Here is a 57671-nt window from a genome sequence, read left to right on the forward strand (position 1 = left end):
CGTGACGGGTTGTGCATGAATTGGCTCTTTCCAGTGGGTATCGGCAAGGAGATCGGGGGCGTCGTTCAGGTCTGCGCAGTCGGGTCCAGCCGTCGACCGGGCAGGCGTGAGCCACTTTTTTATGGAGCGTTGCGCGAGAGATGGCTGGGCGCGCAATTCGCTGTTAATGAGAACGAAAGCGAATAACGTTTATTTAATGTTTTTTTCACACTCCACGAAAAAAGATGGCGCTTGGCTAGCAATTGAGGGTGGCGCGGAGCGGCCAGGCAAAAAAAGCCCCGCTCGCGGACGGGCCGGGCAGGGCGTTTCAGGTGCGAGTGAATCACGCCGTAATGGTTTTATCGCGGGTTTCGTTGCGAACCTGTTCGACCTGAATCTGCCCGGTCTGCATCCGCACCAACTGATCGGCAACGTAGAAATAGCGGTCGTCATGGGAGATCACGATGATGGTCTTGCCCTGTTGCTTCAATTCCGGCAGCAGCTCGGCGTAGAACACGCGACGGAACGCCGGGTCCTGATCGGCGGCCCACTCGTCGAAGACCAGCACCTGACGCTCGTCCAGCCACGCATTGATCAGTGCCAGACGCTTGCGCTGACCGGTCGACAGATCGGTGGTGGTGAAGGCACCGTTCTCGATGCTGACCTTGTGCGCGATGTCCAGGCGCTCCAGGTACTTGCCCGCGTCCGGCGGCAGCGCGGCCTGGCCCTGCAACGGCTCGTCGAACAGGTAGTAGTCGGCGAAAATCGTGGTGAACAGCTGGCGGTAGTCATCCAGGTTTTCCGCGGTAACGGCCTGGCCATTCAGGCGGATCTCACCCTGTTGCGGGGTGTACAGGCCCAGCAGCAGCTTGATCAGCGTGGTCTTGCCACAGCCGTTCTCGCCGACGATGAACACGATGTCGCCCTGTTTGATGCTCAGGTCGACCGGGCCGAGGTGAAAGGCGTCGCTGCCCTCGACCGGCGGGTAGTCATAGCGCAGGTTGTGCAGTTCCAGCGTGTGCATGCTGGCCAGCGACGTCGGGCGGTCACTGACCAGCAGGTGCGGTTCGGGGCTGGAGAATTTCCACGACAGCTCGGCGATGCGGCGCATGGCGATCTGCGCGCGGCTGATGCCGGGCAGGGCAGTCATCAGGCGTTCCAGCGGGCCTTTCATGTACAGCATCACCAGCACGAAGCCGCCCAGCACGGTTTTCTCGGTGGTCGGCCACATGGCCTGGAAGGCGATGGCCATGCCGATCACCGCAAAGAACAGCATCGAGCCGAAGGTTTCCGCGCTGACGAAGATGTTGGCAGCGCGAATGTTCGAGCGGCAGATGTGTTCAGTGGCCCCGTGAATCTTTTCGTCGAGCATGTGCTGACGACGTTTGCGCTGAATGCGCAGCTCCTTGGCGCCTGCGGACAGCGCCTGGTAGTGCTTCTGCAATTCGTCTTCGCTGTTGCGCGCCGCCAGAATGCTGCGCATGCCGAATGCATGCGCCAGGTATTGTGCGCCGGTGCCGAGCACCACGGTGAGCACTGTCAGTGCCAGAATCTGCCAGGACAGCACGGCCAGATAGGCCAGACAGCCGAGGGTGACGGTAAACGAGATCACCATCGGCGCGACCGACAGGGCAAAGGTGCTGATGGTGTTGACGTCGTTGAGCAGCACCGGGATCAGGCGGTGCGCGCGATAGCGTTCCAGCTGCTCGATGGGCGCGACCAGCACCTTGGCCGCCAGCTCGCGGCGCAGGTTGGCGACGACTCGCTGGCCGACGTAATTGGTCGACAGGTTGGACAGGGTCGAACACGCCAGGGTCAGCACACACAGGCCGGCGAACAGCAGCGCGGTCTGCGTGTCCGGCCCGCCTGGCCTGTTCATCGCGTTGTTGATGGTGGCCAGCAGGCCGGTGACGCTCAGGCCGCTGACAATCCCCAGCAAGGTCGACAGCGCCACCAGCCACCAGAACGGCTTGAGGATTCTCAGGGTTTCCCGGGCGAGGCTTTCAGTTGTGCGGGTCATGGTGTGTCTCGTCAGTGTCCGTGAGTGCGGCGTGGGCTGGTTCAGGCCGGGAGTGCATAAAGTCCGTCAGAGGTCGCGGGCGACCCGGAAGCCCAGCCAGTCACCCCGTACATCCGGCTGGCGGCTGTTGCGGTTGCCAGAGCGCGAGAAGATCGGCGCTTCGGTCCAGTCATTGCCGCGAATCATCTTCCAGGTGCAATCACCGGCCAGCCACGCGCTGCCATCGGTGGGCGCGCCCTTGTAGTTGCTGGTCTCGCAATCGGCGGTCCACTCGTAGACGTTGCCGTGGGCGTCGTAGATGCCGAAATCGTTGGGGCTGTAGCTGCCGGCAGGCGCTGTGTAGCTGAAACCGTCTTCCGGGCCGTAGGTGTTGGCGTGTTTGGCAATGCTGTAGGGCTTGCCTTCGTCCATCGGAAACGGGAACGAGCCCTTGCTGCCGCCGCGTGCCGCGTATTCACGCTGGGCTTCGCTGACCATGTGGTAGGACTTGCCGGTTTTTTTCGACAGCCATTCGACATACGCCTTGGCTTCGTTCCAGTCCATGCACACCGCAGGCTGACGCGGGCTCAGCGGGTAGCGCGGCTTGCCGGCCTTGCACTCGCGGCCCGGCCGGGTATCGCCATCCGGCATTTTGTAACCGGAGCTTTTGATATAGGCGGCCCATTCGCCAGCCAGTATCTGAAAGCGGCTGATGGCGAACGGTTTGGCGAAGGTCACGTCATGCAGCGGGCCTTCGTCCGGCTGACGACCCAGTTCCTCTTCGGGCGCACCCATGGTGAAAGTGCCCGCAGGCAGCACGACCATTTCCGGGCAGTCCTTGCAGTCCTTGAACACTTTTCCGGGCGCGGGCACCGCTGCGGGCGTGGCGGCGAGGGTGGTGCCGCATAGCAACAGGCCGAGCAGGGCGGACAGGGGCAGCAATGTTTTTTTCATGACGGGTCTCGATGGAAAACGGAAAACAGGTAATCGGTGAGTTTGTGTCAGGCGCGCCGGGCGAGCAGCGTCATGAAACGATCGATTTCGGCTTCGCTGTTCAGCAGCCCTGGCGCGGTGCGCACCACCGGGCCGACGTCGCGACTCACCGCGTCAACGACCATGCGCTGCTCCATCAGCCAGGCCGCCACGTCGTCGCACGACTGGCCCTTGAGCCGGAAGAAGCTGAAGCCCGCCGACAGCGCAGGGTCCATCGGCGTCACCAGCTCGACATTGGGCTGAGCCTTGAGGCGCTGCTTGAGGTAACTGTTGAGCTGGTGAATGCGTGCCTGCACATCGGCCTTGCCCAGTTGCAGGTGCAGTTTGAAGGCCTCGTTCAACGCCCAGCGGTGTTCGAACGAGTGGTAGCCACCGGGCGTCATGATCGTGCTGAAACCGGTGGCTTCCGAGAACGTCGGGATCAGCGGCGTGAGGTCCTTGACCTGTTCCGAGCGGGCGCAAACGATGCCGGTGCCGCGCGGGCCAAACAGCCACTTGTGGGTGCCGGCGACATAGAAGTCGCACCTCATCTCCGGGAAATCGAGGTTCTCGACGCCAAAGCCATGCACGCCGTCGACCACGTAGAGAATGCGCTCCTGGTCGTCACGGTTGCGATTGTGTTCCTCGACCAGATCGCCGATGGCCGCGATGGGCAGTTTCACGCCGCTGCCGGACTGCACCCAGGTCATGCCCAGCACCCGCGTCTTCGGCTGAATGCTGCGCGCGATGGAGCCGATGATTTCATCGGCCGAGACGGTCGCCGGGTCCTTGAACAGGCGAATCTTGCGCACCTGCGTGCCGTCGCGCTGCTGACGGAATTTGAGGATATCGCGGACGCAGGAATGCTCGTGTTCGGTGGTCAGAATCTCCTGATCCGGGCGCACATGGAGACCGCCGTAGATGATTGCCAGGCCTTCAGTGGTGCTGCCGGTCAGGGCGATCTGGCCGGGTTGGGCGTTCAGGTACTTGCCCGCCCAGACGCGAACCTCGTGTTCGCGGCGCTCGGTCTCTCCCAGGTCCCAGTCCATGGCCAGACCGGGATTACGGTCGATATGCGCGCGATGCTGTTCGATGGCCTGGCGAACCGGTGCAGGGTGCGAGGTGACCAGAAAATTGGAGAGGTGAACGTAGTCCGGGTCCTGATTGAACAGCTGTTTCAGGCGCGTCCATTTATCCATGGAGGCCGGCTGAGCGGCTGGTGTCATGGCCGCCGTTGCAAGGCCGGAGCCCAAGGGCAGGGCTGCCGCGAGCAGCCCGGCCTGTTTGAGGAAGGTTCTGCGATCAGTCATGAGCGTCTGCGCCTGAGGGTCGGGTAGCGGCGTTTGAGAGATTCATGTGCTTCACATCCGGACGGGCAGCAGCCTGAACCTGCTCCCAGACGCGCAGGAAATTGCCGCCCCAGAGCTTGGTGATATCCGCCTCGGCGTAGCCGCGCTCGATCAGTTCGGCCGTCACGTTGCGGATTTCGCTGACATCGTTGAAGCCTTTCACGCCGCCGCCATCGTTGAAGTCGGAGCTGATGCCGACGTGGTCGATGCCGATTTTGCGGACGGTGTAATCGATGGCGTCGACGAAGTCCTTGACCGTGGCTTTGGGCTCTTCTTCGAGAATCGCATACAGCTTGCTGGCATAGGCGCCGAAGCGTTGTTCCGGCCAGACGGTGATGATCGGGTCGCCGGGCATCAGTGCCATGGCCAGGTTCGGCAGCGGTGGCAGGTCGAAGTCCTTGCGCAGCGCGTTGAGCTTGTCCTGGGTCTTCTGGCTCAGCGGCTTCAAATAGGCCGGAAACGCCACGATCTGCACCACGCCGCCGCTGCGCTTGATGAGCTGCAGTTCCTCGTCGCTGAGGTTGCGCGGGATGCCCACCAGCGCACGCGGCGCCGAGTGCGAGGCGACCATCGGCGTGCGGCTCAGCTCGCTGACCTGTTGCAGCGCCTTGCTCGACATCTGTGACACGTCGATGATCACGCCCAGATCGTTGAGGCGTTGCACGGCCTGCCTGCCGATCTCCGACAGGCCGCCCAGTGCGTCGGGTGTGTCATTGAGAAAGGGCAGGGGACGTGAAGAGTCGGCCCAGCTGTTATTGCCGACATAACTGAAACCGAACATGCGCATGCCGCGTGCGGTCCAGTGGTCCAGCAGGCTCAGGTCATTGCCCAGCGGGTAAGCGTTGAGCATGCTGATGAATATGGCAAACTTGCCTTCGCCGTGCAGGCGGCGCATGTCGTCCGGGGTGTAGGCGATGCCGACCTGATTGGGGAAGTCGCGAACCATGCCGGTGATGATTTTGTAACGCACTTCCTGCTGATGGCGTGCTTCGTCGACGAAACCAGGTGTCGGACGATGCGGGGCGTTGTCGCCGTTCCAGATCTCCGGCCAGCCGAATACCGTCAGTGCAGCCCCGGACAGGCGTCCGCGCGCGGCTTTCACCAGGTCGAATTGCCCCGAGCCGTCCTTGTCGGCTTCGTTGCCCTCGCTGCCGAATTTCATCGGCACGGTGATGTGGCTGTCGAAGGAAATGATCCGCTCCTGCAGGTCGTCGGCCTGTTGCATAACCTTGACCGGGTAGCCTGCTGGCGACCAGTAATTCCAGGCCAGAAAGCCTGCACCTGCACTGATGGCCAGGGCCAGCGGCAGGCCGATGAAGAGAGCTTTTTTCCAACGCGGTCTTGTCATTTCCGTCTCGTGTGGTTAACCGTTGCGCAGCCTGCGACGGCTGTTGCTATCTGGTGGAGAACGAGCGGATCGCCGATAAATTTAGCGCGGGGTCATGGATGTGTGTGCAGCGCTAAATTTGTCTGCCGGGTTTACGTTCTAGCTTGGATAACGGCTGTCTCGGGGCTGGAACAGGTAGGGTAATGACGATTTCTCGACGAGGGTTCATAGCGGGGCTGGCGCTGACCGGTGCGGCAGTTCCGGCAGCGTATTACGCGCATCGGGAACTCACCCGGGTCGACCTGCCCGAAACGCCGGGCGAAGCGACGGCGGGGCCTGCCGATACCGCCACTCAGCGCCTGGCCGACAAGCTGCGCGGGGTGTGGACCCTGCGTTTCGAGGGGCGCGATGCCGGGCTGAGCGGTGCGCCGCTCGAAGGCCTGGAAATGTTTCTCGACATTGCCCCGCGCGGTCGCGGCCTGCGCGGCTATATCGACACGGCCGAACGATTGCGCAGCGATGGACTGCCGCGTTTTCGGGTGATTGGCGATCTGCAACCGGCCAACGCCGCAAGACTCTACCTGCGGGTCATGGACGGCCATGCCGGCAATGACCCGCACAGCGACAACCCGGATTACGAATTCAGCCTGACCCTCGATGAAGTCTGGGGCGCATTCGGTAACGCAGGCAGCGGCACCCTGAGCGGGCGTATCGAACGTCTGGACCGAGCGCTGGCCCTGCCGGAACTGGAAAGCCGTCTGATCGCGATCAAGCAGGTGTTTCCAGAGGCGCGGGAAAGGGTCGGTCTGAGCCCGCCGTTTCTGGCCTGGCTGGTGTCCAGGGAGCATCGTCTGTTCCATCAGCTCTGGCATGCCTCGCGAGACAAATGGCACAAACTGCCCGAAGACAAGCGTGACGCCCTGCGCGGCATTGGCTGGCAGCCGGGCCCGCGTGAGCATGAGCGCGATGCGCGTGGCCCGCACAAGGACCGCAACGGCTCGGGTGAAGACTTCTTTTATATGCATCGGCACATGCTGATCCAGGCACGCAGGATTCAGGACTTGCCGTCATGGCCGCGCTTTCCACTGCCGCAGCCTGAGCTGGAGCGCGACCGCCTGGGCTTTGCCCGCTATTTCGACAATCACGACGGTTGTTCTCTGCCGCCCAACTGGCTGGCGCACGGTGACGAGGAATACACCCAGCTGGTCAGCGATATCAAAAGCCACGAGACGTTTCATACGCATTTTCAGGTCTGGGAGTCGCAGTATCGCGATCCGCGCTTCTTGTCGAAGTTGACGTTGGGGCAGTTCGGTTCGCAGGTCGAGCTGGAACTGCACGACTGGCTGCACATGCGCTGGGCCTCGGTGGCCCGCGACCCGGCCAACGGCCAGCCGGTGCCGATGGCACGTCGTTCGGATGATTTTGCCGAGCGCTGGTTCGAGCCGGAAAACGACTTTCTCGCCGACCCGTTTTCATCGCACGTGAACCCGGTGTTCTGGATGTTCCACGGCTGGATCGACGACCGCATAGAGGACTGGTTCCGCGCCCACGAGCGCTTCCATCCGGGTGAAGTGAAGCGCCTGGAAGTCAACGGCGTGCCGTGGTTTGCGCCAGGCCGCTGGGTGAACGTCAGCGACCCGTGGCTGGGGCCGGACACCCACGGCTGCAGCACCGTGCCCGGCCAGGCCGCAGGCACGACCATGGAAATGGACCCGGAAGTCATGAAGCTGGCGCTGCGCATCACGTTCGCCGCGGATGACAAACTGAGCAACCTGCTACGCCGCGTGCCCCGCAGGCCGTGGTATGCCAGGAATTTGTTGCCGGACAGGTGGTTCTGACCAACGGCATTGGAGGTTATCGTTCCCAGCGCTCCGGCTTGGGAGTGCCGTCCATGACGTTCTGTGGCGGAAGAGGACGCGGAGCGTCCAGAACGGCATGCGACGCAGAGCGTCGCACGATAATGAGGTGTTCGCGCAGACCGACGCAGAGCTTTAGCACGGTAGTTGGGATTATCGTTCCGCACGCTCCCGCGTGGGAATGCAGGTCTCGACGCTCTGCGTCGCAAGAGGACGCAGAGCGTCCAGAACGGCATGCGACGCAGAGCGTCGCACGATAATGAGTTGTTCGCGCAGACCGACGCAGTGCTTCAGCACGGTAGTCGGGATTATCGTTCCTTGCGTGGCGCTCAGTGCACCTGCCAGCTCCCACCCAGTGCCTTGTACAGCGCAATGCTCGCCTGCAGGCGCGCCAGCCGCAGTTGCACACTGACATCCTGCGCCAGGTACAGCGTGCGCTGGGTTTCCAGTACGGTGAGCAGGTCCTCGGCGCCTTCCTGATAGCGGCTCTGGGCGATGCGGAAGGCAGTTTGTGCCTGTTTGAGTTCTTCTTCGTGCCAGTAGCGCTGTTGATCCAGGCCGCCAATGCTGTTCAGGGCTTTTTCCACGTCGGCGAAGCTGTTGATGATCGCGCCGCGATAGGTTTCCAGCAGTTCCTCCTGACGCGCTGTGGCCTTGTCGCGCTCGGCAGCCAGGCGGCCATTGTTGAAGATCGGCCCCACCAGCCCGGCAGCGAGGCTGCTGAACGGTGCACGCAGCCAGTCTTCGGCGCGGGTGTTTTCGGTGCCCAGCCTGGCGCTCAGGGTCAGTTTCGGCAGCATGGCGGCGCGGGCGACGGTGACATTGGCCTGTGCCGCTGCCAGGTCAGCCTCGGCCTTGGCCAGATCAGGGCGGCGGGTCAGCAACTCGCTCGGTACACCTGCGCCGATGTCCGGCCAGTTCAGGGTGTCGAAGGGCTGATCCGCGAGGTGCAGATTCTGCACCGGCTGACCGAGCAAGGCCGCCAGGGTGATCAACTGCTCGTTGGCCAGTTGCTGAACGCGGGGCAGTTCACGCTGCTGGGTTGCAACCAGATTCTTCTGCTGTGCCAGCTCCAGTGCCGTTGCCGAGCCCGATTCATAGCGGGTCTGCACCAGGCGCAGCACGTCTTGCGCGTTGGCCAGATTCAGCTCGGCAATCCGCCCTTGCTCGCGCGCCGCCAGGGTTTGCGCATAGCGGTCGGCGACGTTGGCCAGCAGGGTCAGCTCCACGGTCGCCTGATCGAACTGGCTGGCGCGCAGGCCTTGCAGTGCGCTGTCGCGTCCCGCTGCGATGCCGCCCCAGAAATCCACTTCATAGCTGGCGGTCAGGTCGCTGGTGAAATTGTTGGTGTTGTTGTCGTCGGAAGGGTTGGCCTTGCGGTCGCTGTTGCGCAGGAACCGGTTACGTTCGCCGCGCAGGTCAAAGGCCAGTTCCGGCAGCAAGGGCGCGCCGCCGATGATGGCGCTGGCCTGTGCCTGACGAACCCGCGCCATCGCCGCAGCGACTTCGTGGCTGTCGCGGCTGGCCTGTTCGATCAGGCGATTCAACTGCGGGCTGCCGAACTGCTGCCACCAACGCACGTCGCTGCGCTGCGCGGCGGCGTTTTCGGCAAACGCCCAGCTTGCCGGTGGCTGGATGCCGCTGTCCGGCGGCGGGGCGGGTGTCTGGCAGGCGCTCAGCAACAGACAGGCAGTCAAAACGGAGAGACTCGGCTTCATTGATCGATCATTCACTGGTGAGGGCCGCGACCGGGTCGAGGCGGGCAGCCTTGCGGGCCGGCATGAAACCGAAGGTCACGCCGGTGATCAGGGCGCAGACAAACGCCCCGGCCACGGCCGGCAGGGTGAACGCCACGGCCACCTTACTCAGCAGCAGCGCTGCGCCCATGCCCAACGCCAGCACGATACCGGCCAGCCCGCCGACCACGGAAAGCATCATCGCCTCGGTGAGAAACTGCCGCAGGATGTCGCTCTGCCGCGCGCCGGTGGCCATGCGGATGCCGATTTCACGGGTGCGTTCGCGCACCGTCATCAGCATGATGTTCATCACTCCGATACCGCCGACCAGCAAGGAAATGGCGGCAATCGAGCCGAGCATCAGCGACAGGGTGTTCTGGGTGCGGGCTTCGGCCTGGATCATCGCGGCGTTGTTGGTCAGCTCGTAATCCTGTTTGCCGTGATGCAGCTGTTGCAGCAGGTTGCGTATCGACTGTTCAGCCTGTTTGACGTTGTTGGCGTCGCGGGTGGCGATGGTGATGTACTCGGGGTCCTGTGTGCCGAACAGGCGGATGCTGGCCGACGAGTAGGGGATGGCGATGCGATTGTCGCTGTCCAGATCGCCCGATGTGGCGCCTTTTTCCTGCAGCACGCCGACCACCTGAAAAGGCACGTTTTCGATCAGGATGTACTGGCCGACAGGGTCGCTCTGCTCGCCGAACAGTTTTTGGCGAACCTTGTAACCAATCACTGCCACGGCGGCTGCGTTCTGCTCATCAGCCTCGCTGAAATAACTGCCTTCCACCACCGGCCAGTTGAAGATCGCCGGAAAGTGCGTGTCATTACCGCCGACGTAACTGGAATGATCGAGGTTGCCGTAGCGCACCCCGGCCTGGCCGCCGTTGACCGGCATGATCATTTTCACCTCGGGCAACTCGCCCAGCGCAGCGACTTCCTCCAGGGTGATGACGCCCTTGGGCGCACGCGGGTTGGGCGCCTTGCCGTTGAGGTAAATGATGTTGGAACCGAACGAGGACATCTGCGCCATCACCTGACGTTTGCTGCCTTCGCCGACAGCCAGCATCACCACCACCGACGCCACGCCGATGACGATGCCCAGCAAGGTCAGCGCGGTTCGGAAGCGGTTGATCCACATCACTCGCCACGCCGCCCGAATCGCGTCGAACAGTTCGCCTTGCCAGGCGCTTTGGCTGCCGCTGCCTTCGCTCAGACGCTTGCGCAGGTCGACCGCCTGCAGCGCGGCTGGATTGACTGAGCGCTGCACGTCAGAAGCATCTTGAGCCGTATCACTGATCACCAGCCCATCGCTGATCTCGATGACCCGTTTGGCGCGCGCCGCCACTTCGCGATCATGGGTGATGAGGATCACCACATGGCCCTGGCTCGCCAGTTCGTCGAGCAGAGTCATGACCTCCGCGCCACTGTGGCTGTCCAGCGCACCGGTGGGCTCGTCGGCGAGGATGATGTGCCCGCCATTCATCAAGGCGCGGGCGATGGACACCCGTTGCTGCTGGCCGCCGGACAACTGGTGCGGCCGATTGCCGGTGCGCGACGCCAGGCCCAGCCGGTCGAGCAGGGCGGCGGCTCGGGCATGACGCTCTGCGGCGGGCGTCCCGGCGTAGATCGCCGGCATCTCGACGTTTTCCTGGGCCGAGCCGGACGGAATCAGGTGATAGCCCTGAAACACGAACCCGAATGCCTCGCGGCGCAGCCAGGCGAGTTCGTCGCTGCCCAGCGCGGCGACGTTTTCTCCGGCGAACAGGTATTCGCCCGAGGTTGGACGGTCCAGACAACCGAGGATGTTCATCAGCGTCGACTTGCCGGACCCGGAAGCGCCGACAATCGCCACGAACTCACCGGTATGAATCGACAGATCGATGCCGCGCAGCACGTTGACCAGCGGGCTGTCGCCTCCGCCGTAGGATTTGCGAATGCCTCGCAGGTCGATCAGCGGCGTGCGCATTCAGCCCCCGCTGCCGACAGAGGCGGGCACCAGCAGGCGCTCACCTTCATTCAGGCCGTCGAGTACCTGCACGCGCAGGCGGTCGCTGATGCCGGTGCGTACCTGACGGTTCTGCACCTCGCCATTGGCAGACAACACCTGGGCGGTCTGCCGATCGGTCTGCGCTCCGTTTCGCAACGCCGCGAGTGGCGCGGTAAGTGTGTTCTCGGCTTTATCGGCGACGAAAAATATCTGCGCGGTCATTTCTGCCATCAGCGCCTGATCGCTGTTATCCACGTCCAGCAGCACGGTGTACAACACCACCCGGCCACCGCCGTTCTTGCGCGCACTGCTCGGGCTGCCGCCGCCCTGATTGGCTTGATCCAGCGGCCTGGGCGGTACTGGCAGGATCTGTCGCACGGTGCTGCTCCAGCGCCGGTTGCCGCCGCTCAGGGTGGTGAAATAGGCAGTCATGCCGGGTTTGACATGGCCGATATCGGCTTCCGAGACCTCGGCCCAGACCGTCATCGGCGACAAGCGGGCGATGCGCAGAATCAGCGGCGTCTGTTGTTGTGCGTTCAGCGTCTGGCCTTCACGTGCGTCGAGGGCCACCACTGTGCCGCTCATGGGCGCGAAAATACGGGTGTAGCCCAGCGCTGCTTCGTCGCTGCGCAGGGCGGCCTGGGCTTCGAGAATCTGCGCCTTGAACATGTCGACCCGTGCCTGGGTGGCGCGAAATTCCGATTCCGCAGCCTGCACGTCCTCGGCCCGCGTGGCACCGCCTGCGGCGAGGCGCTTCTGGCGCTGCTGCTTCTGTTCGGCCAGTTCGTGCAGCGCACGCTGTTCCTGCAATTGCGCCTTGAGGTTGTCGATGGCGTAGCGTGCGGCGTCGAGCTTGGCTTTTTGCGTCGAAGGATCGATTTCGACCAGCAAGTCGCCTTCCTTGACCTGATCGCCGACCTGGGCGTGGATTTTCATGATCTGCCCGCTGGCCTGCGAGCCCACGTCCACGTAGCTGCGCGGCTGCAGGGTACCCAACGCCGTGACGCTGTTTTCGATCGTGCCGCGGGTCACCGTCACAGTTGCGGCGCTGCTTTTGCTGTCGGGCAGGATCTGCCAGGCGCATACGGCAATGACCGGGAACAGGCACAGCGCCACCAGGAGGGCGCGTCGAGGATGTCGAGAGCGTTTCATGCAGATTCCTGCGCTGGGATATCAGTCGGTCGGTGCGACGGCCACGAGAGCTGCCCTTTAAACGAGGCGTGCCGGCAGGAATTTAGCGTCGATCACGGGTTGTCCGCTTCGGCTAAACATCAGCGTCCGTGTTTCGTTTAACGGGAGCGGCTAATTCGGGTCGTCTTGTCGAGTTGGAGTCAGCGTGATTATTTCCAGACCCCTGTGCAGTTATGTGTTTGCAGGTCTTTCGTTCGCTGTGAGTTTGCCCGCGCAGGCCTTGGTTGAGCCTGGAAATCAGGCGGCCAGGGCCGAGATCCGGCGTACCGGTTTTGGCGTGCCGCATATCGTTGCCGCCAATGAGCGCGGTCTGGGTTACGGCATCGGTTATGCCTATGCGCAGGACAACCTGTGCCTGCTGGCCAATGAGGTGATCACCGTCAATGGTCAGCGCTCGCGCTATTTCGGCCCGGACAAGACGACTCTTGAGCAGCGCAACAACATGGCCAGCGACCTGCTGTTCCAGTGGCTCAATACGCCGCAGGCACTGGCGGATTTCTGGAATGCGCAGCCGCTGGAGATTCGCCAGTTGATGCAGGGTTATGTCGCCGGTTACAACCGTTCGCTGGCCGAGCAGACCACCCAAGGCCTGCCGCAACCCTGTGCGGCCGAGTGGGTTCGACCGATCAGCACCGATGATCTGCTGCGTTTGACCCGCCGCCTGCTGGTCGAGGGGGGCGTTGGGCAGTTTGCCGAAGCGCTGGCCGGTGCTACGCCGCCTGCGCTGCCGAAGCCACTGCAGGTCGATGCTCAGCAGGCTCAGGCTCTGCAACTGGCCGCTGCGCGTAACCAGCGTTTTGCTCTGGAACGCGGCAGCAATGCCGTGGCAATAGGACGCGAGCTGTCCGCCAACGGACGCGGCATGCTGTTGGCTAATCCGCATTTCCCATGGGGCGGCGGCATGCGTTTCTATCAAATGCACCTGACCATTCCCGGCAAGCTCGATGTGATGGGCGCAGCGTTGCCGGGCCTGCCGCTGATCAATATCGGTTTCAACCGGCATCTGGCCTGGAGCCATACCGTCGACACGTCGAAACACTTCACGCTGCATCGCCTGCAGCTCGACCCGAAGGATTCCACCCGTTACCTGCTGGACGGCCAATCGGTTGCCATGGGCAAGCAGCAGGTGAGTGTCGACGTGAAGCAAGCGGATGGCAGCCTGAAGTCGGTGCCACGCATCGTCTATTCGTCCCGGTTCGGTCCGGTGGTGCAGTGGCCGGGCAAGCTGGACTGGGACAGCAAATTCGCCTACAGCCTGCGCGATGCCAATCTGCAGAATGATCGGGTGTTGCAGCAGTGGTATGCGATGGACAAGGCCGACAGCCTCAAGGCGTTTCAGGATTCGGTACACAAGATCCAGGGCATCCCGTGGGTCAACACCCTGGCGGTGGATGCCCAGGGGCAGGCGCTGTACATGAACCTCTCGGTGGTGCCGAACGTTGATGCCGCCAGGCTTGCCCGATGCAGTGATCCGCGCATCGGCACAGAGCTGATCGTGCTCGACGGCTCGCGCAGTGAATGCAACTGGGAGGTCTCCGCAGAGGCAGCACAAGCCGGCATCTATCCGTCCTCGCGCCAGCCGCAGTTGCTGCGGACCGATTTCGTGCAGCATTCCAACGATTCGGCGTGGATGGTCAATCCCGCTGCGCCGCTGCAGGGCTTTTCGCCGCTGATCAGCCAGGACGGCCAGCCGCTCGGCCAACGTGCACGTTTTGCCCTGGATCGGCTGGGCAGCCTGAAGACGGCGGGCAAGATCAGCGTCGAGAACCTGCAAGCGATGGTCATGGACAACGAGGTCTATCAGGCCGTGCAAGTGCTGCCGGATCTGCTCACATTCTGCGCCTCGGAGCTGGGTGACGACGCTGCCCGTCTGGCACCGTTGTGCGCTGCACTGAAAGACTGGGACGGGCGCGCTGACCTGAACAGTGGCATCGGCTTCGTGTACTTCCAGAAGATCATGACGTCCATGCAAGCTGTTGCCTCACGCTGGCGCGTCGCGTTCGACCCGCAGGACCCGGTTCACACGCCGAGCGGGCTGGCGATTGAGAACCCTCAGGTCGCCACTGCATTGCGCGCTGCCATGTTGGCCGCAGTGGATGAAGTGGCCAAAGCAGGACTCTCGGCAGGCAGTAAATGGGGCAACATTCAGGTCTCCAGCATCAGCGGCAAGCAGATCCCGATTCACGGCGGGCCGGCCGGGCTGGGCGTCTACAACGCCATGCAGACAATCGCTGGCAAGGACGGCAAGCGCGAGGTGGTCAGTGGCACCAGCTACCTGCAGGTGGTGACGTTCGACGAGCAGGGCCCCAAGGCGCAGGGTCTACTGGCGTTCTCGGAGTCGAGCAATCCACAGTCAGCCCATTCAAGCGACCAGACTGAGGCGTTTTCAAAAAAGCGGTGGCAGGCGTTGCCGTTCACTGAACAGCAGATCAAGGCTGATCCTGCGTATGAGGTGCAGGTGATAAGCGAGGGGGCCAATCGCTGAAAGAGGCAAGAAAAGCGTTTGGGCCATGCGGCCCAAATGCGCTTGCCGGGAATCAGCCGCCGGGTGTATCGATGTCGGCGTCAACACCCGTGGTTGGCTGATGATTGCGTAAGTCCTCGGTTTTTTCTTCCGGCTCATGGTCAGGCACATAGGCGCTGTCGCTGGTTGACTGGCTCTGCGACTGAGTCTGTGACTGGCTGGGGGAAGGCGTCTGGCCCTGGCTCTGGCCATTGCCCTTTTCAGTCTCGGGTTTCACGTCCCCGACTTGCGGCTCGATTGCCGGATCGTTGCGGTCCGGGCCCGGGCTGGCAGGTGCGTCCTGATTTGGCGTCGGTTCTTTCTGACGTTGCGGTTCGATAGACATGAGTACCTCGATATCTGGTTCAGAAAATGTGCTGACAGAGTTTCGAGGCAGGTTTTTTCAGATCGTTCGATGGAAAGTGCCCAGCGGAGCTGGGAGCTGGGAGCTGGGAGCTACAAGCTACAAGCTACAAGCTACAAGCTTCAAGAAAAAGCAGAACCGCTCTTGCTTGCAGCTTGCAGCTTGCAGCTTAAAACTTAAAGAACCTGCTTGATCGCGTCACACACTACGTCGATGTTCTTCTGATTCAGCGCGGCCACGCAGATACGGCCGGTGTCCAGCGCGTAGATGCCGAACTCGCTGCGCAGGCGCTGGGCCTGTTCGGCGGTCAGGCCGGAGTAGGAAAACATGCCGCACTGACGAGCGACGAAGCTGAAGTCCTGACCGGCCGGGTTATCAGCCAGACGCTCGACCATCGCCTTGCGCATGCCCTGGATGCGCAGACGCATTTCGCCCAGTTCCTCTTCCCACATTGCACGCAACGTCGGGTCGTTAAGCACCGCAGCGGAGATGATCGCACCGTGGGTCGGCGGGTTGGAGTAGTTGGTGCGGATCACGCGTTTGACCTGGGACAGGACGCGAGTGGTTTCTTCCTTCGATTCGGTGATGATCGACAGCGCGCCGACGCGTTCGCCATACAGCGACAGCGATTTGGAGAACGAGCTGGAGGCGAAGAAGGTCAGGCCCGACTCGGCAAACAGGCGCACTGCCAGCGCATCTTCCTGAATACCCTGACCGAAGCCTTGGTAGGCCATGTCCAGAAACGGCACGTGGCCCTTGGCCTTGACCACTTCCAGCACTTTTTTCCAGTCATCCAGGCTCAAGTCGACGCCGGTCGGGTTGTGGCAGCAGGCGTGCAACACCACCACCGAGTTGTTCGGCAGGTTGTGCAGGTCTTCGAGCATGCCGGCACGGTTCACGTCGTGAGTGGCAGCGTCGTAGTAGCGATAGTTCTGCACCGCAAAGCCTGCGGTTTCGAACAGCGCACGGTGGTTTTCCCAGCTCGGGTCGCTGATGGCGACGACGGCATCGGGCAGCAGCTGCTTGAGGAAATCGGCACCGATCTTCAGTGCGCCGGTGCCGCCGACCGATTGGGTGGTCAGCACGCGGCCCGAGGCGATCAGCGGCGAATCAGCGCCCAGCAACAGTTTTTGCACGGCCTGGTCATAGGCGGCAATACCGTCGATCGGCAGGTAGCCACGCGGAGCATGCTGGGCGACACGGACCTTCTCGGCTTCGGCCACGGCGCGCAGCAGGGGAATGCGCCCGTCTTCATCACAGTAGACGCCTACGCCAAGGTTGACCTTGGTGCTGCGGGTGTCGGCGTTGAAGGCTTCGTTGATACCCAGGATCGGATCGCGGGGTGCCATTTCGACAGCGGAAAACAGGCTCATGGTGCGGCGGCTCTTGGTGAAGAGTGGGAAGGGGACACGCTGAGGCTCGATGCGCCAAAGCGGTGCGCAAACAGAGCGTAGTATAGAGAGCATCCCCTCGGTGATCGACAGTGCAGGGCGGGTTTTTTACAGGTTTTTGCGCATATTTGTAGAACGTTCGTTCGGTTAAAACCTCAATGCTTTAAGTGGATGCCTTGAAAGGCTGATATATGACTCCATCTATTAGCCATCACTTCAAAACATCGCACGCCTGCTTCCCGGCGGGAACGGCTGTTTGCGATGATTTCGTCATGGCGCGCCGTCATGCGCCGACGAATATTTCCAGTTGTGCCGTCGAGGCGGTCAGGTCGCGGAAAGATTCACGCGAACCCGTCACACGCGCACCATTCAAGAGGTCAGTTATGTCCGAGTTCCAGCTCGTTACCCGCTTTGAGCCAGCCGGCGATCAGCCCGAGGCCATTCGCCAACTGGTCGAAGGGATCGACGCAGGGCTCGCGCACCAGACCTTGCTCGGGGTGACCGGCTCGGGCAAGACGTTCAGCATCGCCAACGTGATTTCCCAGATCAAGCGTCCGACGCTGGTGCTGGCACCGAACAAGACCCTGGCCGCGCAGCTGTATGGCGAATTCAAGGCGTTTTTCCCGAACAACGCCGTGGAGTACTTCGTTTCCTACTACGACTACTACCAGCCCGAAGCCTATGTGCCGTCGTCCGACACCTTCATCGAGAAGGATGCGTCGATCAACGACCACATCGAACAGATGCGCCTGTCGGCGACCAAGGCGCTGCTGGAGCGCAAGGATGCGATCATCGTCACCACGGTGTCGTGCATTTACGGTCTGGGCAGTCCGGAAACCTATCTGCGCATGGTCATGCACATCGATCGCGGCGACAAACTCGATCAGCGTGCCTTGCTGCGCCGCCTGGCCGATCTGCAATACACCCGTAACGACATGGACTTTGCCCGTGCGACCTTCCGGGTGCGCGGCGACGTGATCGACATCTACCCGGCCGAATCCGATCTGGAAGCGATCCGGGTCGAACTGTTCGATGACGAGGTCGAAAGCCTGTCGGCGTTCGATCCGCTGACCGGCGAGGTGATTCGCAAGCTGCCGCGCTTCACCTTCTATCCGAAAAGCCACTACGTTACCCCGCGCGAAACGCTGATCGAGGCGATGGAAAACATCAAGGTCGAGCTGCAGGAGCGCCTTGAATACCTGCGCAGCCAGAACAAACTGGTGGAAGCCCAGCGTCTCGAGCAGCGCACCCGTTTCGATCTGGAAATGATGCTCGAGCTGGGCTACTGCAACGGTATCGAAAACTACTCGCGCTACCTGTCGGGCCGTCCGTCCGGTGCGCCGCCACCAACCTTGTTTGACTACCTGCCCCCCGATGCCTTGCTGGTGATCGACGAATCCCACGTCAGCGTGCCGCAGGTCGGCGCGATGTACAAAGGTGACCGTTCGCGCAAGGAAACCCTGGTCGAGTACGGCTTCCGCCTGCCGTCGGCACTGGATAACCGGCCGATGCGCTTCGATGAGTGGGAGGCGATCAGCCCGCAGACCATTTTCGTCTCGGCGACTCCGGGTAACTACGAGGCCGAGCACGCTGGGCGTATCGTCGAGCAAGTGGTGCGTCCGACCGGCCTGGTGGACCCGCAGATCGAGATTCGTCCGGCGCTGACTCAGGTCGACGACCTGCTGTCGGAAATTCACAAGCGTGCTGCGCTTGAGGAACGGGTACTGGTCACCACGCTGACCAAACGCATGTCCGAGGATTTGACCGACTACCTGAGTGACCACGGCGTGCGGGTGCGCTACCTGCACTCGGACATCGATACGGTGGAACGTGTCGAAATCATCCGTGACCTGCGACTGGGGACGTTCGACGTGCTGGTGGGCATCAACCTGCTGCGCGAAGGTCTGGACATGCCTGAAGTGTCACTGGTGGCGATTCTCGATGCCGACAAGGAAGGCTTCCTGCGCTCCGACCGTTCGCTGATCCAGACCATTGGCCGGGCCGCACGGAACCTCAACGGCCGGGCGATTCTGTATGCCGACCGGATTACCGGCTCGATGGAGCGCGCCATCGGCGAGACCGAGCGACGTCGCGAGAAGCAGATCGCTTTCAACCTGGAACACGGTATTACGCCCAAAGGCGTATTCAAGGACGTCGCCGACATCATGGAAGGCGCCACCGTGCCTGGCTCGCGCAGCAAGAAGCGCAAAGGCATGGCCAAAGCCGCCGAAGAAAACGCCCGCTACGAGAACGAACTGCGCTCGCCGAGCGAGATCAACAAACGCATTCGCCAACTGGAAGAAAAAATGTACCAACTGGCCCGCGACCTGGAATTCGAAGCCGCTGCGCAGATGCGCGACGAAATCGGCAAACTGCGCGAGCGCTTGCTGGCGGTTTGATTGGCTAGCCGACTCTCGCGTCAATCCGCGTTGATCATCGTGCCAATGCTCTGCGTTGGCATGCCGTTGTCAAATCTCAATCCACCTGACAGAACTGCCGTGTGACGCGGAGCGTCACGAACTGCATTCCCACGCGGAGCGTGAGGAACGATAGTCATCAACTCCCGAGCCGTGCCTTTAGCCAAATTGCCCTAAAGTGCTTTTTGACCGTGATGGCACAGACGACGCAGAGTGCGACGTAAGTGACGGCTGAGTCCTGGCGCTGATCCGGGGGTAGCCTGGCAGGACGCCAGGCTAGCCGCACCGGACCATGGATGGTCCGTTGCGGCGACCCCCGGATCAGTGTCAGGGCGAAGGAACCCGACGAAGTCGGGCCGGAAACAGGAGCGAGGGGGTTTGCCTACTTTGGCCCCATCAAAGTAGGTCGCCGAGGGGCGAAAAGGTGACCTGAGCCGAACCTCAATCCACCTGACATCGCAGAACCGCTTTGTGACGCAGAGCGTCACGAACTGCATTCCCACGCGGAGCGTGCGGAACGAGAACTATCGTGGCTTGAAGCCTTTTTTCAGCACCCATCGGGCCCTGTGAGCAGCGCTGAGCGCGGAGCGCGAACGCAATCACATTGCCCGTGCTGGAGCCCCATGCCCCCGGCCTGTTAACATTCCGCGCTTGATCGACCTCATTCGGGATTTTCCATGACCACCGTTCGTACCCGCATCGCGCCATCGCCCACAGGCGACCCCCACGTCGGCACGGCCTACATCGCGCTGTTCAACTACTGCTTTGCCAAACAGCATGGCGGCGAGTTCATCCTGCGCATTGAAGACACCGATCAACTGCGCTCTACCCGCGAGTCCGAACAGCAGATCTTCGACGCACTGCGCTGGCTGGGCATCGACTGGAGCGAAGGCCCCGACGTCGGTGGTCCTCACGGTCCCTACCGCCAGAGCGAGCGCGGCGACATCTACCAGAAATACGCGCAGCAACTGGTCGACATGGGCCATGCCTTCCCGTGCTTCTGCACCGCCGAAGAACTCGACCAGATGCGCGCCGAACAGCAGGCCAAGGGCGAAACCCCGCGCTATGACGGTCGTGCCTTGCTGCTCTCCAAGGAAGAGGTTCGGCGCCGCCTGGATGCCGGCGAGCCACACGTTATCCGCATGAAAGTGCCGACCGAAGGTGTCTGCGTAGTACCTGACATGCTGCGTGGCGAAGTCGAAATCCCGTGGGACCGTATGGACATGCAGGTCCTGATGAAGACCGACGGCCTGCCGACCTACTTCCTCGCCAACGTCGTCGATGACCACCTGATGGGCATCACCCACGTACTGCGCGGTGAAGAATGGCTGCCATCGGCACCGAAACTGATCCTGCTGTACGAATACTTCGGCTGGGACAAGCCGCAGTTGTGCTACATGCCGCTGCTGCGTAACCCCGACAAGAGCAAGCTGTCCAAGCGCAAGAACCCCACCTCGGTGACCTTCTACGAGCGCATGGGCTTCATGCCCGAGGCGATGCTCAACTACCTGGGGCGCATGGGCTGGTCGATGCCTGACGAGCGCGAGAAGTTCTCCCTGCAGGAGATGGTCGACAACTTCGACCTGTCGCGTGTTTCGTTGGGCGGGCCGATCTTCGATATCGAGAAGCTTTCCTGGCTCAATGGCCAATGGCTGCGTGATCTGCCGGTCGAGGAGTTCGCCTCGCGTCTGAAGACCTGGGCGCTGAATCCTGACTACATGATGAAGATTGCACCGCATGTGCAGGGCAGGGTAGAGACCTTCAGTCAGGTCGCACCGCTGGCCGGCTTCTTCTTCGCAGGTGGCGTCACGCCTGATGTGAAGCTGTTCGAGCACAAGAAACTGTCCCCGGAGCAGGTGCGTCAGGTGATGCAGCTGATCCTGTGGAAGCTGGAATCGCTGCGTCAGTGGGAGAAGGAGCGGATCATGGGCTGCATCCAGGCCGTGGTCGAGCATCTCGAACTCAAGCTGCGTGATGCCATGCCACTGATGTTCGCTGCGATCACCGGCCAGGCCAACTCGGTGTCGGTGACCGATGCGATGGAAATCCTCGGTCCGGACCTGACCCGCTTCCGGCTGCGTCAGGCCCTCGATTTGCTCGGTGGCGTTTCCAAGAAAGAAAACAAGGAATGGGAAAAGCTTCTGGGCTCTATCGCCTGAGGCGTTACCTGTTCCTGTGAGTCGCCCCCGGTTTTCCGGGGGTTGAATGGTAAGTGGTTGTATTACCGACAAAAAAGTTTGCAGATTGTAGAAAATAAATTTGACAGCCCTGTCACTCACGCTTAATATGCGCCCCGTCCACTGATGTGGGGCTTTAGCTCAGCTGGGAGAGCGCCTGCATGGCATGCAGGAGGTCAGCGGTTCGATCCCGCTAAGCTCCACCAAATTTAGCGTTTCAGAGTGCTGCTACACTGCTCTGAAATGATGTGAAACAAGCGGATCCAGCGACCGTTTGCTTTACGAGAAGGTTTTGTCCCCTTCGTCTAGTGGCCTAGGACACCGCCCTTTCACGGCGGTAACAGGGGTTCGAGTCCCCTAGGGGACGCCAGTTTCACCGAGTGATGCCGGAAGGTTGATCTCCGCCGAGAGGCGTAAATCCGGGGCTTTAGCTCAGCTGGGAGAGCGCCTGCATGGCATGCAGGAGGTCAGCGGTTCGATCCCGCTAAGCTCCACCAATTTTGCCAGGGTTCATCGTTCGATGAACCTGACTGAAGGTTTTGCGTCCCCTTCGTCTAGTGGCCTAGGACACCGCCCTTTCACGGCGGTAACAGGGGTTCGAGTCCCCTAGGGGACGCCACGATTTCCCGCTCTGCGGGACCAAGGGTCATTCGATTATTGAATGGCCCTTTTGTTTTTTAGGGGTTTGAAAACCCCTCCTTTCTGTTTTTATCTATTGCCACACTCAACTGTAACCGACTCTCGTGCCGATACTGCGTTGGCATGCCGTTCGGGACACTCCGCGTCCTCTATGCGTTCGCAACGCAGTGCGCCGCGAACTGCATCCTCGCGCTACAGCCCTCATGGTTATACATAAGTCTTGTGGGAGCTTGCTCGCGAAGAGGCCGGTATAGCTCCCAGGAAATAGGGGTTGGATGCATCGTCTTCGTGAGCAAGCTCACTCCCACAGGTCTGTGTCCAGTCTGCACGTACGGTTTCAGGCCTTTTATCCGGGCTTATCCAGACTTGTGTGTGACTCTGAGCGCTGTAGCGTGAAGAGCAAAAGGCGTTCCGAGGGGCGCTTTTCATGCCAGCGCGTGTGAACGCGCGCCATGACCCGCTACACTCCCGCCAATCACATCTACTCAAGCAGGAGCACGCATGGTCTGGGACCGGGCAACGCCGTTTGTCATCGATCTGAATGTCGCCGCCGAAGACATCGACGGGCTGGGGCACGCCAATAACGCCGTCTATGTGTCCTGGCTGGAGCGCTGTGCCTGGCGTCATTCGCAGTTTCTCGGGCTGGACCTCACCGAATACCGGCAACTGGATCGGGCCATGGCGGTGGTCAGGCATGAGATCGATTACCTGGCCAGCGCCTACGAGAACGACGAACTGCAATTGGCGACCTGGATCGTCGACTGGGACCGCCGCCTGAAAATGACCCGCTGCTTTCAGCTCAAGCGTCCTGCCGACAACCTGACGCTATTACGCGCGCAAACCACCTTTGTCTGCATCGAACTGTCCAGTGGGCGACCCAAGCGCATGCCTGCCGAGTTCATCGAGGGCTATGGCGCAGCCATCTCTGACAGCGCCGTTCCCAATCCGCACGTCGGGCAGTAAACTGGCGGACTTTTTTTCGAGTGTGACCCATGCAAATTGCTCTGGCGCCCATGGAGGGGTTGGTCGACGACATCCTGCGTAATGTGCTGACGAAAGTCGGCGGCATCGACTGGTGCGTGACCGAATTCATCCGGGTGTCCGAGCGTTTGATGCCGGCGCACTACTTCTACAAGTACGCTTCGGAGTTTCATAACGGCGCGAAGACTGACGCCGGTACGCCTTTACGGCTCCAGCTGTTGGGCTCCGATCCGGTGTGTCTGGCCGAGAATGCCGCGTTCGCCTGCGAGCTGGGCGCGCCCGTACTGGACCTCAACTTCGGTTGCCCGGCCAAGACCGTCAACCGTTCCCGTGGTGGCGCAGTTCTGCTCAAGGAGCCGGAACTGCTGCACACCATTGTCAGCCAGGTGCGCCGTGCTGTGCCCAAAGACATACCGGTCACCGCCAAGATGCGTTTGGGCTACGAAAACACCGACCTGGCGCTGGATTGCGCCAGAGCGTTGGCTGACGGCGGGGCCGAGCAAATCGTCGTGCATGCGCGCACCAAGGTCGACGGCTACAAGCCGCCGGCGCACTGGGAGTGGATCGCGCGCATCCAGGAAGTGGTCAAGGTCCCGGTAGTTGCCAACGGGGAAATCTGGACCGTTGATGACTGGCGGCGATGCCGCGAAATCTGTGGCGCGCGGGACATCATGATCGGTCGCGGTCTGGTGGCGCGTCCTGATCTGGCCCGGCAGATTGCTGCGGCGCAGAAGGGCGAAGAGGTCGTGCCAATGACCTGGGACGCGTTGCAGCCGATGCTGCGGGTCTTCTGGCAGGACTGTCTGGTGAAGATGACGCTGATTCAGGCACCGGGTCGGCTCAAGCAGTGGCTGGTGCTGCTGACCAAAAGCTACCCCGAGGCGACCCTGATGTTCAATGCGTTGCGCCGCGAGACCGACTGCGATCGCATCAGCGTATTACTGGGCTGCGCGCCCGATTGCTTACCCAGAAGCTGATCCCGACGAACGGTCAAGAAAATCCTGAAAAAAGTCTCTTGAAAAGCGAAAGGCTGTCCCTATTTTGGTGATCAGGCGATGCCGAAAACGGGTCGCTTAAACCACTCGCTGATAAACAGGAGAATTGTTATGGCTACTGCATTTTCTCTGGCTCCACTGTTTCGCAACTCAGTGGGATTCGACCGCTTCAACGACCTCTTCGAGTCGGCGGCGCGAAATGAGACAACCAGCGGCTATCCGCCCTACAACGTCGAGCGGCACACCGATGACCATTATCGAATCGTGATCGCTGCAGCAGGCATGCAAGAGCAGGATCTCGAGTTGCAGGTTGAAAAAGGTGTGCTGACCGTGATCGGCAACAAGCGCGAGCAAGAAGCCGAAAACGTGACGTATCTGCATCAGGGTATTGCCCGGCGTGAATTCAAGCTGTCGTTCAGGCTGGCGGACAATATCGAGGTCAAAGGGGCCGATCTGTCTCACGGCCTGCTGAACATTGACCTGGTGCGCAACGTGCCGGAAGAAGCGAAACCGAAACGCATTCCGCTCAATAGCCAGAAAGCGCTGGAAAACTGATCCGTCAGGTGATGTTGAGTCAGCGGCACGTAACAGGGAAGGCGCCTCAGGGCGCCTTCCTTTTTTTCAGTCCTGATGTGCGGTTTGCTGCGCAGGCCGTTTGAGCTCCAGCAAGGACTCGAACTGCGGGCCTGGCAGCGGTTCGCTGAACAGATAGCCTTGATAGGTGTAGCAGCCGACTTTTTCCAGAAATGCCAACTGCTCCGAGGTTTCCACGCCTTCCGCGATCACGTTCAGGTTGAGGCTCTGCGCCATGGCGACGATGGCGCGGATGATTTCTGCGTCGTTGGGGTCGTTGGTGGCGTCCTGGACGAAGGACTGGTCGATCTTCAGCGTATCCACCGGCAAGCGCTTGAGATAGGTCAGGGACGAATAGCCGGTGCCGAAATCATCCATCGCAAAGCTGACGCCCAGCGCCTTGAGGCTGAGCATCTTGAGAATGGTGTCGTCCAGATTCTGGATGACGATACCTTCGGTGATTTCCAGCTTGAGCATGGACGCCGGCAACTGGTGCAGCGTCAGGCTGCGCTCCACGCGCTCGATGAAATCGTGTTGGAGAAACTGTCGCGGGCTGATATTGACGCCCATCAGGAATCTGTTCTCCGGGATCAGCCCCTGCCTTAACAGCAGGCCACCGGTTTTGCAGGCTTCGTTCAGAATATGGCTGCCGACCTCCAGAATCATCCCGCTTTCTTCAAGTATCTGCACGAACTGATCGGGCGCCAGCAAGCCGTATTCCGGGTGTTGCCAGCGCAGCAGGGCCTCGGCGCCGGTGATGTATTCGTTGCGACAGTCGACCTGGGCCTGGAAGTGCAGGTGAAATTCGTTGCGGGTCAGGGCCAGGCGCAAGTCATTTTCCAGGCGCAGACGCTGGCTGACGGCCTGTTGCATGGACACATGGAAAAACTGTGAAGCGTTACGCCCGCAATCCTTGGCCCGATATAGAGCGATATCGGCGCGCTTGAGCAGATCGGCCGGGGTCAGGCCATCATCCGGAATCAGCACCACGCCGATGCTCGGGGTGACCTGCAGGCGATGGCCGTCGAGAAACATCGGCTCGGCCAGCAGGTTGCGCAGGTTGTCGGCCAGCTCCCGCACTTGTCGGGTGACCTCGTCCTGCGAGCCTTCCAGGCCGCAGATCAATACCACGAATTCGTCGCCGCCCAAGCGCGCCACGGTGTCTTCCTGGCGCACGCTGGCTTCCAGGCGCGCGGCGATGATGCTCAGAACGCTGTCGCCCACCGGATGGCCGAGCGAGTCATTGATGTGCTTGAAATGGTCCAGATCGAGAAACAGCAGGGCGCCGCGCAGGTTCTGGTGCTGAAGCAGCGACACCTGCTGGCTCAGGCGGTCGAGCAGCAGTGCGCGATTGGGCAGCCCGGTCAGCGGATCGTGATAAGCCAGGTGCTGAATCTGCGCCTGGGCATTTTTAAGCGCGCCGATGTCGCGGGCGTTCATCAGCAGGCAAGCGGTGTTGTTCAGGGTGATGAACTCGACCGATATATCCAGCACCAGCGGCGCGCCATGCTTGTCCCGACCGTCCATTTCGCGGTGATGCACGCGGCCTTTCTGGCGCAGTTCTTCAAGCATGTGTTCGCGCTGCAAGGTGTCGGTCCAGATGCCGACTTCATGCGCTGTACGGCCAAGCACTTCGTGGGCGCTGAAACCGGTCAGGCGGCTGAAGCCATCGTTGACCTCGACGTAGCGGCCCGAGTCGATTTCGGTGATGGTGATCGAGTCGGGGCTTGAATGAAACGCCTTGGCAAATTTTTCCTCGCTGGCCTCCAGGGCGACCTGAGCGCACTGTTGGGTAATGTCCATCAGGGTGCCGGACAGCCTGACGGGCTGGCCCTGTTCATCCCGATAAATCCGCGCGCGGCCTTCAAGCAGGCGTGACGTGCCGTTCTTCAATTGAAACCGGTAGGTGACTTGCAGGCAGTCCTGCCCGGTTTCGAGTGCCGCAGCGTAGATTGCACGCATGCGACGGCGTTCTTCGGCGGGCAGGCTGCCGAAGAACTGCCCGCCAGACTCATCGAAGGTCCGTGCCGGCATGCCGTGCAACAGCGCCGCGCGTGCCGAAGCCTGCAGCCGGTTGCGGACGATATCCAGATCCCAGGTGCCCATTTGCGCCAGGTCCAGTGCCAGCTCCAGGCGATCACGGGTTTCCTGCAGGGCCCGCTCTGCGTCTTTCAGCGACAGCCTGGCAGAGGCCGTCTGTACGGTGGTTTTCGGCGCGGCGTTATCCGGTGGGTTGGGCATGTTATCCGAGCCTTTGATCGATGGAGCCGCCAGAGCGATCTGTCTGCGGCCTGCAGCCTCTATTCACTGTGTCTGCGCATCGAGCAGTTTCATGAATGCCCGTGCCGCATTCGATAGCGTGCGTTCGGTGTGCAGGATGTAGCCTAGCTGGCGATTGAGCTGTACGCCCGGCAGCGGAATGCGCGCCACCTGCTCGTCGAGCATGGTGCGCGGCAGAACGCTCCAGGCCAGGCCTATGGAAACCATCATTTTGATGGTCTCCATATAGTTGGTGCTCATGGCGATGTTGGGCTTGAGGCCCTGGGCCTCGCACAAGCCGCTGACAATGTGATGGGTAAACGTGTTACCGCCGGGAAATACCGCCGGATAGCGCACAATATCCTCCAGCTTCATCGGGCCGCTGTTGGCCAGCGGGTGCTCGGGTGCAGCGACGAAATCCAGCGGATCGTCCCATACGGGCACGGCGCGGATCAGTGCATGCGGCTCGGGCGCCAGTGTAATGACTGCCAACTCGGCGCGCCCGTGAAGAATTTCTTCATAAGCGATTTCCGAATCCAGGAACTGAATGTCCAGTGCAACCTTCGGGTAAGTGCGGGTAAAGGCCCGTAATATCGGCGGCAAACGGTGCAGGCCGATGTGATGGCTGGTCGCCAGAGTCAGCCGCCCGGTGACTTCCCCGGTCAGGTTGGTCAGTGCCCGGCGGGTGTCATCCAGCACGTTGAGAATCTGGTAGGCGCGTGGCAGCAGGGCGCGTCCGGCCTCGGTCAGACTGACTTCGCGGCCCAGGCGATCGAACAGGCGCACGTTGAGTTGCTGCTCCAGACCGGCGATGCGCTTGCTGATGGCCGGTTGGGTCAGGTAAAGGCGTTCGCCTGCCCCGGAGAAACTGCCGGTCTCGGCAATGGCGATGAAGGCATTGAGGTTGGCCAGGTCCATGGTCAGATTCCAGTTGGTTATCCAAAGTATGAAAATTATGAATTTGAGTTATTTAAGCATATTCCATAGGATGACCGCACAAGCCAAAGGGTCATCGCCACGATTGCCCAAGGCATAGAAACAAGCTGATGAGGAAGTACGTCCGATGGCCGGGAAAACGCTCTACGACAAGCTCTGGGATTCGCATTTGGTCAAACAGCGCGACGACGGTTCGGCGCTGATCTACATTGACCGTCATATCATCCATGAAGTGACCTCGCCGCAGGCGTTCGAAGGTCTGCGGCTGGCGAAGCGCAAGCCGTGGCGGATCGACTCGATCATCGCCACGCCTGACCATAACGTGCCGACCACCGCCGAACGCAAGGGTGGCATCGGTGCCATCGAGGATCAGGTGTCGCGCTTGCAGGTGCAGACCCTCGACGACAACTGCGACGAGTACGGCATCACCGAATTCAAGATGAATGACCCGCGCCAGGGCATCGTCCATGTAATCGGCCCGGAGCAGGGCGCAACCCTGCCAGGCATGAGCGTGGTCTGCGGCGACTCGCACACCTCTACCCACGGCGCGTTCGGTGCGCTGGCCCACGGTATCGGCACTTCCGAGGTCGAGCACGTGCTCGCCACCCAGTGCCTGGTCGCCAAGAAAATGAAGAACATGCTGGTGTCGGTCGAGGGGCAATTGCCGTTCGGCGTGACGGCCAAGGACATCGTACTGGCGGTGATCGGCAAGATCGGCACCGCAGGCGGTAACGGTTACGCCATCGAGTTCGCCGGCAGCGCGATTCGCGACCTGTCGATCGAAGGGCGCATGACCATCTGCAACATGTCCATCGAAGCGGGTGCCCGGGTCGGCATGGTGGCCACCGACGAGAAGACCGTCGAGTACGTCAAAGGCCGTCCGTTCGCACCCAAGGGCGCGGAGTGGGACCTCGCTGTCGAAGCCTGGAAGGACCTGGTGTCCGACCCGGACGCTGTGTTCGATACCGTGGTCAGGCTGGATGCCGCACAGATCAAGCCGCAGGTCAGCTGGGGCACCTCGCCGGAAATGGTCCTCGCGGTCGATCAGAACGTGCCGGACCCTGCGCAAGAGCCGGATCTGGTCAAGCGCGGCTCCATCGAGCGTGCGCTCAAGTACATGGGCCTGAAAGCCAATCAGCCGATTACCGATATTCAACTGGACCGGGTATTCATCGGTTCCTGCACCAACTCGCGCATCGAAGATTTGCGTGCTGCTGCGGATGTCGCCAAGGGCCGCAAGGTGGCTTCAACCATCAAGCAGGCCATCGTGGTGCCGGGTTCGGGGCTGATCAAGGAGCAGGCCGAGAAGGAAGGGCTGGACAAGGTGTTCATCGAAGCCGGCTTCGAATGGCGTGAACCGGGCTGCTCCATGTGCCTGGCGATGAACCCGGACCGCCTGGGTTCCGGCGAGCACTGCGCGTCGACGTCCAACCGTAACTTCGAAGGTCGTCAGGGGGCCGGTGGCCGCACGCATCTGGTGAGCCCGGCGATGGCGGCTGCCGCTGCGGTGAATGGCCGTTTCATCGATGTTCGCGACCTGATCCAGCACTGAGGAGTCCCGTATGAAAGCCTTTACCCAGCACCATGGCCTGGTCGCTCCTCTGGATCGTGCCAACGTCGACACTGACCAGATCATTCCCAAGCAGTTTCTCAAGTCGATCAAGCGCACGGGTTTTGGCCCGAACCTGTTCGATGAATGGCGTTATCTGGATGTCGGCCAGCCGTATCAGGACAACTCCAAGCGCCCGCTGAATCCTGACTTCGTGCTCAATCATGAGCGGTATCAGGGTGCCAGCGTGCTGTTGGCCCGGGAGAACTTCGGTTGCGGTTCCAGCCGCGAACACGCGCCGTGGGCACTGGAAGAGTACGGTTTCTGCGCAATCATTGCGCCGAGCTACGCGGACATCTTCTTCAATAACAGCTTCAAGAACGGCTTGTTGCCGATCATCCTGTCCGAGGAAGACGTTGATCAACTGTTCAGGCAGGTGGAAGCTTCGCCCGGTTATCAGTTGAGTATCGATCTGCAGGCGCAGACCGTGACCCGTCCGGATGGCAAGGTCCTGAGCTTTGAAATCGATGCGTTCCGCAAGCATTGCCTGCTCAATGGTCTGGACGACATCGGCCTGACGCTGATGGACGCCGAGGCCATCGCCGGTTTCGAGAGCAGGCACCGCGCCAGCCAGCCGTGGTTGTTCCGCGACTGATCGATTGATCGATCGACAGCGGATGCATGTTTGCCAGTAAGGTGTAATTGCGCCTTGCTGGCAAAAGTGTTTTGGCCGGACGCTAAATTTTCTGTGGTATTGAGCGTTTCAAGCAGGCGTTGTCAAAGACGCCGATGCACAAAATCGAGGATGTTATGAGCAAGCAGATTCTGATTCTCCCAGGCGACGGTATTGGTCCGGAAATCATGACCGAAGCGGTCAAGGTGCTGGAGCTGGCCAACGAAAAGTATCAACTGGGCTTTGAATTGACCCACGACGTGATCGGCGGCGCGGCCATCGACAAGCACGGCGTGCCGCTGGCCGATGAAACCCTGGAGCGTGCCCGTGCGGCCGATGCCGTGCTGCTCGGCGCCGTCGGCGGCCCGAAATGGGACACCATCGAGCGCGACATCCGTCCTGAGCGCGGTCTGCTGAAAATCCGTTCGCAACTGGGCCTGTTCGGCAACCTGCGTCCGGCGATCCTTTATCCGCAACTGGCCGACGCGTCGAGCCTGAAGCCGGAAATCGTCGCGGGTCTGGACATCCTGATCGTTCGCGAGCTGACCGGTGGCATCTATTTCGGCGCGCCACGCGGCACGCGGGTGCTGGATAATGGCGAGCGTCAGGCCTATGACACGCTGCCGTACAGCGAAAGCGAGATCCGCCGCATTGCCAAGGTCGGTTTCGACATGGCCATGGTGCGTGGCAAGAAGCTCTGCTCGGTGGACAAGGCCAACGTGCTGGCGTCCAGCCAGCTGTGGCGCGAAATCGTCGAGCAGGTCGCCAGGGATTACCCTGAAGTCGAACTGAGCCACATGTACGTCGACAACGCTGCCATGCAACTGGTGCGTGCACCCAAGCAGTTCGATGTAATCGTGACCGACAACCTGTTCGGCGACATTCTCTCCGATCAGGCGTCGATGCTCACCGGTTCCATCGGCATGCTGCCGTCGGCCTCGCTGGACACGGCCAACAAGGGCATGTACGAGCCATGTCACGGTTCGGCGCCGGACATCGCCGGCAAAGGCATCGCCAACCCGTTGGCGACCATTCTCTCGGTGTCGATGATGCTGCGTTACAGCTTCAATCTGACCGATGCGGCCGACGCCATCGAAAAGGCTGTCAGCCTGGTTCTGGATCAGGGTATCCGCACCGGCGACATCTGGTCGGAAGGCAAAGTCAAAGTCGGTACGCAGGAAATGGGCGATGCGGTAGTCGCCGCGCTGCGGAATCTGTAATCTCTCTGGCCCGCCGCCTGCTGTGTACGCGCAGAGCGGCGGTCCCACTTTTATTCAAGGTGTAGTTGCGATGAAACGTGTAGGTCTGATCGGTTGGCGTGGCATGGTCGGTTCCGTGCTCATGCAGCGGATGCGGGAAGAGCAGGACTTCGATCTCATTGAGCCGGTGTTCTTCACTACTTCCAATGTCGGTGGCCAGGCGCCTTCGGTGGGCAAGGATGTTGCGCCCCTGAAAGATGCCTACAGCATCGACGAGCTGAAAACCCTGGACGTGGTGCTGACCTGCCAGGGTGGCGACTACACCAATGAGGTGTTCCCCAAGCTGCGCGAAGCGGGCTGGCAGGGTTACTGGATCGATGCGGCGTCCAGCCTGCGCATGCAGGATGATGCGGTCATCGTGCTTGACCCGGTGAACCGCAAGGTCATCGACCAGCAACTGGACGCGGGCACCAAGAACTATATCGGTGGCAACTGCACCGTCAGCCTGATGCTGATGGGGCTGGGCGGCCTGTTCGATGCCGGTCTGGTCGAGTGGATGAACGTCATGACCTATCAGGCGGCCTCCGGCGCCGGCGCGCAGAACATGCGTGAGCTGATCAGGCAGATGGGCGCGGTGCATGCTTCGGTGGCCGATGATCTGGCCAACCCGGCCAGCGCCATTCTGGACATCGACCGCAAGGTGGCTGAAGCCATGCGCAGCGAGTCGTTCCCTACCGAGAACTTCGGCGTACCGCTGGCGGGCAGCCTGATCCCGTGGATCGACAAGGCCCTGCCAAACGGCCAGAGCCGCGAAGAGTGGAAAGGCCAGGCCGAGACCAACAAGATCCTCGGTCGCTTCAAGAGCCCGATCCCGGTGGACGGCATCTGCGTGCGCATCGGCGCCATGCGCTGCCATAGCCAGGCGCTGACCATCAAGCTGAACAAGGATGTGCCGATTGCGGACATCGAAGGCTTGATCAGCCAGCACAACCCGTGGGTCAAGCTGGTGCCGAACAACCGCGAAGCCAGCATGCACGAGCTGAGCCCGACCGCCGTGACCGGCACCATGAGCATTCCGGTAGGGCGTCTGCGCAAACTCAACATGGGTTCGCAGTACCTGGGCGCTTTCACCGTGGGTGACCAGCTGTTGTGGGGCGCTGCGGAGCCGCTGCGTCGCATGCTGAGAATCCTGCTGGAGCGTTGAGGCTTCGGTTTCACAGCCAACCCGCTTCCTGAAAGGGAAGCGGGTTTTTTAATGGCTGATACTTTTGGTTGATCGCCCTTTGTCCCTATATATGGGATTGAAATTTACATATTGAGATAAGTGTAACAACGGGTTTATAGTCGTCCTGCACTCACTTCCAAAAAAACAACAGGTGACGCAATGCAGGCGCAATTGATCGCGCTCGATTGGGGGACAACCTCACTTCGTGCTTATCGACTTGGCGAACATGGCCAGGTACTGGAACAGCGCGCGTTGAGCGCGGGCATCATGCAGTTGCCAACCACCCCGCGGCTGATCGCGGGGCAGTTCTGCAGTGACGGTTTCGAACTGGCCTTCGACCAGGCGTGCGGCGACTGGCTCGATGCCCAGCCGGATCTGCAGGTGATTGCCTGCGGCATGGTCGGCAGCGCGCAGGGCTGGCGCGAGGCGGCTTATCGGGAAACGCCGGCCAGCGTCAACGAGCTGAGCGCAGCGTTGCAGACGGTACGCAGCGTGCGCGGCGTGACGGTGCACATCATCCCCGGCGTCCTGCAGCGCTCGACCCTGCCCAACGTCATGCGTGGCGAAGAAACCCAGGTGCTGGGTGTGCTGGCAGGGCTCGAAGACGGGCAGGGCAGCCAGCCGCTGCTGATCGGTCTGCCGGGCAGCCACTCCAAATGGGTGCAGGTAGAGCGCGGTCGCATCGTTCACTTCGATACCTTCATGACCGGTGAGGTTTACGCCGCGCTCTGCGCCCACACCATTCTCGGGCGCACCATGCAGCCTGCCGAGGCGTTCGATGAGCAGGCCTTTGACCGCGGCTTGTCGATTGCCCTGTCCGACGCGGGCTCCGCCGGGCCACTGTCGACTATTTTCAGCACGCGAACGCTCGGCCTGACCGGGCAATTGAGTGCCAGCGCGCAACCTGACTATCTTTCCGGCCTGTTGATTGGCCATGAACTGGGCGCCATCGCCAGGCTGCATCTGCACAACCACGAACAATTGCCTGCGGTGATCCTCATCGGCAGCGATTCGCTGTGCACGCGCTATGCACGCGGGCTGGCCGTTTGTGGCTTTCCCGGGGTGACATTGGCCGAGCAGGCGACCGAGCGCGGCCTCTGGCAGGTCGCCGTGCAGGCCGGCCTGATCGCGCGCCGCTCGTCCCAACACATTCGAGAGGTTTGACATGCTCAAGCAAGCATTGAAAGAAAATGGTCTGGTCGCGATTCTGCGCGGCTTGCGTCCCGAAGAAGCGCCTGCCATGGGCGATGCGCTGTACGAAGCGGGTTTTCGGGTCATCGAAGTGCCGCTCAACTCTCCGCAACCGTTCGACAGCATCCGCCTGTTGCGACAGCAGTTGCCTGCCGATTGCCTGATCGGTGCTGGCACCGTGCTCACCCCTGAGCAGGTGACTCAGGTCAAGGACGCCGGCGGGCAAGTGATCGTCATGCCGCACAGCGACGCCAAGGTGCTGCGTGCGGCCAAGGCGGCCGGGCTATTCCTGTCGCCAGGCGTCGCGACGCCGACCGAAGCCTTTGCGGCACTGGCCGAAGGCGCCGATGTGCTCAAGCTGTTTCCTGCCGAGCAGATGTCGCCGGCGGTGGTCAAGGCGTGGCTGGCGGTCTTGCCCAAGGGCACGATTCTGCTGCCGGTCGGTGGTATCTCGCCGGACAACATGAAGGTATTTCTCGACGCCGGTGTGAAGGGGTTTGGTCTGGGCTCCGGGCTGTTCAAACCTGGCATGAGCGTCGCAGACGTCACCGAGCGTGCCCAGGCCTATGTGGCGGCCTGGAAGCAGCACAGCGCAGCGCTTGCAGACTGACCGGCGCAGCAGATGCCGCCGTGCAGTAGCCGCTATCCAATAAAAGAATCAACAAGAGAAACCGCACCCATGAAAATCACCAAACTCACCACGTTCATCGTTCCGCCGCGCTGGTGCTTCCTCAAGGTCGAGACCGACGAGGGCGTTGTCGGCTGGGGCGAGCCAGTGGTCGAAGGCCGCGCGCATACCGTCGCCGCTGCCGTGGAAGAGCTGTCCGATTACCTGATCGGCAAAGACCCGCGCAACATCGAAGACATCTGGACCGTGCTGTATCGCGGCGGCTTCTACCGCGGCGGCGCGATCCACATGAGTGCGCTGGCCGGCATCGATCAGGCGTTGTGGGACATCAAGGGCAAGGCGCTGGGTGTGTCGGTCAGCGACCTGCTCGGCGGTCAGGTGCGTGACAAAATTCGCGTCTACTCGTGGATTGGCGGTGATCGGCCCGCCGACACGGCGCGCGCCGCCAAGGAAGCGGTGGAGCGCGGTTTTACCGCGGTGAAAATGAATGGCACCGAAGAGCTGCAGTTTCTCGACACCTTCGACAAGGTCGACCTGGCGCTGGCCAACGTGGCCGCCGTGCGTGATGCGGTGGGGCCGAATGTCGGCATTGGTGTCGATTTCCACGGCCGGGTCCACAAGCCGATGGCCAAGGTGCTGATGAAAGAGCTGGACCCGTACAAGCTGATGTTCATCGAAGAGCCGGTGCTCAGCGAGAACTATGAAGCACTGAAGGAACTGGCGCCGCTGACCAGTACGCCGATTGCGCTGGGCGAGCGGCTGTTCTCGCGCTGGGACTTCAAGCGCGTATTGAGCGAAGGCTACGTCGACATCATCCAGCCGGATGCCTCGCACGCCGGTGGCATTACCGAAACCCGCAAGATCGCCAACATGGCTGAAGCCTACGACGTCGCACTGGCGTTGCACTGCCCGCTGGGGCCTATCGCGCTGGCGGCGTGCCTGCAACTGGACGCGGTTTGCTACAACGCCTTCATCCAGGAGCAGAGCCTGGGTATCCACTACAACGAAAGCAACGACCTGCTCGATTACGTCAAACACCCGGAAGTCTTCGACTACGACAAAGGCATGGTCAAGATCCCCAACGGCCCCGGCCTGGGCATCGAAATTAACGAAGAGTACGTCATCGAACGCGCCGCCATCGGCCACCGCTGGCGCAACCCGATCTGGCGTCATGCGGATGGCAGTTTTGCCGAGTGGTAGAACAGCAAATCCGCTAGCCATCTTTTCGGCGCTCTGCGCTCATTGCCATACATAAGTCCTGAAGAGCCTGGAAAATGGGCGTTCAGGCTTCTGCCCGCAGGGCGTGGGAGCGAACTTGTTCGCGAAAAGGCCGACATGTTCTCTGAAAATGTTTCGTTTGAACAATTGTCTTCGCGAACAAGTTCGCTCCTACGGCCTTCGGCCAGAATCAAAAGCGCACTTGCGTATAACGATGAGCGCTCTGCGTGGGAACGAGAATCGGCGTGCCTTCAGCTCGGTTATATCGAAATACAGACCTCAATAAATCCAACAAGAGGCTACATTCCATGCGCACTCGAACTCTGGAGGGTGCGGCATCCCTGGTGACGCCGTCCCGCAAGCGTTTCTTTATCATGGTGCTGCTGTTCATCACCGTAGTGATCAACTACCTGGACCGCAGCAACCTGTCGATCGCCGCACCAGCGCTGACCTCCGAACTGGGCCTTGACCCGGTGCATGTCGGGCTGATCTTTTCCGCGTTCGGCTGGACCTACGCCGCCATGCAGCTGCCCGGGGGCTGGCTGGTGGACCGCGTGCCGCCGCGCATTCTCTACACCGCAGCCCTGTTGCTGTGGTCCATCGCGACCATCATGCTCGGCTTCGCCGCCAGCTTCATCGCCCTGTTCGTACTGCGCATGGCGGTTGGTGCGCTGGAAGCGCCTGCTTATCCGATCAACAGCCGCGTGGTCACCACCTGGTTTCCCGAGCGCGAGCGGGCTACCGCCATCGGCGTCTACACCTCCGGACAGTTCGTCGGTCTGGCGTTTCTGACCCCGGTGCTGGCCTGGCTGCAGGCGCACTACGGCTGGCACATGGTGTTTGTCGCTACCGGTGGAGTCGGCGTGCTGTGGGCGTTGATCTGGTACACGGTGTATCGCGAGCCACGTGATTTCAAGGGCGTCAATCAGCAGGAAATCGAGCTGATCCAGGAGGGTGGCGGGCTGGTGGACATCCAGAAGGACGTCGAAAAACAGAAGCAGGCGTTCAGCTGGCTGGACCTGGGTATTGTGTTGAGCAAGCGCAAGCTGTGGGGCATCTACCTGGGGCAATTCTGCCTGAACTCCACGCTGTGGTTTTTCCTGACCTGGTTCCCGACCTACCTGGTGAAATACCGGGGCATGGACTTCATCAAATCGGGCCTGCTGGCGTCGTTGCCGTTCCTCGCCGCGTTTGTCGGTGTGCTGTGCTCGGGCTTCTTCTCCGACTGGCTGATCCGCCGCGGGCATAGCGTAGGCTTTGCACGCAAGTTGCCGATCATTGCCGGGCTGCTGATCTCGACCTCGATCATCGGTGCCAACTTCGTCGACTCCACGCCGCTGGTGATCACCTTTCTGGCGCTGGCGTTCTTCGGCAACGGTCTGGCGTCGATCACCTGGTCGCTGGTCTCGACCCTGGCGCCAGCGCGCCTGCTGGGCCTGACCGGTGGCACGTTCAACTTCATCGGCAACCTCTCTGCCATCGCCACCCCGATCGTGATTGGCTTTCTGGCGTCGGGAGACTCGTTTGCGCCTGCCATTACCTACATATCGGTCCTGGCACTGCTGGGCGCGCTGTCTTACATCCTGCTGGTAGGGAAGGTGGAGCGTATCGAGCTCTGATGTCGACGCGTCTGGACACTGGCGGTGATAATGCCGCCCGTTTTCGATCCGAACCCTTTTGATCCGAGCAAGGTTTTTCATGCATAACGATTCGATCACCCCTGAAAAGACTATCGGCAAGGAATCCGTACCCACCGGGACCCAGACCTTGCTGCGCGGGCTGGGGGTGGTGCAGGCGGTTGCCGGTGGCGCACGGGACCTCAAGGAGATCGCCCGGCTGATCGGCACCACGCGCAGTACCACGCACCGTCTGGCCAGTTGCCTGGTCGAGGAGCGTTACCTGAGGGTCGTTCCTCAGGTGGGCTATCTGCTTGGGCCGAAATTGATCGAGCTGGGGTTTCAGGCGCGTGAAGAAGTGCCCCTGGCGATGCTGGCCCGGCCGTATCTGGATCGCTTGTCGGAGCTGACCGGCGATACCGTGCATCTGGCGGTGCGGGAAGGGGATGACGTGCTCTATCTGCACAAGAATCCCGGTCGCAATGGTCCGGAAATGCGTTCGCGGGTCGGGCATCGGATGCCGCTGGTGCGCACCGGTATCGGCAAGGCACTGCTGCTGGACAGTGCTCAGTCCGAGTGGCAACGGCTGTATGAAATCAGCATGCCGAGCACAGGCAGAAATCCGCTATGGCCTGCTCATGAGCAGCAAACCTGGGAGCAGTTGAAGGCGCGGCGGGAGGAGTATGTACAAGGAGGGTATGCATTCGATCTGGAGGACAACGAACCGTCGATCCGTTGTGTCGCAGCGCCGGTACGTGATGCCAGCAAACAGATCGTTGCCGGCATCAGTGTCGCCAGTACCGTGCCCTACATGCCGCTGGAGAAGATGGCCGAGCTGGCTCCGCTGATCAAAACCATCGCGGCGGAACTCTCGGCCGATCTCGGCGGCTGATCGGCAGTCGATCAGGCCTTCAGCGTGGCCATGTCGATCACGAAGCGGTACTTCACGTCACCGGCCAGCATGCGCTCGTAGGCTTCGTTGATGTTGCGGATATCGAGCATTTCGATGTCGCAGGTGATGTCGTTCTCGGCGCAGAAATCCAGCACTTCCTGAGTTTCCGCGATACCGCCGATCAACGAACCGGCCAGGACGCGACGGCTCATTACCAGATTGGCTGCGTGTACTGGTGGCTCGATCGGCTCGATCAGGCCGACCAGAATGTGGGCGCCGTCGAAACGCAGGGTTTCCAGGTAGGGGTTCAGGTCGTGCTGCACCGGAATGGTGTCGAGCAGGAAGTCGAAGTGCCCGGCAGCAGCCTTCATCTGTTCGGCATCGGTGGACACGATCACATGATCGGCGCCTTGACGATGTGCTTCCTGAGCCTTGGCGGCGGAGCGGGTGAACAGGGTCACTTCAGCGCCCATGGCCTTGGCGAACTTGATGCCCATGTGGCCCAGGCCGCCCATGCCCAGAATGCCGACCTTGTCGCCCGCCTTGACGCCGTAGTGCTTGAGCGGCGAATAGGTGGTGATGCCTGCGCAGAGAATCGGCGCAGCAGCGGCCGGATCGAGTTTTTCCGGGACGCGCACGACGAAGTGCTCGGCGACCACGATGCTGTTCGAGTAACCGCCCATGGTGTTGCTGCCGTCCACACGATCTGGCGTGGCGTAAGTCATGGTCGGGCCTTCCAGGCAGTACTGCTCGAGGTCCGACTTGCAGGCCGAGCATTCGCGGCACGAATCGACCATGCAGCCGACACCGACCATGTCACCGACCTGGTATTGGGTTGCACTGCTGCCGGTGGCAGTGACGCGACCGACAATTTCGTGGCCCGGCATCAGCGGGTAGACGGCAATGCCCCATTCGTTGCGTGCCTGGTGAATATCGGAGTGGCAGACGCCGCAATAAAGGATTTCGATGGCAACGTCGTCGGCACGCAGAGCGCGACGTTCGAAGGTCATCGGGGCGAGGGGAGCGGTAGCTGACTGTGCGGCGTAACCGATAGCTGTGTACATGTTTGACCTCGCAAGGTGTGACGGAAGAGAGGCGAACCATTGTCCTGATACGGGCCCTTCGCGGCTATGGTGAATCCTCCGTGTTTCATGCCTATTCCTCCGGCCTGATATTTCAGGGTCGGCGCTGAGGCGCAAATCTGCGATGATACGGCTGTCTGTTTCTCTGTCAGGCTGTGCCCATGACTTTACCTGTTATGCCGGATGGCAATGCCACCCTTGTTTCCCTGATCCAGCCGCTGGCGGTGCGCCCGGGGTTTGTCGCTACGTCGTTGCCGGAGGTCCGCGTGCTTTCGGCGTTTGGTTATGTCGCCAGCAGCCCGCAGATCTACGAGCCGAGCCTGATGATCGTGGTGCAGGGCAGCAAGGTCGCGTGCCTGGGGCCGCGTACGTTCGAATACGGCACCGGGCATTACCTGATTCAGGCGCTCTCTGTGCCGTTCAAGTGCGAAACCTTTGCCAATCCGGAAAAGCCGCTTTACGGTGTTTCAGTGGCCATCGACCGGGTATTGCTCGGTGAGCTGGTGCAGGCGATGGGCCCGGTCACTGGACACGAGAGTCAGGTGCAGACACCGGAATCCATGACCTCGGTGCGCATCGACAACACCATGCGTGACAGTGTCGAGCGTCTGCTGCGTTGCCTGCATGATCCGCTGGAGTGCCAGGCCATGGGCCAGGCACGGATTCGCGAGGTGCTGTACACCGCGCTGCGTGGACCGCAGTCCGGGGTGTTGCGTGCACTGGTCGAACAGCAGGGGCAGTTTGCGCGAATTGCCTCGGCCGTGACCTATCTGCATGAGCATTATGACCACGCGCTGAACGTCGACACGCTGGCCAGTTGCGCGAACATGAGCACGTCGACCTTTCATGAACATTTCAAGCGCAGCACGCTGTTGTCGCCGGTGCAGTACCTCAAGCGCCTGCGCCTGCTCAAGGCTCAGCAACTGCTGGTGGCCGAGGGCCTGGGTGTGGCGCAGGTCGCGCTAAAGGTCGGCTATCAAAGCGCGTCGCAGTTCAGTCGCGAATACAAACGTTACTTTGAGCGCAGACCGGGCGAAGAGGGATGTCGGGGTTAGCTGCAAGCTTCAAGCTGCAAGCTTCAAGCTGCAAGCTTCAAGATCAAAGCTTGTAGCTTGTAGCTTGTAGCTTGTAGCTTGTAGCTTGTAGCTTGTAGCTTGTAGCTTGTAGCTTGTAGCTTACAACTTGCAGCTGCTTCACCTCACATATTCGGGTAGGTCGGGCCGCCAGCGCCTTCCGGTGCCACCCAGGTAATGTTCTGCGACGGGTCCTTGATGTCGCAGGTCTTGCAGTGCACGCAGTTCTGCGCGTTGATCTGGAAGCGTTTCTCGCCGTCTTCCTTGGTGATGACTTCATACACGCCAGCCGGGCAATAACGCTGAGCCGGCTCGTCATACAGCGGCAGGTTCTTGCTGATCGGGATGCTCGGATCGGTCAGTTTCAGGTGGCAGGGTTGTTCCTCTTCATGGTTGGTGCTGGAGAGGAATACTGAACTGAGCTTGTCGAAGCTGAGCTTGCCGTCGGGTTTTGGGTAATCGATCTTCTTCGAGTCGGCTGCGAGCTTCAGGCAGGCGTAGTCCGGCTTGGTGTCGTGCAGCGTGAACGGCAGCTTGCCACCGAAAATGTTCTGATCGATGAAGTTGAATGCGCCGCCCTTGATCGCGCCGTATTTGTGGATCGCCACGCCAAAGTTGCGGCTGGCGAACAGCTCTTCATGCAGCCAGCTGGCCTTGAAGGCATCCACGTAGGAGGTCAGCACGTCGCCGCCTTCCTTGCCGGCCAGCAGCGCGTCGGCCACCGAATCGGCAGCCAGCATGCCGGACTTCATCGCCGTGTGGCTGCCCTTGATCTTGGCGAAGTTCAGCGTGCCCAGATCGCAGCCGATCAGCGCGCCACCGGGGAAGACCATTTTTGGCAGGGAGTTCAGGCCGCCCTTGGTGATCGCGCGGGCGCCGTAGCTGATGCGCTTGCCGCCTTCCAGGTATTGCTTGATGACCGGGTGATGCTTGTAGCGCTGGAATTCGTCGAACGGCGAGAGGTACGGATTGCTGTAGGACAGGTCGACGATCAGACCGACCACTACCTGATTGTTTTCCAGGTGGTAGAGGAACGAGCCGCCCGGATTGTCATCGGTCAGCGGCCAGCCTGCGGTGTGAACCACCAGCCCCTGTTCATGTTTTGCCGAGTCGACTTCCCAGATTTCCTTGAGGCCGATAGCGTAATGCTGCACGTCGGCTTCGTCGTCGAGGTTGAAGCGCTTGAGCAGCTGCTTGCCGATGTGACCACGGCAGCCTTCGGCGAACAGCGTGTACTTGGCGCGCAGTTCCATGCCGGGGGTGTACAGGCCTTCCTTCGGATTGCCTTCGCGGTCGACACCCAGATCGCCGGTGACGATGCCGCGTACCACACCGTTCTCGTCGAACAGCGCTTCCTGGGCGGCAAAGCCCGGATAGATTTCGACACCGAGGTTTTCAGCCTGCTGAGCCAGCCAGCGGCACAGGTTGCCCAGCGAGATGATGTAGTTGCCATGGTTGTGCATGGTCTTGGGGACGAAAAAGTCCGGTATTTTCTGGGCTTTTTCGGCATCGCGCAGCATATAGATGTCGTCGCGCTTGACCGGCGTGTTGAGCGGGGCGCCCAGTTCCTGCCAGTTGGGGAACAGTTCATTCAGCGCGCGGGGCTCGAACACGGCACCGGAGAGGATGTGCGCACCGACTTCGGAGCCTTTTTCCACCACGCAGACGCTGATTTCCTGGCCAGCTTCAGCGGCCTTCTGTTTAAGGCGGCAAGCGGCAGAAAGCCCGGACGGGCCGGCTCCGACGATAACGACGTCGAATTCCATGTATTCGCGTTCCACAGGCTATCTCCTACTCTCAAGGCTCACGGTGTTTTTATGGGCACTGCTTTTTTAGTCGCTGCAGGCCGACGCATGGAGGTATTGAACCGCCCCGTCTTTTAATGGTTCGCATTATATCTACACCACTGCGCGGGTCCAATACAAACGTTTGTTTGAATCGGCCGCAGGCCAGATAAATCAAAGACACCAGACTCGGAACTGGCCGATTTGGCGTATTGACCGGAAAAGGCGTTGCGGTCAATATACGGGCGGTTTTGCGTTTGCCGTAGGCTGAAACGAGGTTCCCGGATTGCGGGCAATCTCTGAAAAGGCATCAGGCAGACGCGCTGCAGGCAACAGGTCAACGTCGCACGGCGCATTTTACACACCCAGCCGCTGCTTGACGGGTGACTCCCGGCTTTTATAGGGCTTTTTAAAGCCGTCCGAATGGCCTGCACGCATAACGATTGCTTGTTGAGGACACATATCGATCGCCTGGTGCCGCCGGGCGACTTCTTTTCACCGGAGAGTGAGGAATCCATGAAGGTTCTTGTAGCTGTCAAACGAGTGGTCGACTACAACGTCAAGGTTCGCGTCAAGGCGGACAACTCCGGCGTCGATCTTGCCAACGTCAAAATGTCCATGAACCCGTTCTGCGAAATCGCCGTTGAAGAGGCGGTTCGTCTTAAAGAGAAGGGTGTAGCCACCGAAATCGTCGTCGTCACCATCGGCCCGACCACCGCTCAGGAACAACTGCGTACCGCCCTGGCACTGGGTGCCGACCGCGCCGTACTGGTCGAGTCCGCCGAAGAGCTGACTTCTCTGGCCGTGGCCAAGCTGCTCAAGGCCGTGGTCGACAAGGAGCAGCCGCAGCTGGTGATCCTTGGCAAGCAGGCCATCGACAGTGATAACAACCAGACCGGCCAGATGCTGGCTGCGTTGAGCGGCTACCCGCAGGGTACGTTCGCATCCAGGGTTGAAGTGACCGGTGACAAGGTTGCCGTGACCCGTGAAATCGACGGCGGCCTGCAAACCGTTTCCCTGAGCCTGCCAGCCATCGTGACCACGGACCTGCGTCTGAACGAGCCACGCTACGCTTCGCTGCCCAACATCATGAAGGCCAAGAAAAAGCCGCTTGAAGTGCTGACCCCGGATGCACTGGGCGTTTCCACGGCCTCGACCAACAAGACCCTCAAGGTCGAAGCGCCGGCTGCACGCAGCGCCGGCATCAAGGTCAAGTCGGTGGCTGAACTGGTCGAGAAACTGAAAAACGAAGCGAAGGTAATCTAAATGACGATCCTGGTTATCGCTGAACACGACAACGCGACCGTAGCCCCGGCTACGCTCAACACCCTTGCTGCTGCCCAGAAGATCGGCGGTGACATTCATTTGCTGGTGGCCGGTTCCGGCGTGAGCGCCGTTGCCGACGCCGCCGCCAAAATTGCCGGTGTGACGAAGGTCCTGGTGGCTGACCACGAAGCCTACGCGCACCAACTGCCTGAAAACATCGCTCCCCTGGTTGTAGAGCTGGCTGCGGGCCATAGCCATGTTCTGGCTGCGGCAACGTCCAATGGCAAGAACATCCTGCCGCGTGTCGCTGCGCAGCTGGATGTCGACCAGATCTCCGAGATCGTTTCGGTGGTGTCCGCCGACACCTTCACCCGTCCGATCTACGCCGGTAACGCCATCGCCACCGTGCAGTCGACGGCTGCGGTCAAGGTCATCACCGTACGTGCCACCGGCTTCGACCCGGTGGCTGCAGAGGGTGGCTCGGCCGCTGTTGAAGCGGTTTCGGCTGCTCACGATGCGGGCAAGTCCAGCTTTGTGGGTGAAGAACTGGCGAAATCCGATCGTCCGGAGCTGACAGCAGCGAAGATCGTCGTTTCCGGTGGTCGCGGCATGCAGAACGGCGACAACTTCAGGCACCTGTACACGCTGGCCGACAAGCTCGGTGCGGCAGTGGGTGCTTCCCGCGCTGCGGTCGACGCCGGTTTCGTACCTAACGACATGCAGGTCGGTCAGACCGGCAAGATCGTTGCGCCTCAGTTGTATATCGCGGTCGGTATTTCCGGTGCGATTCAGCATCTGGCCGGTATGAAGGATTCCAAGGTGATCGTTGCGATCAACAAGGATGAAGAGGCGCCAATCTTCCAGGTCGCCGATTACGGTCTGGTGGCTGACTTGTTCGAAGCCATCCCCGAGCTGGAGAAGCTGGTTTAAGCCACGCGCTTGCACTATAAAGAGAACCCGTTCGATTCGGGGTTCGCGCACCGGCGGTTTACGGTGCGCCTGCCCGGATCGAACGGGTTTTTTATTGAGTATCGAAAGGACTTCTCATGGTGCATTCCCGGCTGCTGTCTTCGCTTCTCTTCGGGCTGATCACGCTGCCGACACTGGCATCCGCCGCAGGCAAGTGCGAGCGTCTGATCGTGACCGGCAGCCCGGACGCGCCGCCTTATCTGTGGCGTGATCCCCAGGACCCGCGGCACCTGATGGGCGCCAATGCCGATCTGCTGACGCAGGCAGCGGGCGAGCTGGGTATCAAGGTCGAGTTTCTGTATGGCGGCAAGCGCAGTCAGGCACTCGAAGAAGTGCGCACCGGGCGCATGGACCTGCTGGCTGACGCACCGTTGAATGCCGCACAACTCGAAGCGCTGGATTACATTCATCCGCCGATCGTGCAGAACGAGATCATGGTCTGGACGCGTCACGATCACAGCGTGCCGTTCAATGCCGTCAGCGAGCTGCAGGGCCATCCCGGCGCCATGTCGGAAAAGACCCGTTTGACGCCTTCCTTTGATGCGCTGGCCAGACAGAATCTGACTCTGGAGCGCCTGCCTGCACTCACGCCTGCCTTTCAGAAGCTGGCCTTGGGTGAGGTGGATTACGTGCTTGCCGGGCGTTATGCCGGTATGGTTATGGTGCAGACGCTAGGTCTTTCCACAGACCTGACAGCGCAGCCGTTACCGGTCGATACACCGGGTTTTTACCTGGCCTTGTCGTTCAACTCGGCCTGCAATGAACCATGGTTGCGCGGACAGCTGGCGAAAAAGATGACAGAATCGGCCGCCTCTGGCCTTGCGGGCGATGTCATCAGGCACAACCTGGCATTGTGGAAAGCCCAACTGCTGCAGCCTGCCAGCGCCAGCGCACCCAACAAGTAGGGATGTTTTTGTGAGTATTCGTTTTTCAATTGCCGTCATGGCAATCGCCACGCTGGCCGGCTGCGCCAGTGATCCGGTACCAACCGAGCAGTTCAAACTGACCGAGCAGGCGCTGGAGCAGGCCAAGGCGGTCGGCGCCAGTGACGATCAACCCGAGATGGAAGTCGCTCAGGCCGGATTCGCCGAAGCCCGCGCCTCCATGGCAAGCCACGCCTACAAGGACGCGCGCATGAAAGCCGAGCAGGCCGAGCTTGATGCGCGCCTGGCCGAGGCGCGAGTGCTGACCCTCAAGAGCCAGGAGCAGATCAATCAGTTGAATACCCGCCTCAATCGCTTGCGCAAGCAGCTGGGGGAGGCGCAATGAAGCGTATTCCTCGTGTCCTGAGTGTGTGTCTGTTGCTGGGGGCGGCTGGCCTATACGGTTGTGCCGGTCACAAGGACAGTGGCCAGGCCTTGCAGCAGGCCAGTGCCGACTTCCAGAAGGTCAAGGAAGATACCGATGTGCTGCGCAGTGCGCCCAAGGATGTCATTCGCGCGGGTGAATCACTGGCCCGCGCCGAGCGTCTGTCCAGTTATCTGGGAAGCGGTGCCGATGTCGCTCACTACGCCTACCTCAGCAGCCGCTACAGCGAGATCGCGCGTGAGCACAGCAATCTGATGTTGAGCCAGGAGCGTCTGGCGAAAATGGACATGGAGCGTCAGCGTATGCAGCTGGCACTGCGTGAAGCCAAGCTGGCCAGCGCCCAGCAGCAGGGCCGTTGGCTGGAGGATCAGATTCTCAGCCTGGCCACCACCGAAACCGACCGCGGGCTGGTCATGACCCTGGGCGATGTGCTGTTCGACGCCGGACATGCCGAGCTGAAAAACTCGGCCAGTCGCACCATCCTCAAGGTTGTGCAGTTTCTGCAGATCAACCCGCGCCGAGTGGTCCGCATCGAGGGTTATACCGACAGCACGGGCGATCGTCAGGAGAACCTGAAGCTGTCGAAAGACCGGGCACAAGCCGTCGCTGACGTGCTGATGGACCTGGGCATCGATGAAAAACGTATCCATGTCGAAGGCTATGGGCAGGAGTTTCCTGTGAATGCCAATACCTCCGAGCGGGGTCGCGCGCAAAACAGGCGTGTCGAGATCGTTTTCTCGGACGAAAAAGGTCAGCTGGGCGCAGCTCGCTGATAAAAAGCCGGTAAAAAGCCCGACGCCGGAAACGGCCTCGGGCTTTTTTGTCTTTAATCACGTTGATTATGGCGTTTCTGCCCGCGTTTATTTTCACTCAGCAAGCATCAATGCTGGCCTGATTTCAAACTGTTCCCGTACACTTCCGATCTGTGCCGGTTATTACGCATCTGTATGTTCAAAAATAATAAATCACCGGTCTTTTTGAGGCTGTGTCATGACCAATCTCTTGCTCTACCAGCGTATCGCTCAGCAGTTGGCCGAAGACATCCGTCGTGGTGTTTATCAGCCCGGCGAGCGGGTGCCGTCCGTTCGCAAAATGAGTTCGCAGCTCAACGTCAGCCATGCCACTGTATTGCAGGCTTACGCGAACCTTGAAGACCAGGGGCTGATCCGGGCACGTCCTCAGTCCGGCTATTACGTCCATCAAACGCCTGCGCTGACGGCATCGACCCCGGATATCGCGCGGGTCGAGCGGCCCGGCCTGGTTACACGCAGCAGCATTATCCAGCAGGTCCTCGAAGAGTCCCGCCGCGAAGGCGTGTTCGCCCTCGGGGCTGCGGTGCCCCATGTGGATTACCTGCCGGTACGCGCGCTGCATCAGCAACTGGCCAAGGTCACGCGTTTTCACAGTCCGCGGGCCTTCAGTTACATGTTCAGCCCCGGCTTCGAACCCTTGCGCAGGCAGGTCGCGATTCGTATGCGCGACGCCGGGGTGGTGGTCGATCCGTCTGAAGTGGTGATCACTCACGGCTGCGTGGATGCGCTGCAGATGGCCCTGCGGGTGCTGACCCGGCCCGGCGATCTGATAGCCGCCGAATCGCCAGCCTATTACGGGTTGCTGCAACTTGCCGACCTGCTGGGTTTGAAGGTCATCGAAATCCCCAGTGATCCGGCCACCGGCATCAGTCTTGAAGCCTTGCAGCTGGCGGCCAATCAATGGTCCATCAAGGCTCTGGTGCTGACCTCACGGCTGAGCAATCCACTGGGCGGCACCATGCCGGAGGAGCGGCAGAAAAATCTGCTGCGGCTCACCTCGGATTTCGATATCCAGGTGGTTGAAGACGACGTCTATGGCGAGTTGATGTTCGAAGTAGGGCGGACCAAGGCGCTCAAGGCGTTCGACCGGTTGGGGAGGGTGATTTACTGCTCGAGCTTCTCCAAGACGTTGTCGCCGGGTGTGCGCATCGGCTGGATGATAGCCGGCAAATACCAGGCGGAAATTCAGCGCCTGCAAACCTTCAGCACTCACTCGGCGTGCAGCGTCACGCAAATGGCTGTCGCGGCTTACCTCGAAAACGGCGGCTACGATCGGCACCTGCGCTTCATCCGTCTCGAATACCGCAAGAATCTCAGTGCCTATCAGCTGGCGGTGCAGCAGTTCTTCCCCGAAGGCACGCAGATGAGTCGTCCCGCGGGAGGCTTTATCCTCTGGGTCAGTCTGCCGGGCAGGGTCAACACCCAGGAGTTGCACGTGCGTGCGCTCGAGCAGGGCATCAGCATTGCGCCCGGATTGATTTTCAGTAACACCGAGCAGTTCAACCACTGTATTCGTTTGAATTGCGGCATGAAATGGAACAAGGAAGCCGAACGGGCCTTGATGACATTGGGGATTCTGGCCAAGCAGTTATGTCAGGAGGCTGTTCAGGCGTATTGATCGGCAAAGATTTTTGTCAATTCTTCGGAACTCTTGTCTTGTCAGGTTGGCCTCAAAAGGACAGCATGTGTTTCTTTCCGGCTTTTTGCCACTGTCTTGCCTGACTCTTTGCCTATGAATGTTTTTCGCTGTCTCGGATTGCTTGTCGTCGTACTTCTGAGTGGTTGTGACGCTCCGGACACCTCTGTGCCCAAACCCAAGACCGAGGCGGTCATCACCGCGCCGGTATCGCCCGAGGTGCATCTGAAGACTGAGGCACCTGCGCAGGCAGCCGCCACCGATGCCAAGCAAATCAAGGCGCCGGACACCATGCATCAGCTGATGCCGGGCGTGCCTGTCGTGCCTGTGGTGGTCGGAAAGGAAAAATCAGAACCTGCAGCACCTCAGAGCGTCAAATCGGCGACTTCCGAAAAATCCTCTTCCAGGGTTGTGGCAGCCAAGGCGCCTGCGAGCAAGCGCAAGAACGCCAAGGATGTCAAGACCGCCAGCGTCAAGGATGTGCGAATCAAAGCACCCAAGCTGGACCTGAGCCTGCCTCCCGAGCTGGTCAAGGAGCTCGACCCGCCTGCCAAGGTGATTACCAACAAGCGCAAGCCGATATTGCCGCAGATGTTCAGCGACAAGGGCGATTCTGCGAACCCCGGCCCGTTCGAGCTCGAGGGGCGATTGCTGACCAACGAAATGCAATTGCAGATGCGTAATGACAACCGTCGCGATGTAGAAGGTGCTGCGCTGGACTTCAAATTCAAGCAGTAAGTCCTGCCTGTCGTCCGATACGGCGTTTTCAAACAGACGTTTTGACGGTTAATATCCTTTCTCTTTTTCAATGTTCAAACAAGGGTGTCTGGTCATGGACTGCCGTTCCGGTTGTGGCGCGTGCTGCATAGCGCCTTCCATCACGTCTCCCATACCCGGTATGCCCGACGGAAAGCCTGCTGGCGAACGCTGTCTGCATCTGTCGGTCGAGTTTTTGTGCGCCTTGTTCGGCAGGGCTGAGCGGCCCGCGGTGTGCAGTCAGTTCAAGGCGGCAGAGGATGTCTGCGGTGCCGATCAGGCGGATGCCATTCGCCTGATCGGTTGGTGGGAAAAAGCCACTGCGGTGGCCTGAAAAAGTGTTTTCGAGCACAAATGCTTCTTCGGAACTTCAAAACAAGGAATAAAACAATGGGTCCGCTGTATCGCATGGCTGTTGCTTGTGGCTTCACTGTAATGCTTGCCGGAACGGCGCAGGCTGAAGAGTGGAAAGAGGTCAAGAATCAGGATGGCATCAAGGTCTCGTTGAGCGACGTGCCTGGTTCCGATTACAAGGCGTATCAGGGTATTGCGCTGATCAATGCCAGCGTAAGCAAGTTGCGTGCGCTCCAGGAGGATGTCACGGGGGCCTGCGCCTGGATCCATGAGTGCAAGTTGCAGAAAGTGCTCAAGCACGAAGGCAACAAGACCTGGACCTACAGCCAGTTCAATACTCCCTGGCCGGTGACGCCTCGCGATTCGGTACTGTTGATCACCACTCAGGAAGGTCCTGACGGGAGTGTTACCCGCAACCTCGAAGAGCAGCCTTCGTATATCCCCGAGGAGAAGGGGTATGTGCGCGTAACCGAGGTCAAGGGCTTCTGGAAAATGGTGCCCAAAGGGCCGAACCAGACTGAAGTGACCTATCAGGTTCACACCGAGCCGGGTGGCAGTGTGCCGTCGATGCTGGCCAACAAGTTCGTTGTCGATGCGCCGTTCAATACCTTGAAAGCGCTCAGGGAGCGTGCCGCGCAAACCAAATGATCCGCACCGGATAGCGCGCATAAAAAAAGGGCTGCCAATGGCAGCCTTTTTTTTGCGTGTGGCGCTTACTTGCGGTCTTGCAGGGCGACGATGTCGCGTTGCACGTTGCCGGTGTACAGCTGGCGAGGGCGACCGATCTTGTAAGGGCTGGAGAGCATTTCCTTCCAGTGCGAGATCCAGCCGACAGTCCGCGCCAGGGCGAAGATCACGGTGAACATGCTGGTCGGAATGCCGATGGCCTTGAGGATGATGCCCGAATAGAAGTCGACGTTCGGGTACAGCGAGCGCTCGATGAAGTACGGATCGGTCAGGGCGATCTCTTCGAGGCGCATGGCCAGTTCGAGTTGAGGATCGTTGGTGATGCCCAGCTCTTTCAGTACTTCGTCGCAGGTCTGCTTCATTACAGTGGCGCGCGGGTCACGGTTCTTGTAGACGCGGTGACCGAAGCCCATGAGCTTGAACGGATCGTTCTTGTCCTTGGCCTTGGCAATGAACTTATCGATGTTCGACACATCGCCGATTTCATCGAGCATGGTCAGTACCGCTTCGTTGGCGCCGCCGTGGGCAGGGCCCCAGAGCGCTGCGATGCCGGCTGCGATACACGCGAACGGGTTGGCGCCCGAAGAGCCTGCCATGCGCACGGTGGAGGTCGAAGCGTTCTGCTCGTGATCGGCGTGGAGGATGAAGATCTTGTCCATCGCCTTGGCCAGCACCGGGCTGATCGGTTTGATCTCGCACGGGGTGTTGAACATCATGTGCAGGAAGTTTTCCGCGTAGCTGAGGTCGTTGCGCGGGTACATCATGGGCTGACCCATGGAGTACTTGTAGACCATCGCTGCCAGGGTCGGCATCTTGGCGACCAGGCGTACCGCGGAAATCTCGCGGTGCTGCGGGTTATTGATGTCCAGCGAGTCGTGGTAGAACGCTGACAGGGCACCGACTACGCCACACATGACGGCCATCGGGTGGGCGTCGCGACGGAAACCGTTGAAAAAGGTCTTGAGTTGCTCGTGAACCATCGTGTGGTTCTTGACCACGGCCACGAACTGGGCTTTCTGCTCGGCGGTGGGCAGTTCGCCGTTGAGCAGCAGGTAGCAGGTTTCGAGGTAGTCGGACTGCTCGGCCAGTTGTTCGATCGGGTAGCCGCGGTGCAGCAGAATGCCATTGTCACCATCGATGTAGGTGATCTTCGAATCGCAAGACGCCGTGGACATGAAACCAGGGTCAAATGTGAAGCGGCCGGTGGCGGTCAGGCCGCGTACGTCGATCACGTCCGGACCCACTGTACCGGTCAGAATTGGCAGCTCGACGGGGGCAGCGCCCTCGATGATCAACTGCGCTTTTTTGTCAGCCATGTGGCCTCCTATTTATGCTTCAAATCATCAGACAGGCCCCCCACGCAGGGCCCGCATCACTATAGTGAGATAAATTCTAAAGTCAATTTGCCTAAAGTCGTGTTCCGCAAGGGCCCGGCCGTGGATTTTGCAGACGGTTTACTGCCGTTTACGCCTTTTGTCGCGGCAATGCAATGCGCTATTGGCGGTACGTCTGCGCGTTGTCATTAGTAACCTAACTGTCTATACTCGGCGTCCGACCGCCAGAGGCTTTTGGCCTGTTTCAAGGGGGTCGTCACTTCCTGGGTGGTGGGTACCTGACCAGTGCACTTCCCAACAACTTGCCCTGATTGTTAGGGGCTCTTCAGTGTGAAAAAAAGCCGTGAATAGCCAACGACCTGTAAATCTAGACCTAAGGACCATCAAGCTCCCAGTCACCGCTTACACGTCCATCCTTCACCGCATCTCCGGTGTCATCCTCTTTGTCGGTATTGCAATCATGCTGTATGCAATGGACAAGTCGCTGGCTTCCGAAGAGGGATTTGGTGAAGTCAAGGCGTATATGACCAGTCCGCTGGCCAAGCTGATCATCTGGGGACTTCTGTCTGCCCTGCTGTACCACCTGGTGGCCGGTATTCGTCACCTCATCATGGACTCGGGGGTAGGCGAGACGCTTGAAGGCGGCAAGCTGGGCTCCAAAATCGTTATCGCGGTCTCCGTGATTCTGATTCTTCTGGCGGGAGTATGGATATGGTAACCAACGTCACCAACCTGTCGCGTTCGGGTCTCTATGACTGGATGGCTCAGCGTGTTTCCGCAGTCGTGCTCGCGGCTTATTTCATCTTCCTGATCGGCTACATGGTCTTTCACCCGGGTCTGAGCTACGCCCAATGGCATGGTCTGTTCGCTCACAACGGAATGCGTATCTTCAGTCTCCTGGCCCTCGTTGCCCTTGGCGCTCACGCCTGGGTCGGCATGTGGACCATCGCGACCGACTACCTGACGCCGATGGCGCTGGGCAAGTCCGCCACTGCAGTACGTTTCCTGTTCCAGGCGGTATGCGGCGTTCTGATGTTCGCCTACTTCGTCTGGGGCGTGCAGATTCTTTGGGGTATCTGATCCATGGCTAACATTAATGCGCTTTCTTTCGACGCCATCATCATTGGTGGTGGCGGTGCCGGCATGCGCGCTGCGCTGCAGCTCGCCCAGGGCGGTCACAAGACTGCCGTGGTCACCAAGGTCTTCCCGACCCGCTCGCATACCGTATCCGCCCAGGGTGGCATCACCTGTGCAATCGCTTCCGCCGATCCGAACGATGACTGGCGCTGGCACATGTACGATACCGTCAAGGGTTCCGACTACATCGGTGACCAGGACGCTATCGAATACATGTGTTCCGTAGGTCCGGAAGCGGTCTTCGAGCTCGAGCACATGGGCCTGCCGTTCTCCCGTACCGAGCAGGGCCGTATCTACCAGCGTCCGTTCGGTGGCCAGTCCAAGGACTTCGGCAAGGGCGGGCAGGCTGCCCGTACCTGCGCTGCTGCCGACCGTACCGGTCACGCGCTGCTGCACACCCTGTATCAGGCCAACCTGAAGGCGGGCACTGTATTCCTCAACGAATACTATGCAGTGGATCTGGTGAAGAACAACGATGGCGCCTTTGTCGGCATCATCGCGATCTGCATCGAGACGGGCGAAACCTCGTACATCCGCGCCAATGCAACCGTGCTGGCGACCGGCGGTGCAGGCCGTATCTACTCGTCGACCACCAACGCCCTGATCAATACCGGTGACGGTATCGGCATGGCGCTGCGTGCCGGCGTACCGGTTCAGGACATCGAAATGTGGCAGTTCCACCCGACCGGCATTGCCGGCGCAGGTGTACTGGTCACCGAAGGTTGCCGCGGTGAAGGCGGTTACCTGATCAACAAGCACGGCGAGCGTTTCATGGAGCGTTACGCTCCGAACGCCAAGGACCTTGCCGGTCGTGACGTTGTGGCACGTTCCATGGTCAAGGAAATCATTGCCGGTAACGGCTGTGGTCCCGATGGCGATCACGTGATGCTCAAGCTCGATCACCTTGGCGAAGAAGTGCTGCACAGCCGTCTGCCAGGCATCATGGAACTGTCCAAGACCTTCGCTCACGTCGATCCTGCGACCGCGCCGATTCCTGTCGTACCGACCTGCCACTACATGATGGGCGGCGTTGCCACCAACATTCATGGCCAGGCGATCACTCAGGATGCGGCGGGCGTCGATCAGATCATTCCTGGTCTGTTCGCGGTCGGTGAAGTGGCTTGCGTATCGGTTCACGGCGCCAACCGTCTGGGCGGCAACTCGCTGCTCGATCTGGTGGTGTTCGGCCGCGCGGCGGGTATCCACCTGGAGCAGGCCCTGCGTGAAGGCGTCGATTATGCGCGCGCTTCCGAGTCCGACATCGATGCTGCCCTTGCACGCCTTGCCGGCCTGAACGAGCGCACCACCGGTGAAGACGTTGCAACCCTGCGTAAAGAACTGCAGAGCTGCATGCAGAACTACTTCGGTGTATTCCGTACTGGCGAATACATGCAGAAGGGTATTGCCCAGCTGGCTGATCTGCGCGTACGTATCGCCAACGTCAAGATCAACGACAAGAGCCAGGCGTTCAACACCGCCCGTATCGAAGCGCTTGAACTGCAAAACCTGCTGGAAGTTGCCGAAGCCACGGCGATTGCCGCAGAGCATCGTAAAGAGTCCCGCGGCGCTCACGCTCGTGAAGACTTCGAAGATCGCGATGACGAGAACTGGTTGTGCCACACCCTGTATTTCCCGGGTGACAAGAGTGTGACCAAACGTGCCGTGAACTTCTCGCCGAAAACTGTCCCGACTTTTGAACCGAAGATTCGGACTTATTAAGGGGTGACCGATATGTTGCAAGTCAGTGTTTATCGTTACAACCCTGATCAGGACGCTGCACCATTCATGCAGGAGTTTCAGGTCGATACCGGTGGCAAGGACCTGATGGTGCTGGACGTGCTGGCCCTGGTCAAAGAGCAGGATGAAGGCTTTTCGTACCGTCGCTCGTGCCGTGAAGGCGTGTGCGGTTCCGACGGCATGAACATCAACGGCAAGAACGGCCTGGCCTGCATCACGCCGCTGTCGGCTGTCGTTGCCAAAAACAAGCTGATCGTACGTCCGCTGCCGGGTTTGCCGGTTATCCGTGACCTGGTCGTCGATATGAGCATCTTCTACAAGCAGTACGAGAAGGTGAAGCCGTTCCTGCAGAACGACACGCCGGCTCCGGCCATCGAACGTCTGCAAACGCCGGAAGAGCGCGAAAAGCTCGATGGTCTGTACGAGTGCATCCTGTGCGCTTGCTGCTCGACTTCCTGCCCGTCCTTCTGGTGGAACCCCGACAAGTTCCTGGGTCCTGCTGCACTGCTGCAAGCCTACCGTTTCCTGGCTGACAGCCGTGATACTCGCACCAGTGAGCGTCTGGCTTCGCTTGATGATCCGTTCAGCGTATTCCGCTGCCGCGGCATCATGAACTGCGTCAACGTCTGTCCGAAGGGCCTTAACCCAACCAAGGCTATCGGTCACGTGCGCAACATGTTGTTGCAGAACGGCGTCTGATTCATTGCTTTATCTGTTACACCGTTACACCGAAGTGGCTACGGCGCAGGCTTCAACCGGCGCCGTAGTTTTAACCTGAGCAGTAGCTCGCAAAGCTGCGGCTCTTATTTTGAAGAAATGAGACCAGCAGGGGCATCCGGGCTGGTACCCGGACTATCTGCGTGATCCCTGGTGACTTGATACAGTCGCTGCACACGACTATTTCAGGATTGCTCTGGTGTCTTCGCCGGTGGTGTCCCCTTACCGAGGGTGACCAAGCATGCAAGAAAGCGTGATGCAGCGCATGTGGAACAGTGCCCACCTATCCGGTGGTAACGCTGCCTATGTGGAAGAGCTCTATGAGCTTTACCTGCACGACCCTAACGCTGTGCCAGAAGAATGGCGCACCTACTTTCAGAAGTTGCCAGCTGATGGCAGCTCTGCCACTGATGTATCGCACTCGACCATTCGCGATCATTTCGTGTTGCTGGCCAAAAACCAGCGCCGCGCTCAACCGGTATCCGCCGGCAGTGTGAGCAGCGAACACGAGAAGAAGCAGGTTGAAGTGCTGCGACTGATCCAGGCATATCGGATGCGTGGCCACCAGGCTGCCCAACTCGATCCGCTGGGCCTGTGGCAGCGCCCTGCGCCTGCGGATCTGTCGATCAATCATTACGGCTTGACCAATGCCGATCTTGATACGACCTTCCGTGCCGGCGACCTGTTCATCGGCAAAGAGGAAGCGAGCCTACGCGAAATTCATGAAGCGTTGCAGCAGACATATTGTCGCACCATTGGCTCCGAGTTCACTCACATCGTGGATTCCGAGCAGCGCAACTGGTTCATGCAGCGTCTCGAGAGTGTTCGTGGCCGTCCGGTGTTCTCGGCTGACATTCAGAGCCACCTGCTCGAGCGTGTTACCGCAGCCGAAGGCCTCGAAAAATACCTGGGCACCAAATACCCGGGCACCAAGCGTTTCGGTCTGGAAGGCGGCGAAAGCCTGATTCCGATGCTCGACGAGCTGATTCAGCGTTCCGGGTCCTATGGCACCAAGGAAGTCGTAATCGGCATGGCCCACCGTGGCCGCCTCAACGTACTGGTGAACACCTTCGGCAAGAATCCTCGCGACCTGTTCGACGAGTTCGAAGGCAAGAAGAAAGTGGAGCTGGGTTCCGGTGACGTCAAATACCACCAGGGCTTCTCTTCCAACGTCATGACCGCAGGCGGTGAGGTTCACCTCGCCATGGCCTTCAACCCGTCTCACCTGGAGATCGTGTCTCCGGTGGTCGAAGGGTCGGTGCGTGCACGTCAGGATCGTCGCAACGATCCGAACGGTGACAAGGTTCTGCCGATTTCCCTCCACGGCGACGCGGCCTTTGCCGGCCAGGGCGTGGTCATGGAAACCTTCCAGATGTCGCAGACTCGCGGCTTCAAGACGGGCGGCACGATCCACATCGTCATCAACAACCAGGTGGGCTTCACCATCAGCAACCCGCTGGACTCGCGTTCCACCGAGTACGCCACCGACGTTGCCAAGATGATCCAGGCGCCGATCCTCCACGTGAATGGGGATGATCCGGAAGCCGTGATGTTCGTGACCCAGCTGGCCATCGATTACCGCATGCAGTTCAAGCGCGACATCGTGATCGATCTGGTCTGCTACCGTCGCCGTGGTCACAACGAAGCTGACGAGCCGAGCGGTACCCAGCCTCTGATGTACCAGCAGATCACCAAGCAGCGCACCACGCGCGAGTTGTATGCCGAGCATCTGATCAAGACCGGCGTTCTTGACGATGCCCGCGTTCAGGCCAAGGTCGACGACTACCGCAGCGCGCTGGACAACGGTCTGCACGTGGTGAAAAGCCTGGTCAAGGAGCCGAACAAGGAATTGTTCGTCGACTGGCGTCCATACCTGGGCCATGCCTGGACTGCGCGTCACGACACCCGCTTCGATCTCAAGACCCTGCAGGAACTGTCCGCCAAGCTCATGGAGCTGCCGGAAGGCTTCGTCGTGCAGCGTCAGGTTCAGAAAATCTACGAAGACCGCCAGAAGATGCAGGCCGGTGGCTTGCCGATCAACTGGGGTTATGCCGAAACCATGGCGTACGCCACACTGGCCTTCGAAGGTCATCCGATCCGCATGACGGGGCAGGACATCGGTCGCGGTACGTTCTCGCACCGTCACGCCGTACTGCACAACCAGAAAGACGCCGGGACCTATATCCCGCTGCAGAATCTGTACTCCGGTCAGCCACGTTTCGACCTGTACGACTCGTTCCTTTCGGAAGAGGCCGTACTGGCATTCGAATACGGTTATTCGACCACCCAGCCTGATGCACTGGTTATCTGGGAAGCCCAGTTCGGCGACTTCGCCAACGGTGCCCAGGTGGTTGTCGACCAGTTCATCACCAGCGGCGAGCACAAGTGGGGCCGTCTGTGCGGTCTGACCATGCTGTTGCCTCATGGCTATGAAGGGCAGGGGCCAGAGCACTCGTCGGCCCGTCTGGAGCGTTACCTGCAATTGTGCGCCGAGCACAACATTCAGGTGTGCGTACCGACGACTCCGGCGCAGATCTATCACTTGTTGCGTCGTCAGGTCATCCGTCCGCTGCGCAAGCCGCTGATCGTGCTGACACCGAAGTCGCTGCTGCGTCACAAGCTGGCTGTTTCGACCCTGGAAGATCTGGCCGAAGGCTCGTTCCAGACCGTCATTCCGGAAATCGACACCCTCGATCCGGCCAAGGTCACGCGTCTGGTGCTGTGCAGCGGCAAGGTTTACTACGACCTGCTGGAAAAACGCCGTGCCGAAGGGCGTGAAGACATCGCCATCGTTCGCCTCGAGCAGCTGTATCCGTTCCCTGAAGATGATTTGATGGAAACCATCGCGCCTTACACCAACCTGCAGCATGTGGTCTGGTGTCAGGAAGAACCGATGAACCAGGGTGCCTGGTACAGCAGTCAACACCACCTGCGTCGCAGCATGGGCAACCACAAACGTGAACTCGTTCTCGAGTACGCCGGTCGTGATGCTTCTGCCGCTCCGGCGTGTGGTTACGCTTCGATGCACGCCGAGCAGCAGGAAAAACTGCTGCAAGATGCCTTCACTGTTTAACGCCTTCGCGCATTAGAAACCGAATTAAGGAATTACAGATAATGGCTATCGAGATCAAAGCCCCCTCTTTCCCGGAATCCGTTGCCGACGGCACCATTTCCAAGTGGTACAAAAAAGAGGGCGATGC

47 protein-coding genes and 4 tRNA genes (2 of these 51 only partly in view) are annotated in these 57671 nt (G+C 60.4%); 36 read left to right on the forward strand and 15 right to left on the reverse strand.

The genetic code is table 11. The annotated features are described in order from the left end of the window. The 5 genes from AC54XV_RS10120 to pvdM form a co-directional block, all read right to left on the reverse strand. Positions 1 to 17 carry the beginning of a TonB-dependent siderophore receptor gene (locus tag AC54XV_RS10120; RefSeq protein WP_496718511.1) on the reverse strand. The gene continues 2224 nt to the left of window position 1, outside the view, so the window shows 17 of its 2241 coding nt (coding positions 1–17); it begins with the start codon at positions 15 to 17; its stop codon lies beyond the left edge, outside the window. Positions 18 to 322: 305 nt separating this feature from the next. After that, complete coding sequence (locus AC54XV_RS10125; RefSeq protein ID WP_496718513.1) at positions 323 to 1999, reverse strand: cyclic peptide export ABC transporter; 1677 nt, start codon at positions 1997 to 1999, stop codon at positions 323 to 325. 66 nt (positions 2000 to 2065) lie between these two features. Beyond that, complete coding sequence (gene pvdO, locus AC54XV_RS10130) at positions 2066 to 2932, reverse strand: dihydropyoverdine dehydrogenase (protein ID WP_496718515.1); 867 nt, start codon at positions 2930 to 2932, stop codon at positions 2066 to 2068. Positions 2933 to 2979: 47 nt separating this feature from the next. Next, complete coding sequence (gene pvdN / locus AC54XV_RS10135) at positions 2980 to 4260, reverse strand: pyoverdine-tailoring periplasmic protein PvdN (protein WP_496718516.1); 1281 nt, start codon at positions 4258 to 4260, stop codon at positions 2980 to 2982. Next, on the reverse strand, positions 4253 to 5647 hold the full coding sequence (gene pvdM / locus AC54XV_RS10140; RefSeq protein WP_496718518.1) for a pyoverdine-tailoring dipeptidase-like protein PvdM: 1395 nt from the start codon (positions 5645 to 5647) through the stop codon (positions 4253 to 4255). Before pvdM ends, pvdN begins: the two co-directional genes overlap by 8 nt. A 182-nt stretch (positions 5648 to 5829) precedes the next feature. On the opposite strand from pvdM, the gene pvdP reads away from it, so the two are divergent. Then, positions 5830 to 7464, forward strand: coding sequence for a pyoverdine maturation tyrosinase PvdP (gene pvdP, locus AC54XV_RS10145; RefSeq protein ID WP_236486242.1), 1635 nt, complete (start codon positions 5830 to 5832; stop codon positions 7462 to 7464). Positions 7465 to 7811: 347 nt separating this feature from the next. Here the strand turns inward: pvdP and AC54XV_RS10150 are convergent, their stop codons facing one another. The 3 genes from AC54XV_RS10150 to AC54XV_RS10160 are packed head-to-tail and all read right to left on the reverse strand — an operon-like array spanning position 7812 to position 12354. Continuing rightward, positions 7812 to 9200 (reverse strand): efflux transporter outer membrane subunit, encoded by a 1389-nt coding sequence (locus tag AC54XV_RS10150; protein ID WP_496718520.1) that lies wholly within the window; start codon positions 9198 to 9200, stop codon positions 7812 to 7814. Positions 9201 to 9207: 7 nt separating this feature from the next. Continuing rightward, positions 9208 to 11181, reverse strand: a complete 1974-nt coding sequence (locus AC54XV_RS10155) for a MacB family efflux pump subunit (RefSeq protein WP_053275519.1) — start codon at positions 11179 to 11181, stop codon at positions 9208 to 9210. Then, on the reverse strand, positions 11182 to 12354 hold the full coding sequence (locus tag AC54XV_RS10160) for an efflux RND transporter periplasmic adaptor subunit (RefSeq protein WP_011267357.1): 1173 nt from the start codon (positions 12352 to 12354) through the stop codon (positions 11182 to 11184). It abuts the gene before it with no gap. Positions 12355 to 12538: 184 nt separating this feature from the next. Between AC54XV_RS10160 and pvdQ the strand changes: the two genes are divergently transcribed. Further along, positions 12539 to 14878: a bifunctional acylase PvdQ gene (gene pvdQ, locus AC54XV_RS10165; protein WP_024650598.1), complete on the forward strand. Its 2340-nt coding sequence runs from the start codon at positions 12539 to 12541 to the stop codon at positions 14876 to 14878. 52 nt (positions 14879 to 14930) lie between these two features. On the opposite strand, the gene AC54XV_RS10170 is transcribed toward pvdQ, so the two are convergent. Both AC54XV_RS10170 and AC54XV_RS10175 read right to left on the reverse strand, forming a co-directional pair. Then, positions 14931 to 15242, reverse strand: a complete 312-nt coding sequence (locus AC54XV_RS10170; protein WP_003407694.1) for a hypothetical protein — start codon at positions 15240 to 15242, stop codon at positions 14931 to 14933. A 194-nt stretch (positions 15243 to 15436) separates the two neighbouring features. Further along, the gene (locus AC54XV_RS10175; RefSeq protein ID WP_003407696.1) at positions 15437 to 16633 is read right to left on the reverse strand and encodes an amino acid aminotransferase; all 1197 of its coding nucleotides are present in this window, start codon (positions 16631 to 16633) and stop codon (positions 15437 to 15439) included. Positions 16634 to 17034: 401 nt separating this feature from the next. Here AC54XV_RS10175 and uvrB point away from each other — a divergent pair, with 401 nt between their 5' ends. The 9 genes from uvrB to AC54XV_RS10220 all read left to right on the forward strand — a co-directional run bounded on the left by uvrB (position 17035) and on the right by AC54XV_RS10220 (position 24415). After that, positions 17035 to 19050: an excinuclease ABC subunit UvrB gene (uvrB, locus tag AC54XV_RS10180; protein WP_003345654.1), complete on the forward strand. Its 2016-nt coding sequence runs from the start codon at positions 17035 to 17037 to the stop codon at positions 19048 to 19050. Positions 19051 to 19745: 695 nt separating this feature from the next. After that, on the forward strand, positions 19746 to 21227 hold the full coding sequence (gene gltX, locus AC54XV_RS10185) for a glutamate--tRNA ligase (protein ID WP_496718523.1): 1482 nt from the start codon (positions 19746 to 19748) through the stop codon (positions 21225 to 21227). A gap of 148 nt (positions 21228 to 21375) precedes the next feature. Next, positions 21376 to 21451 (forward strand) — tRNA-Ala (locus AC54XV_RS10190). A gap of 88 nt (positions 21452 to 21539) precedes the next feature. Continuing rightward, positions 21540 to 21615: transfer RNA gene (locus AC54XV_RS10195), tRNA-Glu, on the forward strand. 51 nt (positions 21616 to 21666) lie between these two features. Next, positions 21667 to 21742: transfer RNA gene (locus AC54XV_RS10200), tRNA-Ala, on the forward strand. Between the two features lie 46 nt (positions 21743 to 21788). After that, positions 21789 to 21864 (forward strand) — tRNA-Glu (locus tag AC54XV_RS10205). Positions 21865 to 22385: 521 nt separating this feature from the next. Next, positions 22386 to 22847 (forward strand): acyl-CoA thioesterase, encoded by a 462-nt coding sequence (locus AC54XV_RS10210; RefSeq protein ID WP_032654042.1) that lies wholly within the window; start codon positions 22386 to 22388, stop codon positions 22845 to 22847. A 29-nt stretch (positions 22848 to 22876) separates the two neighbouring features. Then, entirely contained in the window at positions 22877 to 23842 is a 966-nt protein-coding gene (locus AC54XV_RS10215; protein ID WP_024651874.1) for a tRNA dihydrouridine synthase, read from the forward strand. 129 nt (positions 23843 to 23971) lie between these two features. Further along, a complete protein-coding gene (locus AC54XV_RS10220; RefSeq protein WP_003316521.1) occupies positions 23972 to 24415 on the forward strand; it encodes an Hsp20 family protein in 444 nt (147 codons plus the stop codon). 66 nt (positions 24416 to 24481) lie between these two features. Here the strand turns inward: AC54XV_RS10220 and AC54XV_RS10225 are convergent, their stop codons facing one another. Continuing rightward, a complete protein-coding gene (locus AC54XV_RS10225) occupies positions 24482 to 26674 on the reverse strand; it encodes a putative bifunctional diguanylate cyclase/phosphodiesterase (RefSeq protein WP_058398549.1) in 2193 nt (730 codons plus the stop codon). Positions 26675 to 26737: 63 nt separating this feature from the next. Beyond that, positions 26738 to 27610: a LysR family transcriptional regulator gene (locus tag AC54XV_RS10230; RefSeq protein WP_003345646.1), complete on the reverse strand. Its 873-nt coding sequence runs from the start codon at positions 27608 to 27610 to the stop codon at positions 26738 to 26740. 145 nt (positions 27611 to 27755) lie between these two features. On the opposite strand from AC54XV_RS10230, the gene leuC reads away from it, so the two are divergent. The 9 genes from leuC to AC54XV_RS10275 all read left to right on the forward strand — a co-directional run bounded on the left by leuC (position 27756) and on the right by AC54XV_RS10275 (position 37819). Beyond that, positions 27756 to 29180, forward strand: coding sequence for a 3-isopropylmalate dehydratase large subunit (gene leuC / locus AC54XV_RS10235; RefSeq protein WP_024640845.1), 1425 nt, complete (start codon positions 27756 to 27758; stop codon positions 29178 to 29180). A gap of 10 nt (positions 29181 to 29190) precedes the next feature. Beyond that, positions 29191 to 29832, forward strand: a complete 642-nt coding sequence (gene leuD, locus AC54XV_RS10240) for a 3-isopropylmalate dehydratase small subunit (RefSeq protein ID WP_003406188.1) — start codon at positions 29191 to 29193, stop codon at positions 29830 to 29832. 155 nt (positions 29833 to 29987) lie between these two features. Next, on the forward strand, positions 29988 to 31070 hold the full coding sequence (leuB, locus tag AC54XV_RS10245) for a 3-isopropylmalate dehydrogenase (protein ID WP_003406186.1): 1083 nt from the start codon (positions 29988 to 29990) through the stop codon (positions 31068 to 31070). A gap of 70 nt (positions 31071 to 31140) precedes the next feature. After that, on the forward strand, positions 31141 to 32253 hold the full coding sequence (gene asd / locus AC54XV_RS10250) for an aspartate-semialdehyde dehydrogenase (protein WP_002552957.1): 1113 nt from the start codon (positions 31141 to 31143) through the stop codon (positions 32251 to 32253). Between the two features lie 180 nt (positions 32254 to 32433). Beyond that, positions 32434 to 33438: a 2-dehydro-3-deoxygalactonokinase gene (locus tag AC54XV_RS10255; protein WP_011267365.1), complete on the forward strand. Its 1005-nt coding sequence runs from the start codon at positions 32434 to 32436 to the stop codon at positions 33436 to 33438. A 1-nt stretch (position 33439) separates the two neighbouring features. Then, positions 33440 to 34075 carry a 2-dehydro-3-deoxy-6-phosphogalactonate aldolase gene (locus AC54XV_RS10260; RefSeq protein ID WP_011267366.1) on the forward strand — a complete coding sequence of 212 codons (636 nt, stop codon included), beginning with the start codon at positions 33440 to 33442 and terminating at the stop codon, positions 34073 to 34075. Positions 34076 to 34144: 69 nt separating this feature from the next. Next, positions 34145 to 35293 (forward strand): galactonate dehydratase, encoded by a 1149-nt coding sequence (dgoD, locus tag AC54XV_RS10265; protein WP_003394509.1) that lies wholly within the window; start codon positions 34145 to 34147, stop codon positions 35291 to 35293. Between the two features lie 326 nt (positions 35294 to 35619). Beyond that, positions 35620 to 36930 (forward strand): MFS transporter, encoded by a 1311-nt coding sequence (locus AC54XV_RS10270; RefSeq protein WP_003366669.1) that lies wholly within the window; start codon positions 35620 to 35622, stop codon positions 36928 to 36930. Between the two features lie 79 nt (positions 36931 to 37009). Further along, complete coding sequence (locus AC54XV_RS10275) at positions 37010 to 37819, forward strand: IclR family transcriptional regulator (protein WP_058398550.1); 810 nt, start codon at positions 37010 to 37012, stop codon at positions 37817 to 37819. Between the two features lie 11 nt (positions 37820 to 37830). Here AC54XV_RS10275 and AC54XV_RS10280 read toward each other — a convergent pair whose 3' ends face one another. Further along, positions 37831 to 38883, reverse strand: a complete 1053-nt coding sequence (locus tag AC54XV_RS10280; RefSeq protein ID WP_003406175.1) for an NAD(P)-dependent alcohol dehydrogenase — start codon at positions 38881 to 38883, stop codon at positions 37831 to 37833. A gap of 179 nt (positions 38884 to 39062) precedes the next feature. On the opposite strand from AC54XV_RS10280, the gene AC54XV_RS10285 reads away from it, so the two are divergent. Continuing rightward, entirely contained in the window at positions 39063 to 39956 is an 894-nt protein-coding gene (locus tag AC54XV_RS10285; RefSeq protein ID WP_058398551.1) for an AraC family transcriptional regulator, read from the forward strand. Between the two features lie 143 nt (positions 39957 to 40099). Here the strand turns inward: AC54XV_RS10285 and AC54XV_RS10290 are convergent, their stop codons facing one another. After that, positions 40100 to 41755, reverse strand: coding sequence for an electron transfer flavoprotein-ubiquinone oxidoreductase (locus AC54XV_RS10290; protein ID WP_058398552.1), 1656 nt, complete (start codon positions 41753 to 41755; stop codon positions 40100 to 40102). 519 nt (positions 41756 to 42274) lie between these two features. Here AC54XV_RS10290 and AC54XV_RS10295 point away from each other — a divergent pair. The 9 genes from AC54XV_RS10295 (at position 42275) to AC54XV_RS10335 (ending at position 49507) form a co-directional block, all read left to right on the forward strand. Further along, a complete protein-coding gene (locus AC54XV_RS10295) occupies positions 42275 to 43024 on the forward strand; it encodes an electron transfer flavoprotein subunit beta/FixA family protein (RefSeq protein ID WP_003406168.1) in 750 nt (249 codons plus the stop codon). Next, positions 43025 to 43954: an electron transfer flavoprotein subunit alpha/FixB family protein gene (locus AC54XV_RS10300; protein ID WP_003366683.1), complete on the forward strand. Its 930-nt coding sequence runs from the start codon at positions 43025 to 43027 to the stop codon at positions 43952 to 43954. A gap of 116 nt (positions 43955 to 44070) precedes the next feature. After that, positions 44071 to 44898 (forward strand): substrate-binding periplasmic protein, encoded by an 828-nt coding sequence (locus AC54XV_RS10305; RefSeq protein ID WP_011267373.1) that lies wholly within the window; start codon positions 44071 to 44073, stop codon positions 44896 to 44898. A gap of 10 nt (positions 44899 to 44908) precedes the next feature. Then, complete coding sequence (locus AC54XV_RS10310) at positions 44909 to 45262, forward strand: DUF4398 domain-containing protein (RefSeq protein ID WP_003409835.1); 354 nt, start codon at positions 44909 to 44911, stop codon at positions 45260 to 45262. Continuing rightward, on the forward strand, positions 45259 to 46074 hold the full coding sequence (locus AC54XV_RS10315) for an OmpA family protein (protein WP_024660987.1): 816 nt from the start codon (positions 45259 to 45261) through the stop codon (positions 46072 to 46074). The genes AC54XV_RS10310 and AC54XV_RS10315 overlap by 4 nt, the downstream gene beginning before the upstream one ends. Before the next feature lie 217 nt (positions 46075 to 46291). Next, entirely contained in the window at positions 46292 to 47731 is a 1440-nt protein-coding gene (locus AC54XV_RS10320; RefSeq protein WP_003366691.1) for an aminotransferase-like domain-containing protein, read from the forward strand. Between the two features lie 114 nt (positions 47732 to 47845). Continuing rightward, on the forward strand, positions 47846 to 48487 hold the full coding sequence (locus tag AC54XV_RS10325; protein ID WP_496718535.1) for a translation initiation factor 2: 642 nt from the start codon (positions 47846 to 47848) through the stop codon (positions 48485 to 48487). A gap of 94 nt (positions 48488 to 48581) precedes the next feature. After that, a complete protein-coding gene (locus AC54XV_RS10330) occupies positions 48582 to 48839 on the forward strand; it encodes a YkgJ family cysteine cluster protein (protein ID WP_003406159.1) in 258 nt (85 codons plus the stop codon). Positions 48840 to 48895: 56 nt separating this feature from the next. Next, entirely contained in the window at positions 48896 to 49507 is a 612-nt protein-coding gene (locus tag AC54XV_RS10335) for an START domain-containing protein (protein ID WP_003406158.1), read from the forward strand. Between the two features lie 65 nt (positions 49508 to 49572). Here AC54XV_RS10335 and gltA read toward each other — a convergent pair whose 3' ends face one another. After that, positions 49573 to 50862, reverse strand: coding sequence for a citrate synthase (gene gltA / locus AC54XV_RS10340; RefSeq protein ID WP_002552974.1), 1290 nt, complete (start codon positions 50860 to 50862; stop codon positions 49573 to 49575). Between the two features lie 361 nt (positions 50863 to 51223). Here gltA and sdhC point away from each other — a divergent pair, with 361 nt between their 5' ends. The 6 genes from sdhC to odhB form a co-directional block, all read left to right on the forward strand. Then, positions 51224 to 51598, forward strand: a complete 375-nt coding sequence (gene sdhC / locus AC54XV_RS10345) for a succinate dehydrogenase, cytochrome b556 subunit (protein ID WP_003423585.1) — start codon at positions 51224 to 51226, stop codon at positions 51596 to 51598. After that, positions 51592 to 51960: a succinate dehydrogenase, hydrophobic membrane anchor protein gene (sdhD, locus tag AC54XV_RS10350; protein ID WP_003316551.1), complete on the forward strand. Its 369-nt coding sequence runs from the start codon at positions 51592 to 51594 to the stop codon at positions 51958 to 51960. The genes sdhC and sdhD overlap by 7 nt, the downstream gene beginning before the upstream one ends. A gap of 3 nt (positions 51961 to 51963) precedes the next feature. Then, entirely contained in the window at positions 51964 to 53736 is a 1773-nt protein-coding gene (sdhA, locus tag AC54XV_RS10355) for a succinate dehydrogenase flavoprotein subunit (protein WP_003394562.1), read from the forward strand. Between the two features lie 12 nt (positions 53737 to 53748). Beyond that, positions 53749 to 54453 (forward strand): succinate dehydrogenase iron-sulfur subunit, encoded by a 705-nt coding sequence (locus AC54XV_RS10360; protein WP_003316554.1) that lies wholly within the window; start codon positions 53749 to 53751, stop codon positions 54451 to 54453. A gap of 259 nt (positions 54454 to 54712) precedes the next feature. Then, entirely contained in the window at positions 54713 to 57544 is a 2832-nt protein-coding gene (locus AC54XV_RS10365; RefSeq protein WP_003366703.1) for a 2-oxoglutarate dehydrogenase E1 component, read from the forward strand. A 41-nt stretch (positions 57545 to 57585) separates the two neighbouring features. Beyond that, a protein-coding gene (gene odhB, locus AC54XV_RS10370; protein WP_011267377.1) for a 2-oxoglutarate dehydrogenase complex dihydrolipoyllysine-residue succinyltransferase crosses the window boundary here: on the forward strand, positions 57586 to 57671 show its beginning. The gene runs 1150 nt beyond the window's last position; the window shows 86 of its 1236 coding nt (coding positions 1–86); the start codon lies at positions 57586 to 57588; its stop codon lies beyond the right edge, outside the window.

This window comes from Pseudomonas fragariae (ex Marin et al. 2024) (assembly GCF_059621105.1).

Excerpts from the sequence above, each read along its gene's own strand:
- AC54XV_RS10125 (WP_496718513.1), bottom strand. The coding sequence starts at position 1,999 with ATGACCCGCACAACTGAAAGCCTCGCCCGGGAAACCCTGAGAATCCTC.
- pvdO (WP_496718515.1), bottom strand. The coding sequence starts at position 2,932 with ATGAAAAAAACATTGCTGCCCCTGTCCGCCCTGCTCGGCCTGTTGCTA.
- pvdN (WP_496718516.1), bottom strand. The coding sequence starts at position 4,260 with ATGACTGATCGCAGAACCTTCCTCAAACAGGCCGGGCTGCTCGCGGCA.
- pvdM (WP_496718518.1), bottom strand. The coding sequence starts at position 5,647 with ATGACAAGACCGCGTTGGAAAAAAGCTCTCTTCATCGGCCTGCCGCTG.
- pvdP (WP_236486242.1), top strand. The coding sequence starts at position 5,830 with ATGACGATTTCTCGACGAGGGTTCATAGCGGGGCTGGCGCTGACCGGT.
- AC54XV_RS10150 (WP_496718520.1), bottom strand. The coding sequence starts at position 9,200 with ATGAAGCCGAGTCTCTCCGTTTTGACTGCCTGTCTGTTGCTGAGCGCC.
- AC54XV_RS10155 (WP_053275519.1), bottom strand. The coding sequence starts at position 11,181 with ATGCGCACGCCGCTGATCGACCTGCGAGGCATTCGCAAATCCTACGGC.
- AC54XV_RS10160 (WP_011267357.1), bottom strand. The coding sequence starts at position 12,354 with ATGAAACGCTCTCGACATCCTCGACGCGCCCTCCTGGTGGCGCTGTGC.
- AC54XV_RS10170 (WP_003407694.1), bottom strand. The coding sequence starts at position 15,242 with ATGTCTATCGAACCGCAACGTCAGAAAGAACCGACGCCAAATCAGGAC.
- AC54XV_RS10175 (WP_003407696.1), bottom strand. The coding sequence starts at position 16,633 with ATGAGCCTGTTTTCCGCTGTCGAAATGGCACCCCGCGATCCGATCCTG.
- uvrB (WP_003345654.1), top strand. The coding sequence starts at position 17,035 with ATGTCCGAGTTCCAGCTCGTTACCCGCTTTGAGCCAGCCGGCGATCAG.
- gltX (WP_496718523.1), top strand. The coding sequence starts at position 19,746 with ATGACCACCGTTCGTACCCGCATCGCGCCATCGCCCACAGGCGACCCC.
- AC54XV_RS10210 (WP_032654042.1), top strand. The coding sequence starts at position 22,386 with ATGGTCTGGGACCGGGCAACGCCGTTTGTCATCGATCTGAATGTCGCC.
- AC54XV_RS10215 (WP_024651874.1), top strand. The coding sequence starts at position 22,877 with ATGCAAATTGCTCTGGCGCCCATGGAGGGGTTGGTCGACGACATCCTG.
- AC54XV_RS10220 (WP_003316521.1), top strand. The coding sequence starts at position 23,972 with ATGGCTACTGCATTTTCTCTGGCTCCACTGTTTCGCAACTCAGTGGGA.
- AC54XV_RS10225 (WP_058398549.1), bottom strand. The coding sequence starts at position 26,674 with ATGCCCAACCCACCGGATAACGCCGCGCCGAAAACCACCGTACAGACG.
- AC54XV_RS10230 (WP_003345646.1), bottom strand. The coding sequence starts at position 27,610 with ATGGACCTGGCCAACCTCAATGCCTTCATCGCCATTGCCGAGACCGGC.
- leuC (WP_024640845.1), top strand. The coding sequence starts at position 27,756 with ATGGCCGGGAAAACGCTCTACGACAAGCTCTGGGATTCGCATTTGGTC.
- leuD (WP_003406188.1), top strand. The coding sequence starts at position 29,191 with ATGAAAGCCTTTACCCAGCACCATGGCCTGGTCGCTCCTCTGGATCGT.
- leuB (WP_003406186.1), top strand. The coding sequence starts at position 29,988 with ATGAGCAAGCAGATTCTGATTCTCCCAGGCGACGGTATTGGTCCGGAA.
- asd (WP_002552957.1), top strand. The coding sequence starts at position 31,141 with ATGAAACGTGTAGGTCTGATCGGTTGGCGTGGCATGGTCGGTTCCGTG.
- AC54XV_RS10255 (WP_011267365.1), top strand. The coding sequence starts at position 32,434 with ATGCAGGCGCAATTGATCGCGCTCGATTGGGGGACAACCTCACTTCGT.
- AC54XV_RS10260 (WP_011267366.1), top strand. The coding sequence starts at position 33,440 with ATGCTCAAGCAAGCATTGAAAGAAAATGGTCTGGTCGCGATTCTGCGC.
- dgoD (WP_003394509.1), top strand. The coding sequence starts at position 34,145 with ATGAAAATCACCAAACTCACCACGTTCATCGTTCCGCCGCGCTGGTGC.
- AC54XV_RS10270 (WP_003366669.1), top strand. The coding sequence starts at position 35,620 with ATGCGCACTCGAACTCTGGAGGGTGCGGCATCCCTGGTGACGCCGTCC.
- AC54XV_RS10275 (WP_058398550.1), top strand. The coding sequence starts at position 37,010 with ATGCATAACGATTCGATCACCCCTGAAAAGACTATCGGCAAGGAATCC.
- AC54XV_RS10280 (WP_003406175.1), bottom strand. The coding sequence starts at position 38,883 with ATGTACACAGCTATCGGTTACGCCGCACAGTCAGCTACCGCTCCCCTC.
- AC54XV_RS10285 (WP_058398551.1), top strand. The coding sequence starts at position 39,063 with ATGACTTTACCTGTTATGCCGGATGGCAATGCCACCCTTGTTTCCCTG.
- AC54XV_RS10295 (WP_003406168.1), top strand. The coding sequence starts at position 42,275 with ATGAAGGTTCTTGTAGCTGTCAAACGAGTGGTCGACTACAACGTCAAG.
- AC54XV_RS10300 (WP_003366683.1), top strand. The coding sequence starts at position 43,025 with ATGACGATCCTGGTTATCGCTGAACACGACAACGCGACCGTAGCCCCG.
- AC54XV_RS10305 (WP_011267373.1), top strand. The coding sequence starts at position 44,071 with ATGGTGCATTCCCGGCTGCTGTCTTCGCTTCTCTTCGGGCTGATCACG.
- AC54XV_RS10315 (WP_024660987.1), top strand. The coding sequence starts at position 45,259 with ATGAAGCGTATTCCTCGTGTCCTGAGTGTGTGTCTGTTGCTGGGGGCG.
- AC54XV_RS10320 (WP_003366691.1), top strand. The coding sequence starts at position 46,292 with ATGACCAATCTCTTGCTCTACCAGCGTATCGCTCAGCAGTTGGCCGAA.
- AC54XV_RS10325 (WP_496718535.1), top strand. The coding sequence starts at position 47,846 with ATGAATGTTTTTCGCTGTCTCGGATTGCTTGTCGTCGTACTTCTGAGT.
- AC54XV_RS10330 (WP_003406159.1), top strand. The coding sequence starts at position 48,582 with ATGGACTGCCGTTCCGGTTGTGGCGCGTGCTGCATAGCGCCTTCCATC.
- AC54XV_RS10335 (WP_003406158.1), top strand. The coding sequence starts at position 48,896 with ATGGGTCCGCTGTATCGCATGGCTGTTGCTTGTGGCTTCACTGTAATG.
- gltA (WP_002552974.1), bottom strand. The coding sequence starts at position 50,862 with ATGGCTGACAAAAAAGCGCAGTTGATCATCGAGGGCGCTGCCCCCGTC.
- sdhD (WP_003316551.1), top strand. The coding sequence starts at position 51,592 with ATGGTAACCAACGTCACCAACCTGTCGCGTTCGGGTCTCTATGACTGG.
- sdhA (WP_003394562.1), top strand. The coding sequence starts at position 51,964 with ATGGCTAACATTAATGCGCTTTCTTTCGACGCCATCATCATTGGTGGT.
- AC54XV_RS10360 (WP_003316554.1), top strand. The coding sequence starts at position 53,749 with ATGTTGCAAGTCAGTGTTTATCGTTACAACCCTGATCAGGACGCTGCA.
- AC54XV_RS10365 (WP_003366703.1), top strand. The coding sequence starts at position 54,713 with ATGCAAGAAAGCGTGATGCAGCGCATGTGGAACAGTGCCCACCTATCC.